The 57,671-nt window shown below is 35.8% G+C and carries 52 protein-coding genes and 2 other annotated features (1 of these 54 cut by a window edge); of the genes, 10 read left to right on the top strand and 42 right to left on the bottom strand.

The window, feature by feature from the left end; genetic code table 11:
- Positions 1 to 463: the 5' portion of an ABC transporter ATP-binding protein gene (locus HMPREF0077_RS04575; RefSeq protein WP_004836796.1), read on the bottom strand. It extends 1,067 nt beyond the left edge of the window; the window shows 463 of its 1,530 coding nt (coding positions 1-463); its start codon is at positions 461 to 463; the stop codon falls past the left edge of the window.
- 114 nt (positions 464 to 577) lie between these two features.
- Positions 578 to 1,696, bottom strand: coding sequence for a BMP family lipoprotein (locus HMPREF0077_RS04570; RefSeq protein ID WP_004836795.1), 1,119 nt, complete (start codon positions 1,694 to 1,696; stop codon positions 578 to 580).
- 280 nt (positions 1,697 to 1,976) lie between these two features.
- On the opposite strand from HMPREF0077_RS04570, the gene HMPREF0077_RS04565 reads away from it, so the two are divergent.
- Together HMPREF0077_RS04565 and HMPREF0077_RS04560 are read left to right on the top strand one after the other, a co-directional pair.
- Complete coding sequence (locus HMPREF0077_RS04565; protein WP_004836794.1) at positions 1,977 to 2,699, top strand: MIP/aquaporin family protein; 723 nt, start codon at positions 1,977 to 1,979, stop codon at positions 2,697 to 2,699.
- A gap of 39 nt (positions 2,700 to 2,738) precedes the next feature.
- Complete coding sequence (locus tag HMPREF0077_RS04560) at positions 2,739 to 4,211, top strand: NAD(P)/FAD-dependent oxidoreductase (RefSeq protein ID WP_004836793.1); 1,473 nt, start codon at positions 2,739 to 2,741, stop codon at positions 4,209 to 4,211.
- Between the two features lie 234 nt (positions 4,212 to 4,445).
- On the opposite strand, the gene HMPREF0077_RS04555 is transcribed toward HMPREF0077_RS04560, so the two are convergent.
- The 14 genes from HMPREF0077_RS04555 to HMPREF0077_RS04490 form a co-directional block, all read right to left on the bottom strand.
- Positions 4,446 to 5,324 (bottom strand): class C sortase, encoded by an 879-nt coding sequence (locus HMPREF0077_RS04555; protein WP_004836792.1) that lies wholly within the window; start codon positions 5,322 to 5,324, stop codon positions 4,446 to 4,448.
- Positions 5,293 to 6,168 (bottom strand): class C sortase, encoded by an 876-nt coding sequence (locus tag HMPREF0077_RS04550; RefSeq protein ID WP_004836791.1) that lies wholly within the window; start codon positions 6,166 to 6,168, stop codon positions 5,293 to 5,295. Before HMPREF0077_RS04550 ends, HMPREF0077_RS04555 begins: the two co-directional genes overlap by 32 nt.
- Positions 6,158 to 7,108, bottom strand: a complete 951-nt coding sequence (locus HMPREF0077_RS04545; protein ID WP_004836790.1) for a class C sortase — start codon at positions 7,106 to 7,108, stop codon at positions 6,158 to 6,160. Before HMPREF0077_RS04545 ends, HMPREF0077_RS04550 begins: the two co-directional genes overlap by 11 nt.
- Before the next feature lie 55 nt (positions 7,109 to 7,163).
- Positions 7,164 to 9,032, bottom strand: coding sequence for an MSCRAMM family protein (locus HMPREF0077_RS04540; RefSeq protein WP_004836789.1), 1,869 nt, complete (start codon positions 9,030 to 9,032; stop codon positions 7,164 to 7,166).
- 336 nt (positions 9,033 to 9,368) lie between these two features.
- Positions 9,369 to 9,725, bottom strand: coding sequence for a DUF1667 domain-containing protein (locus HMPREF0077_RS04535; protein ID WP_004836788.1), 357 nt, complete (start codon positions 9,723 to 9,725; stop codon positions 9,369 to 9,371).
- Positions 9,722 to 10,981, bottom strand: coding sequence for an NAD(P)/FAD-dependent oxidoreductase (locus HMPREF0077_RS04530; protein ID WP_004836787.1), 1,260 nt, complete (start codon positions 10,979 to 10,981; stop codon positions 9,722 to 9,724). Before HMPREF0077_RS04530 ends, HMPREF0077_RS04535 begins: the two co-directional genes overlap by 4 nt.
- Before the next feature lie 10 nt (positions 10,982 to 10,991).
- Positions 10,992 to 12,413, bottom strand: a complete 1,422-nt coding sequence (locus tag HMPREF0077_RS04525; protein ID WP_004836786.1) for an NAD(P)/FAD-dependent oxidoreductase — start codon at positions 12,411 to 12,413, stop codon at positions 10,992 to 10,994.
- Positions 12,414 to 12,528: 115 nt separating this feature from the next.
- On the bottom strand, positions 12,529 to 14,034 hold the full coding sequence (gene glpK, locus HMPREF0077_RS04520) for a glycerol kinase GlpK (protein WP_040349419.1): 1,506 nt from the start codon (positions 14,032 to 14,034) through the stop codon (positions 12,529 to 12,531).
- A gap of 11 nt (positions 14,035 to 14,045) precedes the next feature.
- Positions 14,046 to 14,615: a glycerol-3-phosphate responsive antiterminator gene (locus tag HMPREF0077_RS04515; RefSeq protein WP_004836784.1), complete on the bottom strand. Its 570-nt coding sequence runs from the start codon at positions 14,613 to 14,615 to the stop codon at positions 14,046 to 14,048.
- Positions 14,616 to 14,821: 206 nt separating this feature from the next.
- Positions 14,822 to 15,421 (bottom strand): sugar transferase, encoded by a 600-nt coding sequence (locus HMPREF0077_RS04510; protein ID WP_040349418.1) that lies wholly within the window; start codon positions 15,419 to 15,421, stop codon positions 14,822 to 14,824.
- A 33-nt stretch (positions 15,422 to 15,454) separates the two neighbouring features.
- Complete coding sequence (locus HMPREF0077_RS04505; RefSeq protein WP_004836782.1) at positions 15,455 to 16,153, bottom strand: pseudouridine synthase; 699 nt, start codon at positions 16,151 to 16,153, stop codon at positions 15,455 to 15,457.
- Positions 16,150 to 16,476, bottom strand: coding sequence for a PadR family transcriptional regulator (locus HMPREF0077_RS04500; RefSeq protein WP_004836781.1), 327 nt, complete (start codon positions 16,474 to 16,476; stop codon positions 16,150 to 16,152). Before HMPREF0077_RS04500 ends, HMPREF0077_RS04505 begins: the two co-directional genes overlap by 4 nt.
- A 40-nt stretch (positions 16,477 to 16,516) precedes the next feature.
- Entirely contained in the window at positions 16,517 to 19,072 is a 2,556-nt protein-coding gene (locus HMPREF0077_RS04495; protein ID WP_004836780.1) for an ATP-dependent DNA helicase, read from the bottom strand.
- Positions 19,069 to 19,572 (bottom strand): GNAT family N-acetyltransferase, encoded by a 504-nt coding sequence (locus tag HMPREF0077_RS04490; protein WP_004836779.1) that lies wholly within the window; start codon positions 19,570 to 19,572, stop codon positions 19,069 to 19,071. Before HMPREF0077_RS04490 ends, HMPREF0077_RS04495 begins: the two co-directional genes overlap by 4 nt.
- Positions 19,573 to 19,689: 117 nt before the next feature.
- On the opposite strand from HMPREF0077_RS04490, the gene HMPREF0077_RS04485 reads away from it, so the two are divergent.
- On the top strand, positions 19,690 to 20,871 hold the full coding sequence (locus HMPREF0077_RS04485) for an NAD(P)/FAD-dependent oxidoreductase (protein WP_040349416.1): 1,182 nt from the start codon (positions 19,690 to 19,692) through the stop codon (positions 20,869 to 20,871).
- Between the two features lie 109 nt (positions 20,872 to 20,980).
- Here the strand turns inward: HMPREF0077_RS04485 and HMPREF0077_RS10945 are convergent, their stop codons facing one another.
- The 7 genes from HMPREF0077_RS10945 to HMPREF0077_RS04455 all read right to left on the bottom strand — a co-directional run bounded on the left by HMPREF0077_RS10945 (position 20,981) and on the right by HMPREF0077_RS04455 (position 28,141).
- A complete protein-coding gene (locus tag HMPREF0077_RS10945; protein ID WP_248596433.1) occupies positions 20,981 to 21,616 on the bottom strand; it encodes an ATP-binding cassette domain-containing protein in 636 nt (211 codons plus the stop codon).
- Positions 21,617 to 21,704: 88 nt separating this feature from the next.
- Complete coding sequence (locus HMPREF0077_RS10940; RefSeq protein WP_004836776.1) at positions 21,705 to 22,634, bottom strand: ABC transporter transmembrane domain-containing protein; 930 nt, start codon at positions 22,632 to 22,634, stop codon at positions 21,705 to 21,707.
- Between the two features lie 127 nt (positions 22,635 to 22,761).
- Positions 22,762 to 23,232 (bottom strand): hypothetical protein, encoded by a 471-nt coding sequence (locus HMPREF0077_RS04475; RefSeq protein ID WP_004836775.1) that lies wholly within the window; start codon positions 23,230 to 23,232, stop codon positions 22,762 to 22,764.
- A 545-nt stretch (positions 23,233 to 23,777) separates the two neighbouring features.
- Entirely contained in the window at positions 23,778 to 24,719 is a 942-nt protein-coding gene (locus HMPREF0077_RS04470) for a D-alanyl-D-alanine carboxypeptidase family protein (protein ID WP_004836774.1), read from the bottom strand.
- 177 nt (positions 24,720 to 24,896) lie between these two features.
- Positions 24,897 to 26,516, bottom strand: a complete 1,620-nt coding sequence (groL, locus tag HMPREF0077_RS04465) for a chaperonin GroEL (RefSeq protein WP_004836773.1) — start codon at positions 26,514 to 26,516, stop codon at positions 24,897 to 24,899.
- Between the two features lie 18 nt (positions 26,517 to 26,534).
- Entirely contained in the window at positions 26,535 to 26,816 is a 282-nt protein-coding gene (locus HMPREF0077_RS04460; RefSeq protein ID WP_040349415.1) for a co-chaperone GroES, read from the bottom strand.
- A 92-nt stretch (positions 26,817 to 26,908) separates the two neighbouring features.
- Positions 26,909 to 28,141, bottom strand: coding sequence for a pyridoxal phosphate-dependent aminotransferase (locus tag HMPREF0077_RS04455; RefSeq protein WP_004836771.1), 1,233 nt, complete (start codon positions 28,139 to 28,141; stop codon positions 26,909 to 26,911).
- Positions 28,142 to 28,228: 87 nt separating this feature from the next.
- On the opposite strand from HMPREF0077_RS04455, the gene msrB reads away from it, so the two are divergent.
- The gene (gene msrB / locus HMPREF0077_RS04450; RefSeq protein WP_004836770.1) at positions 28,229 to 28,666 is read left to right on the top strand and encodes a peptide-methionine (R)-S-oxide reductase MsrB; all 438 of its coding nucleotides are present in this window, start codon (positions 28,229 to 28,231) and stop codon (positions 28,664 to 28,666) included.
- 473 nt (positions 28,667 to 29,139) lie between these two features.
- Here msrB and HMPREF0077_RS04440 read toward each other — a convergent pair whose 3' ends face one another.
- From HMPREF0077_RS04440 to metG, 10 genes are all read right to left on the bottom strand, one after another.
- Complete coding sequence (locus HMPREF0077_RS04440) at positions 29,140 to 30,432, bottom strand: NAD(P)H-dependent oxidoreductase (protein WP_004836769.1); 1,293 nt, start codon at positions 30,430 to 30,432, stop codon at positions 29,140 to 29,142.
- The gene (locus tag HMPREF0077_RS04435) at positions 30,425 to 31,633 is read right to left on the bottom strand and encodes an aminoacetone oxidase family FAD-binding enzyme (RefSeq protein WP_004836768.1); all 1,209 of its coding nucleotides are present in this window, start codon (positions 31,631 to 31,633) and stop codon (positions 30,425 to 30,427) included. The genes HMPREF0077_RS04440 and HMPREF0077_RS04435 overlap by 8 nt, the downstream gene beginning before the upstream one ends.
- Positions 31,630 to 33,063 (bottom strand): UDP-N-acetylmuramoyl-L-alanyl-D-glutamate--2,6-diaminopimelate ligase, encoded by a 1,434-nt coding sequence (locus HMPREF0077_RS04430; protein WP_211204678.1) that lies wholly within the window; start codon positions 33,061 to 33,063, stop codon positions 31,630 to 31,632. The genes HMPREF0077_RS04435 and HMPREF0077_RS04430 overlap by 4 nt, the downstream gene beginning before the upstream one ends.
- A gap of 121 nt (positions 33,064 to 33,184) precedes the next feature.
- Positions 33,185 to 33,496: a type II toxin-antitoxin system RelE/ParE family toxin gene (locus tag HMPREF0077_RS04425; protein ID WP_004836766.1), complete on the bottom strand. Its 312-nt coding sequence runs from the start codon at positions 33,494 to 33,496 to the stop codon at positions 33,185 to 33,187.
- Positions 33,497 to 33,505: 9 nt separating this feature from the next.
- Positions 33,506 to 33,787 (bottom strand): type II toxin-antitoxin system RelB/DinJ family antitoxin, encoded by a 282-nt coding sequence (locus HMPREF0077_RS04420; protein WP_004836765.1) that lies wholly within the window; start codon positions 33,785 to 33,787, stop codon positions 33,506 to 33,508.
- A gap of 99 nt (positions 33,788 to 33,886) precedes the next feature.
- On the bottom strand, positions 33,887 to 34,117 hold the full coding sequence (locus HMPREF0077_RS04415; protein ID WP_004836764.1) for a glutaredoxin family protein: 231 nt from the start codon (positions 34,115 to 34,117) through the stop codon (positions 33,887 to 33,889).
- A gap of 32 nt (positions 34,118 to 34,149) precedes the next feature.
- Entirely contained in the window at positions 34,150 to 34,992 is an 843-nt protein-coding gene (rsmA, locus tag HMPREF0077_RS04410) for a 16S rRNA (adenine(1518)-N(6)/adenine(1519)-N(6))-dimethyltransferase RsmA (protein WP_004836763.1), read from the bottom strand.
- Positions 34,989 to 35,519, bottom strand: coding sequence for a ribonuclease M5 (gene rnmV, locus HMPREF0077_RS04405; protein ID WP_004836762.1), 531 nt, complete (start codon positions 35,517 to 35,519; stop codon positions 34,989 to 34,991). The genes rsmA and rnmV overlap by 4 nt, the downstream gene beginning before the upstream one ends.
- Positions 35,516 to 36,277 carry a TatD family hydrolase gene (locus tag HMPREF0077_RS04400; RefSeq protein WP_004836761.1) on the bottom strand — a complete coding sequence of 254 codons (762 nt, stop codon included), beginning with the start codon at positions 36,275 to 36,277 and terminating at the stop codon, positions 35,516 to 35,518. Before HMPREF0077_RS04400 ends, rnmV begins: the two co-directional genes overlap by 4 nt.
- Positions 36,277 to 38,214 (bottom strand): methionine--tRNA ligase, encoded by a 1,938-nt coding sequence (gene metG / locus HMPREF0077_RS04395; RefSeq protein WP_004836760.1) that lies wholly within the window; start codon positions 38,212 to 38,214, stop codon positions 36,277 to 36,279. Before metG ends, HMPREF0077_RS04400 begins: the two co-directional genes overlap by 1 nt.
- 193 nt (positions 38,215 to 38,407) lie before the next feature.
- On the opposite strand from metG, the gene HMPREF0077_RS04390 reads away from it, so the two are divergent.
- From HMPREF0077_RS04390 to HMPREF0077_RS04375, 4 genes are all read left to right on the top strand, one after another.
- Entirely contained in the window at positions 38,408 to 39,787 is a 1,380-nt protein-coding gene (locus HMPREF0077_RS04390) for an alanine/glycine:cation symporter family protein (protein WP_004836759.1), read from the top strand.
- A gap of 152 nt (positions 39,788 to 39,939) precedes the next feature.
- A complete protein-coding gene (locus HMPREF0077_RS04385) occupies positions 39,940 to 40,305 on the top strand; it encodes a DUF3139 domain-containing protein (RefSeq protein ID WP_004836758.1) in 366 nt (121 codons plus the stop codon).
- Between the two features lie 98 nt (positions 40,306 to 40,403).
- Positions 40,404 to 41,192 (top strand): Mrp/NBP35 family ATP-binding protein, encoded by a 789-nt coding sequence (locus HMPREF0077_RS04380; protein WP_211204677.1) that lies wholly within the window; start codon positions 40,404 to 40,406, stop codon positions 41,190 to 41,192.
- 8 nt (positions 41,193 to 41,200) lie between these two features.
- The gene (locus tag HMPREF0077_RS04375) at positions 41,201 to 42,178 is read left to right on the top strand and encodes a DUF1002 domain-containing protein (RefSeq protein ID WP_004836756.1); all 978 of its coding nucleotides are present in this window, start codon (positions 41,201 to 41,203) and stop codon (positions 42,176 to 42,178) included.
- Positions 42,179 to 42,323: 145 nt separating this feature from the next.
- Here the strand turns inward: HMPREF0077_RS04375 and HMPREF0077_RS04370 are convergent, their stop codons facing one another.
- The 9 genes from HMPREF0077_RS04370 to HMPREF0077_RS04330 all read right to left on the bottom strand — a co-directional run bounded on the left by HMPREF0077_RS04370 (position 42,324) and on the right by HMPREF0077_RS04330 (position 54,990).
- On the bottom strand, positions 42,324 to 43,385 hold the full coding sequence (locus HMPREF0077_RS04370; RefSeq protein ID WP_004836755.1) for a branched-chain amino acid aminotransferase: 1,062 nt from the start codon (positions 43,383 to 43,385) through the stop codon (positions 42,324 to 42,326).
- 61 nt (positions 43,386 to 43,446) lie between these two features.
- Positions 43,447 to 43,672, bottom strand: a binding site (T-box leader).
- A 199-nt stretch (positions 43,673 to 43,871) separates the two neighbouring features.
- Positions 43,872 to 44,579, bottom strand: coding sequence for a D/L-lactic acid transporter LarD (gene larD, locus HMPREF0077_RS04365; protein WP_004836754.1), 708 nt, complete (start codon positions 44,577 to 44,579; stop codon positions 43,872 to 43,874).
- A 13-nt stretch (positions 44,580 to 44,592) separates the two neighbouring features.
- On the bottom strand, positions 44,593 to 45,870 hold the full coding sequence (gene larA, locus HMPREF0077_RS04360; RefSeq protein ID WP_040349412.1) for a nickel-dependent lactate racemase: 1,278 nt from the start codon (positions 45,868 to 45,870) through the stop codon (positions 44,593 to 44,595).
- 496 nt (positions 45,871 to 46,366) lie between these two features.
- Positions 46,367 to 48,133, bottom strand: a complete 1,767-nt coding sequence (locus tag HMPREF0077_RS04355) for an ABC transporter ATP-binding protein (protein ID WP_004836752.1) — start codon at positions 48,131 to 48,133, stop codon at positions 46,367 to 46,369.
- A complete protein-coding gene (locus tag HMPREF0077_RS04350) occupies positions 48,123 to 49,991 on the bottom strand; it encodes an ABC transporter ATP-binding protein (RefSeq protein ID WP_004836751.1) in 1,869 nt (622 codons plus the stop codon). The genes HMPREF0077_RS04355 and HMPREF0077_RS04350 overlap by 11 nt, the downstream gene beginning before the upstream one ends.
- Positions 49,975 to 51,174, bottom strand: a complete 1,200-nt coding sequence (locus HMPREF0077_RS04345) for an ArsR/SmtB family transcription factor (protein WP_004836750.1) — start codon at positions 51,172 to 51,174, stop codon at positions 49,975 to 49,977. The genes HMPREF0077_RS04350 and HMPREF0077_RS04345 overlap by 17 nt, the downstream gene beginning before the upstream one ends.
- A gap of 167 nt (positions 51,175 to 51,341) precedes the next feature.
- Entirely contained in the window at positions 51,342 to 52,592 is a 1,251-nt protein-coding gene (gene tyrS / locus HMPREF0077_RS04340) for a tyrosine--tRNA ligase (protein ID WP_040349411.1), read from the bottom strand.
- A 340-nt stretch (positions 52,593 to 52,932) separates the two neighbouring features.
- Positions 52,933 to 53,934 (bottom strand): PTS sugar transporter subunit IIC, encoded by a 1,002-nt coding sequence (locus HMPREF0077_RS04335; protein ID WP_211204676.1) that lies wholly within the window; start codon positions 53,932 to 53,934, stop codon positions 52,933 to 52,935.
- 555 nt (positions 53,935 to 54,489) lie between these two features.
- Entirely contained in the window at positions 54,490 to 54,990 is a 501-nt protein-coding gene (locus HMPREF0077_RS04330; RefSeq protein ID WP_040349408.1) for a transcription repressor NadR, read from the bottom strand.
- A gap of 67 nt (positions 54,991 to 55,057) precedes the next feature.
- Positions 55,058 to 55,289: a binding site (T-box leader), on the top strand.
- Positions 55,290 to 55,352: 63 nt separating this feature from the next.
- Here HMPREF0077_RS04330 and HMPREF0077_RS04325 point away from each other — a divergent pair.
- On the top strand, positions 55,353 to 56,918 hold the full coding sequence (locus HMPREF0077_RS04325) for an ABC transporter substrate-binding protein/permease (protein WP_004836746.1): 1,566 nt from the start codon (positions 55,353 to 55,355) through the stop codon (positions 56,916 to 56,918).
- A complete protein-coding gene (locus HMPREF0077_RS04320; RefSeq protein WP_004836745.1) occupies positions 56,911 to 57,657 on the top strand; it encodes an amino acid ABC transporter ATP-binding protein in 747 nt (248 codons plus the stop codon). Before HMPREF0077_RS04325 ends, HMPREF0077_RS04320 begins: the two co-directional genes overlap by 8 nt.
- The last annotated feature ends 14 nt before the right edge of the window (positions 57,658 to 57,671 follow it).

Raw genomic sequence — 57,671 nt, 5'->3', positions numbered from 1 at the left:
CCCTTTGTTGCATACCAACAGATATATCCTCAATCTTTGCCTTAGGATTGATTGATAACTTATACTCTTCACTTAACTTTTCTACCTCAGCATAAGCTTGTTTCCTATCTAAGAAAAGCCCCTTGGATTTTTCATAACCTAGGATGATATTTTCCGTTACAGTCAAAGGTTCAATTAGCATAAAGTGTTGGTGAACCATACCTATACCTGCTTCTATAGCTTTTTTGGGCGTCATTGAAGCGAATGTTTTTCCATTGATAGTAACAGATCCCTCACTTGGAGGAAACATACCATAGAGAATATTCATAAGGGTAGTCTTGCCAGCTCCATTTTCTCCCAAGAGAGCGTGAACCTCACACTTGTGAAGGTCGAAGTCTATCTTAGTCAAAACTTCCTTGTCAAAAAAACGCTTAGTAATATTTCTCATGCTTACAACTGGGGCCCTATCAAAATATTTTTTCATTAATACTCCCCTTTACATAACTTTCTACACTTATCATATCATAAAATTAGAAAAATTTATAAAAAAAGAGTAGGAAACCTATCTCAGAAGGAAATAGGTTTCCCACCTTGCTTTCTACTTATCGTATCCCATTGACTTAAATTCGTCTTTGTTTTGTGGAACTTTGATTTTGCCGTCAATAATTTGTTTTCTTAGATCTTCTACCTTATCTTTGATTTCTTTGCTAACAAGGTCGTTTTTAGCATAAGCAATATCAACTGCCTTGCCATCAGCTAGGGTGAATTGTTTAGTTGTACCACCTTCAAATTCTCCCTTAGCTAGTCCATCAATTACAAGTTGAACAGCATCTCCAACACCCTTAATTGTAGAAACTAACATATTATCTGGAGCTTCATCAGATTGATCACGGTCAACACCGATAACCCATTTGTTATTTTCCTTTGCAGCTTCGTTAACACCGATACCAACTCCGCCTGCAGCATGCATTACAACATCAGCACCTTCTTGATACATTTGGTTAGCTATGTTTTTGCCTGCAGCTTGATCAGAGAAGCTGTTTGCGTATTGAACGTCAACCTTTATGTCTTTATTCTTTTCTCTAGCAGCTTGCTTAACACCAGCTCTGAAACCATATTCAAATCTGTCGATTACGTCAGAAACTTGACCACCTATAAAGCCAACGTGGTTTGCTTCAGATTTCATACCAGCTATATAGCCTACCAAAAATGAGTTTTGGTGGTCAGCAAAAGTAATACCTAGTAGGTTCTTTTGGTTTTTAACATTTGCATTGTCGATTATAGCGTATTTTTGATCAGGATTTTTTTCAGCAGCTTCGCTTGTTGGATTGTAAAGAGCAAAACCTACTGTAAGGATAAGATTTGAGTCACTATCTAGGGCAGACTCAAGGTTTGGTTGATAGTCAGCATCTGTGTGTGATTCGATATAATCGAAGTTTACTTTTCCTTGGTCTTTGTAAGCATTTAGACCTTCAAAAGCAGATTGGTTAAAGCTTTTATCATTAACTCCACCTTCGTCTGTAACCATAGTTACCTTAACAGTATCAGTCTTAGCATCTTCAGATTTTTCATCTTTCTTGTCAGCTTTTTCGCTTGTTTCAGCTGGAGCCTTTGCTCCTTCATCCTTGTTATCCTTTGCCTTATCGCCACCACAAGATGTAAGAGCGAAAGAAAGAGTTAGGACTGAGATAAGAGACATAATTTTACTAATTTTCATTTTTTCCTCCCTAATTATGTTAACTTCTTATGACTTAATCATATAATAAAAGAGAATTTTTGTCCATAGAGTAAAACGATATCAGAAAAGAAATTTCTTTTTTTATAAATTATTATAGAATTTTTTAAATTTTTAGATAAAATACTTGTAATTTTTTCAAATCATGATATACTATAAGTGTAAATGTTTTCACAATTTAATATCCGAAGAGCTTGGCAACAAACTTCTCTTATTTGTTGCTTTTTGTTTACTTATCTAAATATCTTATTAGGAGGAAATTATGAGAGATATTATTATGGGTGAATTTTTCGGTACAATGATACTTATACTACTTGGTGACGGCGTTGTTGCAAACGTTTTGCTTAACAAGAGTGGACAAAAAGGTGCAGGCTCAATCCAAATTACTCTTGCTTGGGGTCTTGCAGTACTTCTCCCAGCATTCATATTTGGAAAACTTTCTGGCGCAAGCTTTAACCCTGCTTTGTCACTTGCCTTGGCATTTAAGGGTGATGTAGCTTATTCTGATCTACCAGCTTACATAATAGCACAATTGGCTGGTGCTTTCGTTGGTGCTTTATTGGTATATATTCTCTTTAAAGACCAATATGACGCAACTAGCGACAGACCACTTGATGTAAGAGGTACTTTCTGTACAGCTCCATCTGTTCCAAACACATTTAGAAACTTGCTATCAGAAATTATCGGAACTTACGTACTAGTATTTGCAATCTTAGGCCTTTCCCAAGTTGATGGAGCTGGCACTGTTGGCGTTGACAAATTATTAGTATTTGGAATAATCGTTTCTATTGGTATGTCTTTGGGCGGACTTACAGGTTATGCTATTAACCCTGCCAGAGACCTTGGACCAAGAATCGCCTATGCAATTCTTCCTTTCAACAACAAGGCTGACCCTAACTGGGGATATGCTTGGATTCCAGTTGTAGGACCAATTATAGGCGGACTTTTAGCAGTTGTTTGCTATAACTTTATTTTTATAGGATAATCAGCTTCTAAAAGTTAATAATTTATTAGGAAGTGACTTATGTTTGATGTAATTATAGTTGGAGCTGGAGTTAGCGGAGCTTCAATAGCTAGAAGATTGTCCCGCTACAAACTCGATATTCTCTTACTTGAAAAAGAAAATGACGTGTCCATGGGAGCAAGCAAGGCTAATTCAGCTATAGTCCATGGTGGCTATGCTGAAAGTGGCAAGGAGCTTAGGGGTAGACTTTGCTATCCTGGTAGAATAAGCTTCGAGAAACTCAACGAAGAGCTAAACTTTGGTTTTCTAGCCAATGGTTCTCTTGTTCTAGCCTTCGATGAGGACGATATGAAAATGCTAGCTACCCTCTATGAGATGGGTAAGGAAAATGGACTAGATGATATTGAAATTATAGGCCAAGATGAGCTAAGAAAGCTCGAAGAAAATGTCTCAGACCAAGCTATTGGTGCTTTGTATTGCAAGGGAGCTGGCGTATGCTCTCCTTACGAATATGTTATAGCCCTAGTAGAAAACGCCATGGACAATGGTCTAGAATTGAAATTAAATAGCGAAGTAATAGGAATAGAAAAAAATGGCGATGTCTTTAGGCTAACTTGCTCTACTGGCGAAAGCTATGAGGCCAAATATGTGATAAACGCTAGTGGCCTTAACGGAGCTAAAGTTTCTTCTATGATTACACAAACAGATTTTGACATTCATCCAAGAAGTGGTGAATATTTGCTTATGCAAAAGGGAACTGGATCTCGTGTAAAGCAGGTCCTTTTCCAAACTCCTAGCCCTAAATCAAAGGGGATACTCGTTACTAGGACCTATCATAACAATATATTGATTGGCCCTGATGCCATAGACGAGGAAGAAATAGACCTAGGAACTCACGAAGAAAGACTAAAGGAAATCTACACCCTTGCAAAGAAATCAGTAAAAGACGATGTCTTGAATCTAAGAGAATTTATAAGGTCTTTTACTGGTCTAAGACCTGCAAGCTCAACTGGAGATTTCATAATTGAAAATACTAGGACTAATGGTTTTATCAATGTAGTAGGAATCCAATCGCCGGGAATTACCTCATCACCTGCTATTGCAGAGATGGTAGAAAAAATCCTCGAAGAAATCGGTCTAAAACTGATAAAAGACCCTAACTACAACCCTTATAGAAAACCAATCATCAAATACAAAGACCTAGAAGACTTTAATAAGATTAAGGATAAGGTTGACCTAGAGTTAGGAAATCCTGAAAGGCTTGTATGTAGGTGTGAGCAAGTAAGCGAGAAAACCATTAGGGATGCCCTAAATAGGGGTATAGAACTAACAAGTTTTGATGCTGTCAAAAGAAGGACTAGAAGCGGAATGGGATTCTGCCAAGGAGCCTTCTGCCGAAATCGTGTACTCGAAGTAATGGAAGATGAATATAAACATCCTATCGAGAATAGGAAATTTGATAGTGAAAATTCAGGCATATCAAGACTTAACAAAAAAGATATAAATGAACTAATGAAAAAAATGGAAGTTTAACAAAAGAGCCCATTGAGGCTCTTTTGTTGTCTAAAATTTACTTTCCCTAATATGATTAGGGTGATTTCTTGGTAAAATCTTTTACTTTACCAAGTACGGACGAGATTTTTTTATATAAACAAAAGCTTTGTCGTAATTTTAGCTAAGCAATCTATTATTCCAAACAAAAAAATAAGCCTTGCAAGATTAGCTAATTTGTATCAGATGAAATTGGCTCCTGCAAGGCTCTTAGCTTTATTTGTTTTTTAATTTTCTAGTGTATTGGATTCTTCTGATTAATCTCATAAGGACTAAAATTATAAAAACTATTCCAAGACCAGCTCCTAGTTTAGTGAATGACTCTGATCTTTTTACTTTCTTAGCCTTTGATTCTTTGACTTCATTAGCCGACTCCTTTTTACCCTCCTTGCCCTTGTCCTCATATCTTAGGCAATTTACAAGAAGCCTATCTGGCCTAGGTGGATAGAAGGGGCTACAAGTAAGGAGGGTTAGGACGTCCTCATCTCCCCTTTTTTCTAGCCTATCCCAATCGTAAGGGCCTATTACTTCCTTATCACTAACCTTGTAGTGGAGGGTTTCTGTCGCTCTTTTCACATAGACATCATCGCCTTTGACTAACTCATCTACATATAGAAACATATTATCTCCCCACCAGTCCCTGTGCCCGGCTATAACAGATCTTGTTCCCTTGCCTCCTACTGGTATGCTAGTTCCTTCTACTTGGGCAACTCCCCTTGATATGTGATCAAGGGTAGCATCAAGATAGATTGGAAGATTCTTGCCAAGTTTAGGTATTACTAGATAAGCAAAAACTCGGTTAGAGTTTTTGAAATAATTGTAACGAGTTTTGTTATCCTTACTTGTAAAGGGATCGACTATTCCTGTATCGCTCCTTTTTATAAGTTCGTTATACTTTTCTGCCGACTTATTTTCTTCTTCGATTTCTTTTTTAGGTCGTTTTTCTTGTTCTTTTACAAATTCTTCAAGTTTCTTTTGGTAGGATAATTCATTAATCGTCCTATTTATGAGGGGAATAGTTATAAAAAGTAGGCCTGTTAGGATAAGAAGATATCCTAAGATGCTAATTTTTGTTAGTTTTGAATTTTTTTTCAATATCTTCTACCTCTTTTCTTAGTTTTATAGACCTTCTTTTTTCTCTTGTAGAACCTATTATCAAAAAGACTAGGACTGGAATTAGTGCTAAAACTAATTGGAAGAAGTCCGGTCTAAATCTTGGCGTGTTAGCTATACCATCATCTATGGCGTCTTGGTAAGGAATCCTGTGACCCCTTACCAAAAGCCTGTGAGAGTTAATCATGTAAGGAGTACAGGTTAGAAGGGTAGCTAGGTCTTTTCCTTCTTGGACTAGGATTGGCTCGAAGTTTGAAGGCTCGACTACTAGAATCTGATCAACCTTATAGGCTAGAGTTCCTTGGAGATTGTGGAAGTAAAAAATATCTCCTTCTACTAGTTGGTCTAGGTTTCTAAACAAAACGGCATTAGGTAGGCCCCTGTGACCAGTAATAACGGTGTGGGTTGACCTACCTCCTACTGGTAATGAAGTTCCTTCCAAGTGACCACAGCCCTTCTGAAGGACTTCTTCGCTTGTTCCTGCATATACAGGGATATCCTGGTTTATCTTGGGAATTTCTATATGGCCTATCATCTCATTAACTTCTAGCATATGGGCGTAATAGGCCTTAGCCTCCTTGACTCTTTTACTATAAGGATCGGCAAGCTTAGATGGATCAAGGGTCTCGTTGTAGACTCTGGCAAGCTCCATCCTCCTACTTACTTCCTTCTTATCAATTTCCTTAGACTGTTTTACAAACTCTATTATCTCATCTTCAGCCTTAATTTCATAAAACTTCTGTGAAATCATAGGATAGGAGAAGATTAAAAGACCGATTAGAAAGACTATGCCAAACTTTATCTTATCCTTTAAACTACTTCTCATCTTCTCTCACCTTCTTGGATTTCTTTAACAACTCTTCTTGTCGTTTCTTTATCTCCTCAATCCTAGAATAGTATCTCTTATTGTCCCTTCTAAGTCTCCACAAGTAAACTATTAAGACTATTATCAAGAATAGGGCTAGGAAGAATAGCAGTCTGAAAATCCAGTTAGCCTTAGTCGTCCTTATTAGCTCTTCATCAACAGCTGGTACATAAGGAACCCTATGTCCTCTTACTATAAGTCTGTGAGAATTAATCATTATAGGTGTACAGGTAAGAAGGGTTACATAGTCATGACCAGGAGAAATCAGCAAATCGCTGAAATTACTTGGCTCAATTACCTTGATTTGATCAACCTGATAGGCCAAAATCTCGGCAATATTATGCACATAAAACTTATCTCCAATCTCAAGCTCATTTAAGTGGGTAAAAAGAGTAGCTTCCGGTAGACCAGAATGGGCTGTAAGGACTGAGTGAGTGGAGTTACCTCCTATAGGTAGGGAAGTTCCTTCCAAGTGGCCAACTCCCTTCTGGAGGACTTCCTCAGCCGTACCAGCATAGATAGGAAGGTCTTGGTTAATCTTTGGTATCTCCACATGTCCTATCATCTCATGAACTTCAAGCATCCTCGCATACTCGGCCCTACCCTTTGCGTGTTTATCCTTAGCATAGGGGTCCTCGGAAACATTATTGACTAGGGAGTCATTATAAGCACGAGCAAGACCCATCCTTCTTTCGATTTCTGCTGTATCTAGCTTATTTACACCCTCGTTGAAGACGTTGACTTGATTGTTAGAATCAATCCTATAATAGATTCTATTTATCAAGGGATAAAGAGCTACTAGAAGTCCGATAAGAAATACAAACCTAAAAGTCCACTTCGCCCTTCTATTAGGCTTTTTCTTAACTTTTTTATTTTGTTTATTTTTTTTAAAAATAGCCATCTAAAATCCTTTACAAGCAAAATAGATACGATATCCCTACCGCATCTATTTATTCTTATGCTAGTTGTTTCCTATCTTCTCTTCTAACAATTAGGCTTCCCCCAATAATCATAAGAAGTCCAATAGCAAAGTAAATCCAAATCCTAATATCACCTGTCTTAACCATAGGTCCACGACTCCTATTTGTAATTATCTTTGTTGGAGTTGAAGGTGTTGGTGGGTTACTTGGAGGTCTAACAGGTGTTGGTGGAGGAGTTGGTTTTTCGTTAGTTATAATTTGAGCTGATTCAGAATATGAATTTGCATTTATTGTAAATGGAATTGGTTCATAATTTACAACATAGCCAGGAGCAGCAGTTTCTACTAGATAATAAGTGCTGCCATCTCCTTCATAAGGCAAATTATTAACTTCGAATCGTCCATCCTTATCAGACTCAACAGTTAATGGGTTTTTCTCATCTATATCAGCATATTCATTTTCGCCGACCTTTTTTACAACCTTAAACTTTGCTCCTTTAATCTTAACTTTGGAATTATTTTTTTCTACTTTAATAAACTTCCTACCACCAGTCTTCTTTTCATTTCCACCTGTTGGCTTTAATAGTTTGTTTATAATTTGTAATGCTTCCTGTTTCTTATTATCTTTATCTTTTAGATATATAACCCCATTCTCATCAACATTAAAGTAGTGTTTCTCTTCTGATTTTTCATATTTATCTGGAGTCTTTGTTTCTAAGAAGTAGTAACCTTCGCCAGCTGGCATCTTTCCTAAGAAAATATTACCTTCTATATCAGTATTAACTTCTTCAATATCTCCAGACTCATCGTAGATATATCCATAACCATAATCTCCGATGTTTTCACCCTTATCTTCTTTGAACTTTAAAGCTTTTCCATCTTTGTTAAAAACTTTAAATCCAATATCTTCTAGGGACTTTCCACTAGTATCTTTCTTCTTTACAAATGGAATCCTATCATTATAAACAACTATTTCTTCTTTAATTTCATTAGTAAAATCATCAGAATGTTTTCCAGTATTTAATATATTATTAAATTCGTTATATATACCCTTGGCTTCTATTTCTTCAAAATAGAAACTTCCCCCTTTAGGTAGTCCTTTAACTACTATCTTGCCTTCAGCATTTGTGGTCATAATAGTAGCTGTTTCTTTGCTTGCTGGCTTTTTTTCGGTACCTTTATCTATAGACTTAAATTCATAATATCCCAATTTTTGCTCTAAAATTACAGGATAATCTTCTTTTCCTTCTACATTTGATTTAGCTAAAAGTCTAAAATCTACCTTTTCTATTTTTCTATCTTTATTTTTAGTATCTTTTTTTACTAATACTATATCAGTCTTTGGTACAGGTTTTGTTCCCTTCAACTGTATATCTAATGTTTTTCCCTTAAATTGATTGCTTGGAACCTTAATTACAGTTGTGTTGAGTTTTTCAGATTTGCCAGAATCTATTCTTTCTTTCATCTTATTGTAAGAGTCATCGCTTTCCTTTATAAGATAATAAGAAACTTCATCTTTTGCTTGTTCGATTTCTATCGTGATTCTTTCATTTTCACCATTTTCTGTAATCTTTGATTCTTCACTTATTAAAAGTTCTTCTCCTAATGCTTCCTTGATTTTTGCTTCATCAAGTGCATCGAATTTTTTAGCAGTTTCTAACTCATCTATGGTTCCAGATGAATTTTTGGCTAGCTTATCTTCTGGCAACTTCCATACTTTTACTTGCCTAGTACTTGGCTTATCTGTCTTTTCAAGTATTTTGATGTCGAGATTAATAGTGTATTTTTCCTTACCACTATCTAGCTCGCCTTCAGATCTACTTATAGGTGCAAGAAATAAAGCTTGGAAAATCATTAGAACAGGTAGAAGGTAGGCTACCAGTCTAAATTTCACATCCTTTTTCATAATTCCTCCTAAAATTTAATAATCTTTTTCCTATGTAGTTAATCTTTGGCTAGATTATTATTTTATCTCAATAGCCTCTTTAGGCCTCATTTATTAGCATTTTTATTGTGATATATTTCACTTAACAATATCTATAACAAACGCCTTCTTTTTAATATTATTATAACATAGTTCGCTAAACAATACCATCACTTTGGGGAAATATTTAATTTTTTTTGAGATTTTTTATTTAGAATTTTTTCATAAAAAGAGGCTCCTGCATGATGATTTAATCATATTGCAAGAGCCCCTCCTTGGGCTATTAGCTAAGCTTTTTATTAGAATCTTGTTTTGGGCTTATCTATTGGCGGTTGCTACTAGGCTTATGCCTGTGCCTGCTATGGATTTGATGATTATATCACCTACTTTTACTGGTGCTTTTATGCTTGCTTTATTGATTTCTTCCATAGCTTCTTTCATCTTAGCCTTTGGAATGGCTTCAGATGTTTTTACTGGAACTGAATAAGCTCTTCCGCCTTCTACTTTTACTGTAGATGTTACAGTCCTTACTGGATTTTTGACTTCACTTCTGGCATATACTTCACCTCTTTTACAAGTGTTACCTGTAATATCAGTAATTTCTCCGTCAGCATCCATTGTTACTGTTACGCTACAGCCTAGAGGACAATTTATACATGTAAGATCTTTTTTCATATTTCCTCCAATTTAATTTCTATTTCTTTGGCTCCTTGAGGGACATCCTTCTTTTTAAGGATTAAATCTTCCATCTCACCTGGAGCATATACTAGTTTTCTCTTCTTTGCTACTTCTTTGCCATCGACAAACATCTTTAGGATTCTATTTTGATAGACGTTGTTTACCCTAAATCTTATGATGGCTGTTTCATTCATCGTATCAGGATTAATGTATTGAGGAAGGGTGTAGGATATTCCATCTCCTGCCTTTAGGTAGATTGGACTAGTCTCAGATTTTTTAAATTTACCTTCTATGTAGGCTGCTGCGTTTTCTGCTGCAAGTTCACTTTCATCTGTTACATAGTCTACTAGGTCATGAACGTGGAGGACATTACCACAAGCAAAGACTCCTTCTACGTCTGTCATTAGTCTATCTGATACTACAGCTCCCTTGGTTTTTGGGTCTATCTTGATTCCTGCTTCTCTTGTTAGCTCATTTTCTGGGAGAAGCCCTACTGATAGGAGGATAGTATCGCAGTCATAGTGTTTTTCGGTTCCTGGGATTACTTTCATGTGCTCGTCAACTTGTGAGAGTGTACATCCTTCTACCCTGTCTTTTCCTTCTATACTTGATATAGTTGTGTTAAAGTATAAAGGTATGTCAAAGTCATTTAGGCATTGGACTATATTTCTTTTTAGTCCTCCAGAGTAAGGCATTATTTCTGCTACACATTGAACTTTTGCTCCTTCTAGGGTCATTCTTCTTGCCATTATTAGACCTATATCTCCAGATCCTAGGATTACTACTTTTTTGCCTGGCATATAGCATTCAAGGTTGATCATCCTTTGAGCAGTTCCTGCTGAGAATACTCCAGCTGGTCTGCTTCCTGGTATGTTTAGGGCTCCTCTTGGTCTTTCCCTACAACCCATAGCAAGGATTACAGCCTTTGGCTTTAGGGTAAACATACCATTTTCTTCATTCATTAGAGTAAGGGTCTTGTCATGGGCAAAGTCTATTACTATTGTGTTTAAGAGAATGTCTATATCTCTTTCTTCTACTAGGTCAACAAATCTTTGGGCATATTCTGGGCCTGTTAGTTCTTCTTTGAATCTGTGAAGACCAAAACCGTTGTGGATACATTGGTTAAGGATTCCACCAAGCATTTCATCTCTTTCTACAACTAGGATGTTTTTTACTCCCAAATCGTAAGCTTTGGCTGCTGCTGCAAGACCTGCAGGACCTCCACCAACTACTACTAAATCATAATTCTTCATCACGCCCTCCTTACTTTACATGGCCTTTGATATAGTAGGAATCTGGGTGATTTTTAACTATATCATCGTAGTTTTCGCCAAGTTCTCTGGCGAGTATTTCCATAACTCTTGGTAGACAGAAGCCACCTTGGCATCTTCCTGCTGTAGCTCTGACTCTTCTTTTCACTCCATCAACAGTCCTAGCCCCAAGTGGACGATTAATAGCATTTACTATCTCGCCTTCTGTTACTTTTTCGCATCTGCAGATGATTTTACCATATCTTGGATCTTTTTTGATTAGGGCATCATGTTCTTCTAAGCTTAATTCGCTTGTTTTTGGTATCGGATTTCTGTCATAAGTAAAGTCTTTGTTTTCTTCAAGGCCAAGTTTGTCGCTAACAAGTCCTGCCATATATTCGCCTATGGCTGGAGAAGATGTTAGGCCTGGAGATTCGATTCCTATACAATCGAAGAAACCATCAAGGCTTTCTTTTAGGATAAAGTCTCCTCCTACTTCGTGGGCCCTGTTGCCTGAAAATGATGTGATTACCATTCTTACTGGGACATTGACAACTGTATCGTTTGATTTTTCTATTACTTCTTCTAGGTGTTCTCTAGTTGATCTTATGTCATCTTTTTCGTCTACGAAGTCTGATGTTGGTCCTACTAGGGTGTTGTTATCAATAGTTGGTGAAACAAGGATTCCCTTACCCTTTTCTGTAGGTAGGTTAAACATAACGTGGTTGACGTAACCTTGTGTATCCTTATCAAGAAGGAGGTATTCTCCACGTCTTGCTCTTATTTCAAACTTCTCATCGCTTACTTTATTGTGGATTTCATCAGAATAAAGACCTGCGGCATTTACAATTGTTTTTGTTTCATATGTAGCTTTTTCTGTTACGACTTTCCAATAGCCATCTTCTTTGATTGTATCAATTACTTTTGAGTTAAACTTATATTCAACTCCATTAATATTAGAAACTTCTGCAAAAGCAATATTCATTATGAAGGGATCAAGGATACCTGCTTCTGAACAATATAGGGCGTAGCATACATCATCAGAAACATTTGGCTCCATTTCTCTAACCTTATCTCCATCCATAATTTCCATGCCCTTAACTCCATTTTTTATACCAAAATCGTAAAGTTCTTTAAGTTGTGGGTAATTTTTTTCGTCATGGCACAATACAAAGGTTCCTATTTTCTTGTAAGGAAAAGCAAGTTTTTTTGCTTCTTCTTCCATCATTTGGTTGCCTCTGACATTCATCTTAGCCTTGAGGGTACCTGGATGAGCGTCATAGCCACCATGGCAAATGCCAGAGTTGGCCTTGGATGTCTCAGTACATACATCTTCGTTTTTTTCTAATAATAGGAATTTTCCTTTTTTCTTTGATAATTGGTAGGCAATTGATGTTCCGGTAACTCCACCACCTATAATTATAGCATCATACATATATTCCTCCCTTTTAATGGAAAAGAAGGCGAGCTAAAGTAGGGTAATACTTTAGCTCGCCTTCTCTAATTTCTATTTAGTTTATATCTTACCTTATTTTTTAAAATTTGTTAAGTTATTCCTCGTAAGTTTTTGCCCAAGAGAATGATCTATCAACTGCTCTTTGCCAGTTTCTATCTTTCTTATCTCTTTCTTCTTTTGAGATTTCTGGGGTAAATTCTCTATCAACTAGACGATTTTCTTTTATTTCATCTAAGTCTTTGTAGTAACCTACTGCAAGACCAGCAAGATAAGCTGCACCAAGAGCTGTTGTTTCAAGAGTCTTTGGTCTTTCTACCTTAGTTTGAATCATATCAGCTTGGAATTGCATCAAGAAGTTGTTTGCAGAAGCGCCACCGTCTACTTTTAGTTCATGAAGGTCTCTTCCGCTATCTTTACTCATTGATTGAAGAACGTCATTTGTTAGATAAGCTAGAGATTCAAGGGTTGCTCTTACTATATGATATTTGCTTGTTCCTCTTGTAATACCTACTATAGAGCCTCTTGCATAAGCATCCCAGTAAGGAGCACCAAGTCCTGTAAAGGCTGGAACTACATAGCATCCATTAGTATCTTTAACTTTGGTTGCCATATATTCTGTATCATCGGCAGCATCTACTATTCTTAGTTGATCTCTTAGCCATTGGATAGCAGAACCTGCAACGAAGATTGAACCTTCAAGTGCATAGTTAACCTTACCATCGCCAAGTCCCCAAGCTATGGTTGTTACTAGACCATTATCAGACTTAACAGCAGTTTCTCCTGTATTCATTAGTAGGAAGGCACCTGTTCCGTAGGTGTTTTTAGCATCGCCTTCACTAAAACAGGTTTGACCAAATAGGGCTGCTTGTTGGTCACCAGCCATACCTGCTATAGGAATTTCACCATCGAAATAACCTGAGAAGGTATTACCATAAACATAAGAAGATGGTTTAACATCTGGGAGCATACATTTTGGAATATTCAAGATAGAGCAAAGTTCATCATCCCATTCTAGGGTATGAATATTAAAAATCATTGTTCTTGATGCGTTTGAATAATCTGTAACATGAACCTTACCACGGGTTAGGTTATATACTAACCAAGTATCAACTGTACCAAATAATAGCTCACCATTTTCTGCTCTTTGTTGACCATTTTCGATATGATCTAGGATCCAACGAATCTTTGTTCCTGAGAAATATGGGTCAACTACAAGACCTGTCTTATCTTGGATAGTTTTTTTGTAGCCATCAGCTACGAGTTTGTCAGCCATATCTGCTGTACGACGGCATTGCCAAACGATTGCATTATAAACAGGTTTACCAGTAGCTTTTTCCCAAACAATAGTTGTCTCTCTTTGGTTTGTTATACCGATTGCTTCTATTTCATCTGCAGTAATACCTAGTTTTGCTATAGCCTCAGTGCATACACCTAGTTGAGTTGACCAGATTTCTGTTGCATCATGCTCTACCCAACCTGGATGTGGGAAGAATTGTGTAAACTCTTTTTGAGCTACTGACAATATCTCACCTTTTTTGTTAAAAATGATTGCCCTATTACTAGTTGTACCTGCATCAAGTGCCATGATATATTTTCCCATAATATCTCCTTTTACATTTTCCATACATCGCTATTAGATGATGATATAGCTATGGCGTTAGCGTTAAGAGCATTAATCACATCACTTTTTTCATTAATAAGGCCGCCAGCCACAACAGGAATGTGAGTTCTCTTTGATATATCATCCAATATCTTTGGCATAATTCCAGGAAGTATCTCTATGAGGTCACAATTTGCTTTTTTTACCGTCTCCTTAACACTCTCATAAGAAAGTGAGTCCAAGACGAAAAATCTAAGTATTGAAAATAGGCCTATTTGCCTAGCATATGAAGCATTTTGTGGCCTCGTAGTAATAATCCCGTCAGCATCAGTGTAATTTTTGATGAAAGCCGATGACAGTTGGGAGCTTGATAATCCTTCAATCAAATCCTCGTGAACCATGACTATCTTTCCATGTTTTTTTAGTTTAGTAACTATGTGAGGGATGCTTTCTACAGTACCAAAAAGCACGAACACTATTTTGTTTTCACTATCCAAAGAGTCTCTTAAATCTTTGTTGTTTTTGATAGCCATGATAATAGGATTGTCATAAATTGTATCAAATATCTCTTCGCTAGTCATACAACCTCCATGAACGCAGAAAACGAGCGTGTAAAATTTTCACAGCTCGCCATCTCTTATATATTCTCTTACTAGTAGTTTACCACAAACAAAAAAATCTTGCAATCATTTTCATAAAATATTTTATGTATATTTGTGAGATTTGGTTTTTTACAAGCTTTGTGAACTAAAATTTTTTTCGAAAAAAGGAAAATGTTTAGTTTTTTCTAAAAATCTTCCTTTTTTCCTTCGCTAATTCCCTCGCCAGCTAGGACCTGAGGGATAGTTTTTAATATAATTTTAAAATCATTTAAGAAAGTAACATTTGCTGCATATTCTCCGTCGGTCTCAGCCTTTTTTTTGGGAGGTAGATTATCTCTTCCAGAAATTTGGCTAAGGCCAGTAATACCAGGTCTTACATTTATGGCTCCATATTCTTTTCTTAAATTTATTAACTCTGTTTCTTTTAGGATGACAGGCCTTGGACCTACTATACTCATATCACCCTTAATAATATTTATCAACTGGGGAAGCTCATCTATTGATGTCTTTCTTATGAAGGAGCCAACCTTTGTAATATAGCTATCAGCATTAGCAAGCTCCCATGTCGCAGCGTTTTTGGGTGCATCCGTTGACATCGACCTGAATTTAATACAAGAAAAAGGCCTAGCTCCCATGCCTGATCTTTCTTGGATGAAAAAGACTTTGCCTTTAGGCTCTTCTATTTTTATGGCCAAGGCTGTAAGCAAAAATATAGGTGAAAGGATTATAAGGCCTAGGAGGGCCAAGATCCTATCTAGTATATTCTTTACATATTTCTCGTACATAATTTTCTCCATTAATCTTAACTAATCCTAATTCTACTCTACAAATAGGGATATTTCATCATCACTTAGTTCCCTATATTCTCCTTCAGCAAGGTGGCTATCAAGTTTTAGTTTTCCTATTGCAAGTCTTTTTAATTTTAAAACTTCATTGTCGCAATTAGCGAATAGTCTCTTGACTAAGTGAAACTTACCTTCTGTTACCCTTACTAGGGCCTTTTTCTCTTCCAAAATCTCAAGCTTGGCAGGTCTTGCTGTATAGTCGTCTTCTTTGATATAGACACCTTCTTCGAAAATCTTTATGAGGTCATTTTTAATTTCATCACGAGTTTCTACTTGGTAAGTCTTTTCTATGTTAGAATTGGGACTTGTAACCTTGTGGATGAACTTTCCGTCAGTCGAAAGAAGGATAAGACCTGTCGTATCCTTATCAAGTCTTCCTGCTATAGAAAGATCTAAGCCCTTATAAAAATCATCCAAGATGTCGATTACAGTAGGATCCTTATCTTCTGTCGCAGAAAGAAAACCAGCTGGCTTATTCATCATGATATATATATTTTCAAAGTAATCTACGAATTGATCCATGTAGTAAACTTCATCAAGGTCTGGATCTACCTGGATTGATGTATCCTTTACTACTTGTCCATTTACTCTTATGGCTCCCTTTTTAGCATTACGCTTGATATTTTTTCTAGTATCTAGGCCGGAATTTCCGATCATTTTATCTAATCTCATTTTCTACCTTTCTTCAAAACATTATTTGTGGCAAGACTAAGCTCATCAAAAGAAGTATAAAAACCTTCAAGATATTGCCTACCCTTGGGACTAATATAATAATACTTCCTCCTTGGTCCAATCTTTGACTTCTTGTAGGCACCAAAGATTAGGCCCTTCTTGGATAATCTTTGAAGGATGGGATAGACTGTTCCCTCAGTCATAGCATAGAAGCCTGAATTTTTAAGCTCCTCTACTATTTCGTAGCCATATGTTTCGTTATTTTTTATTATATGAAGGATAATTCCTTCTATTACTCCCTTTAGCATTTGAGATTCAATCATTTTATCACCTGCCTATATTGTATAGCACAGTAGCGTATTTTCAAGCTCTATTGCAATAAAATTTCATCTGACAAAATTTACAAGCATCTTTATCATCTGTCCTTTTATCAAAATTTTCCTCAATAATATTTTTAGCTACATTATCAATTTGATCTAAAGCAAAGTTTTCTTCACAAACTTTAATTAGCTCATCCTTTTCTATAAAATACAAGTACATATCCTTAACTTCTTCTCCATTAAGCTTCATTAGCTTATTGTAAGTTATTACTTGCTTTTTGTATTTGTCTAGGCTATTTTCGTTAAATGATCCTGTCTTTAGGTCCATAAGTGATTGATCTTTTAAAATTACATCTATGTTACCTTGTAGGATATAAAAATTCCTATCCGCCTTATAATTAACTTCGCTAGACCTGACTTCAAAAGCCGTATTTAAGAGATTCCTTATAGGAATAATGAAGCTTTCATTTTCTTTGAGGAAGTCTGTCATAGCCTTTTTGTCAAAATTGTCTGAATACATATATTGGGCTAGCTCGTGAACCTTAGAACCAAAAATAAGGCTTGGAGTCTTTTTTTGCCTGTAGGATAATTTCCTTACAAATTTATACTTGAGTGGGCAAGTTAGGTAGACAGCAATATCTGTTGTATAGGCAAGAATTTTCTTCTCCCTTGCTTTTTTTGCCATCTTAAAGTCGATAGAAGCTAGGATTGATGAGTCATCAAGGCTTAATGCGAAGTTTTTAATCCTAAAGTCCCTCGAATTATCCAAAACAACCAGGAGATTTTTGGCCCTGGTAAAGGCTGTGTAGTATTTTCTGTAGAAGTCTAGATTCTTTTTTTCAAGGCTATCACTTGCTAGGTAGGTATCTATATATTTGGGATAGTCCTTTCTTGGATAATCGTTAAGACTTGAAACAAAAACCACATCAAACTCTAGACCCTTGGATTGGTGGATGGTCATAAAATTTATGGCATCTTCGTAAGAGTCATCCTCATCAAATTCACTGATGGCGTTTTTCTTAAAATAAACATAAAGAAAGTTTCTTACAAACTTAGCCCCTGAAGCCTTAGTCTTGGGATAAATTTCATCGAAGTCGACACATAGATTTATAAATTTTCCAGTATTTTTGAATATCCTTTGCCTATCAAGCTCATCTACTGCCCCTCCGAGGATTTCCTTAAAGAAAGTAAGGCCCATTAGCTTATAGATAATAGCTGATAGGTCTTGACCATCTTCTAGGGTCAAAAGAAAATCATTAATTTCTTTTGAAGAAATAAAGCTATCATCTTCGAGGATTTTTTTAAGATACTTCCTGTAGGTGTTTTTTTGCCTTTCTTCATAGGACATAAATCTTTCATCAAAGTCCACATTTATGCGGTCAAAATTTGCAATTTTCATAAGGACATGGACAAAAAACCTAATCTCTTCTCTATGGAAAAATTTATCGCTCTTTCTATTTATTACTCTGATATTTTCCTTAGAAAATTTCTCCTCTAGGGCTTGTGGATAGGGATTGGCAAAGCTTGGAAATAGGAAGGCAATTTGATTGAGCTTTATCTTTTTTGAAAGAAGCTTTACGATTTTTACGAGATTATCCATCTCATCTGCTCTCGCCCTAACTATGGTGTTAGGATTTTCTTTCTCATCGACTGACCTTAGCTCTTTTCGGCTTGCCCCCTTGGCTTCTTCCATGAACTTTCTCGCCTTATCAATAATCACTTGATTGGACCTGTAATTAATATCGAGAAAATATTTCTCGACCTTAACTTTCCTTCTTTGGTAGAATTTCTCATCAAAATGGGTGAGGTTTTTAGCATCCGCTCCCCTAAAGGAGTAAAGGGCCTGATCATCATCACCGAAGACTATGATATTATTTGAATCAGTCAAAGCAAAGGCGATTTCTTCTTGGATTAGGTTGGTATCTTGGTATTCGTCTATAATTACAAGATCTATTGATTTTCTTATCTTTTCACCGATAAGGGGATCTTTTAGGAGGTCAAGAAATCTTTTTAGAATGAGCTGAAAATTAATTAGACCTAGCTTATTTAGAAGATTTTCATAGGTAAGATAAATTTCATAGCTTAGCCTATCCTTAGGATTTTCGGAATTTTTAAGCTCATCTAGGTCTAGGACTTGGTTGATTATTGTTTGAAAGATATCAAGGATAGTAGCTACTTCGTCTTTTTTTATGAAGCTATCAAAATTATCAAGACCCTTAAAAAGACTTAAATTTTCTCTTACTATAAACTCTTCCATAAAGGAGTCTATGATTTTGAGATTGAAAAAGTTTTGGTCGAGCCTCCTATATTTTGTAATGAAATCCATGGCAAGGGAGTGAAAGTTACCTATCATCATGTCCTTTAAGTCCACCCTAAGGCCTTCTTCCTTTAGCCTTGTAATTATTCTAGTATTAAGCTCATGGGCTGCCTTTTTGGTAAAGGTCGTAATAAGGATCTTGTTAGCTTTAAAGCGTTCGTTTTTTATGGCTTCTGCCACAAAATTTACAATAGTATGGGTTTTACCTGTGCCAGGCCCTGCTATTACGACAGCTGGTAGCTTGGCATTTTTAATAATTTCTTCTTGGCCTAAATTTCTCATAAGATTTTTTCATAGCAAAGCCTATCTTTAGCAATGCCGTCCTCATCTACTTGGATTATCCCAAGCTCCCTAAAAGAAAACTTATCAAGAAGGCCCCTCATCCTGAAATTATCTTCGTGGGTGTCTATCCTAAGCGAATCTTTGCCGTAGTCTTTTGCAAAGCTTACAAGCTCTTGCATAAATTTCGTACCGAGACCTTTTATCTTTGATGCAGAATCGACCATATAAGTATGGATAACTAGATAGTTTGACCCCTCAAAATCATTTTCAAATCTCTTATAAGTTGGCTCTACATTTTCACTTAGAAAGGCATAGGCATAAACTTCGCCATCCCTTTCATAAACATAGCCGGCTTCCTTTTCGATCTGCCCTTCTACAAGCCTCCTATCAGGGTTTGACTTTTGCCACTGGTCGACCCCATCTTTTTTAAGAGAAGCTTTCGCTAAAGCAATTAATTCTTCTATCCTTCTTATATCACTTTTTTTTGCAATCCTAATCATAAATAAACTCCTAACTTTCTTTTACTATACTATAGTCTTGGCTTAGTTAGTCATAGTTTGTAAGATAAATTAACAAAATGTATAATGGACATAGAAATAAAGATTGAAAGGAATATTATGTACGATTATCTAATTATAGGAAATGGAATTGCTGGCCTTTCAGCAACTGAAGAAATAAGAAAAAAAGATCCTCAAGGAAAAATATTAATAGTATCAGAAGAAAAACCATCAACTTATTGGAGAACAAGACTATCAGATTTAATAAGCAAAGACTTCACAGATGATGAAATCTTTGTTAAAAAAGAACCATGGTATAACGAAAGAAAAATCGAGGAAAGACTTTCAACTAAAGTAGAGAGAATAGATCCAGAAAAAAGAATAGCATATCTTGCTGGTGGAGAAGAAATAGAATTTAAAAAAGCCCTAATAGCAACAGGGGCAAGAGCCTTCGTCCCACCAATTACAAACATTGACTCAAAGGGTGTCTTTGCCATAAGAACTGTAGACGACCTTAGAAGCTTCAAAGAATATGTAGCTAACAAAAAAGAAATCGTAGTTATAGGCGGAGGAATCCTAGGCCTTGAAGCAGCCTTTTCTGCAAAAAAATTAGGTCTCGAAATAACTGTAATAGAAAGTTTTGACTACCTCCTTGCAAGGCAACTCGACCGTGAGCTTTCAGAAAAATTAGAAAAAAACTTAAACGAATTGGGAATAAAAACTATAACAGGCAAAAATACGGCAGAAATCCTCACCAAAGATGGAGCAGTTTGCGGAGTGAAGCTTGCTGATGGAACAGATTTAAGTGCCGATGCAATCATGGTTCAAGCAGGGGTAAGATCAAATATAAAAATAGCCCAAGACTCAGGACTTGAAACTGATAGAGGAGTTGTTGTAAATGATCACCTAGAAACAGCCCACGAAGGAATCTTTGCAGCAGGCGACTGTGCACAAATCGGACAATTTACTATAGGCCTTTGGACATCAAGCCAAGAGATGGGAAAAATTGCAGGCCACAACATGACAGGCGATAGCGAATCTTACAAACAACCAAAACCATTCTCAACCCTCATGCTTGGAGATATCAAACTTTTCTCAGCAGGCATGAACTCAGGAGAAGGAATCGAAGAAGAAAGAATAGAAAAAGAAGACAAAATCTACAAACTATTCAAAAAAGAAGATTCATATGTAGGAGGCATCCTCTGGGGAGACATCATGTATCAAAATGATGTAAAAAACATAGTATTTAACGGCAAAGCCCTTGAGGAAACAAAGCTAGGTACAGAGATTTTTGGTAAATAGATTTTAAAAAATTAAATAAGGTTACGCTAAAAGGCAGAGATTAACTTCCCTGCCTTTTAGCTTTTATAGGTAGCCTGATTTTTAATAATTATTTTAGAAGTATTCATTTTTAATAATTCTCAATAACTAACTCTTTATTTATAATTTTTATTTTCTTATCAAATACATTAAGAAATTCATCATTTGTCGAGTGACTAACACAGATAATTAATTTATCTTGGATTCCCTTTATTATTTTAGAAATCAGAATCTCGTTTTCAAAATCTAATGCAGATGTTGGCTCATCCATAATAATAACCGACTTATCTAAATATAAAGCTCTTGCTAAATCCAATCTTTTTTTCTCACCACCTGATATACTATCTTTACTTAAAACACAATCAAATTCATTATCTTTTGAATTAAACCAGTCAGAAAGACCCACTTTTTCTATACACTCTTGTGCTCTTACTAAATCTACATTTTCTGAAAATAAAGTTATGTTATTTAGTATACTTGTATTAAAAATTATAGTTTCTTGTGGTATATAAAACATATTATCGTAATAAGATGATTTATCTATTTCTGATAACTTCTTTTCGTTGATAGCAATATAATCATTAGCATACTCATATATTCCAAACAAGGAATTAAGAAATGTACTTTTTCCAGACCCACTTTCTCCTAAAAGTACGTATTTATTTCCATTCATAAAGTTAAAAGAAATGTTTTTTAAGATAATTTTATTAGAAAAAGATAAATTCAAATTCTTTATATCAATTTTTTCTATCTTACTTATATTGCTATTGGGTTTTTTATCAGTTGTTTTACATCTATCAATAAAATCTAAATAATCAAAGAAAATTTTTAAAATCTAAATAATCAAAGAAAATTTTTCTTGATGACAAAAACTCACTATAAATATTTGATATTGTTTGAATAGGGCCAGCTATTGTAAACATTAATGTTGTCATTGCTATTAAAGATGGCAAGGTTAATAGATTCTTATACACAAATATACCACCAATTACCCAAGTTCCAGAATATAAAACATTCCCAAGTCCGTAGGAAATGGAATAGGTTTTTAATAGTGATGATTCAAAAAATATACTTTCATGTTTAAGTTTCCCTCCTAATAGTTTCAATCTATCATGGAAAAATAGTTTTAAATTTGAAATATTTACAAAAAGAATATTATCTGCATACTCATTATAACTATTGAGATACTTGTCTTTAGCATTTTTTTGTATTTCTTTTTTATTAGCAAGAATCTTTTTACTTATTATAGGTGTGAGTAATGGAATAGCTGACAGAACGAGCATAATTATAGTTAGATATCCTTGTATATATATAGCAGAAATCAAGGAGATAACAAACATAAAAGAATATAATATTATAGATAGTAAATTTCTTATATATGATTCCTCTACTATGCTCAAATCATTTACCATTTTGTTTTTTATTGTATTAGTAAAATTATAGTCCATTTTTGACAATTCTGTTTCATTTATATTTTTTATTAGGTCATTTTTTAAATCTAAGGATATCCTATTGGTGATTATAGACCTATATTTTTTTGGTATATAATCAAAACTGGCTTCAAGTATAAGGTAGGGAATTGCAAATATTGAAAATAAAATCAAAGCCTTGAAGTCATTATTTATAGCAGAACTAGTGATTCTTTGATATAAAAACGCAGTACCAGCAGTTAAACTAGCAGAAATGAAACACATAAATATGTATATTATAATATTTTTTTTGTTGTTTTTTATATATTTTCTCATTTTCTATACTTTTCTCTCCTCTAAAATATATTTAACGCCAATTTACATATCTATACAGATATGGCCATTTCCTTATTCTTAGAATGAATTTAATAGAGCATTTTATAAATGATAAATCAAAACTATATTATCTATAATATTTGTACTCTCTTATCCAAGTAGCTATCCATCCTCCTATAGACAAAACAAAACCTGCTATTAATTCAACAAAAAACATAGGGGTTGTGAAGATGAAATCGTTTGAAAAAGCTATTAATAAGTTAATGAAAATAAAAATCCCTATTAGAATTAAGTTAATCTTCACCCAAAAATCATAGGAATTCGCATAATTCTTTTCACTTCTAAGAGCTATTCTTGAATAATATCCCGAAATCTTCCAAGAACTTCCATATAGTTTTTTCACAAGTTCATAAGGAGGCCTAGCAAAAAACCTCAAAATATAAACAATCAGAAGTAAAATAGAAAAAGCAAAAACCAAGTAAATTGAATTTCCATTATTCTTTAAAGTGTCAAATATATATTCTTTGAAAAACTCAATCATGCCAAATATCAATAAAAGCATAATAAGATCTATCATGATAAATTTATTTTTCCTCATTAAATACACCCCTTAATCAATAGCTTTAAAATAGGAACAATACTTACACTAATTGTTTATCCTATGGAGATAAGACAAAAGATATAGACAACCTAAAACAAGTAGATTTTGTTAAAATAATTGAACAAGTAAAGAGTCAATACGAGGATAAAAAGTACATGTTAGGCAAATAAAAGATTTAAGATAGAGGACAATCTACGTTCATTTCCATAATCTTTAAGCAAAGAAATTATGCCGACAATTTTAGCTCTAGGTTTCCTTGATGAAGTATTTAAAAATTCTTCTACTGGTATTCTTCCATTTTCAGTCTCATAAAATATTAGCTCAAAATCATCCGATTTTACACCTTGAATACATTTTATGATATATATGACATATTACAAAGGAAATAATTTATAACTTCAAGAGGAATTTCTTAGTTCTAATAATCAAAATATCGAATCAAATGGGGTATTTGCTTTTAGGACAATAGATAAGCTAAAACTATTAAAAAATATGTTCTTATAACAAAGAAGTCGGACTTTTATTGCCGACTTCATGCTTTATTAATTTTTCTCTATGATTGTATTAATCGCTGCCTGAACAGCTTGGTACCTATCTTTATCTGACTTGGCTGCTAGGCAGGTTATCAAATATCCTTTGCCATCTTTTTCATATAGGGCTAAAAGATTATAAGATTCTGCCATAGTTCCAGTCTTTAACCCCTTGATATACTTATTGTAATATAGGGAACCCTTGTCCAAAAACTCATTAGTGTTTTTCCAAGTAAAATCTCCCTGGTTAGTATGGATGGTAAAGGAGCTTTCTCCCACACATTCTCTGACAAAGTCATAATCAAGAAGCTTTAAGGCTACCCTATTGATATCATCCAAATCTGTGTAAGCCTGAGTAGAGAATCCACTAGGGTCGAAGAGGTCTGTATTGGTATAGCCTTCTTTTTTAAGGTAGTCTTCGAGCTTTTTCACAAAATACTCTACATATTCTTTCGTACTATAGCCATCTCCAAGCTCTTTTTTGCCAATATTATAGGCCAGTGCATAAGCTGCATCATTGCCAGAAGGAACGAGCATGGCTTGGATTATTTGTTTAGCTGTGTATTCTCCACTTCTTAGATTTGCTAGGGATGATCCCTCAGGAACAAGGCTCAAGAGCTCATCACTTATCTCGACCTTATCATCTAGCTTTACCTTAGTCATCGCATAATCTATTGCGAAAAGTTTAGATAGGCTTGCGACAGATGGCAATTGTTTGCCACCCTCATAAAATAAATATTTTCCCTCATTTAGGTCATATACTGAAAAAGCGAGGGCATCCTCAGGAACTTTTACATCTCTTGTATTTACTATAAAATCGACTTTATCAGATAAACTTTTATAAACTCTGGATTCTAGGATTTTATTCTTAAATAAGCTAAATATACCAAAAAGTATTAGAATAAGAATTAACCCTATTGTTAAAAATCTCTTACTTTTATTATTTGTTTCCATATTTTCCTACACTCTTAGCTTTATTTATTTAGATTATATAAGCTATAAGTATATTTTTCAATCTAAGAACCTTATTTTAATCTACTTATGGAAACAAAGCATTTTTTTATAAATCAAAGAAGGAGGTAGTATTCCTACCCCCTTCTTTAACCGCCTACGGAGTTAAGTTTCTAGTTTTTAATACATGCCTGGCATGCCTGCTGGCATTTGTGGTGCTTCTTCTTTTGGGATGTCTGCTACTGCTGCTTCTGTTGTTAGGATCATTCCTGCAACACTTACTGCGTTTTGTAGGGCAGATCTTGTTACCTTGGTTGGTTCTACGATTCCTTTTTCGAACATATTTACATATTCGTCATTGTAAGCATCATAGCCTTCATCTTTAGCTGAATGTTTTACTCTTTCTACTATTACAGATCCATCCATACCAGCGTTTTCTGCAATTTGTCTTAGTGGAGCTTCTAGGGCTTTTTCTATGATGATTGCACCTGTTTTTTCATCTCCCTTTAGGCTTTCAGATAGTTTTTTAATCTTTTCTATTGCTCCTATTAGGACAACTCCACCACCTGCAACGATTCCTTCTTCAACTGCGGCTCTTGTTGCTGATAGGGCGTCTTCGATTCTGTATTTTTTCTCTTGCATTTCAGTTTCTGTTGCAGCTCCAACGTTGATTACTGCAACTCCACCAGCAAGTTTGGCAACTCTTTCTTGAAGTTTTTCTTTTTCGTATTCGCTATCTTCTGTTTCTACTTGTTTTCTAATATGGGCAACTCTTTCTTCAAGGCTTTCCTTAGATCCCTTACCTTCTACTATTGTTGTGTTGTCTTTGTCAACTTTAATTTTCTTAGCAGATCCTAGCATGTCGATTGCTGTATCTTTTAGTTCCATGCCAAGCTCTTCGCTTACAACTGTTGCTCCAGTGAGTATTGCTATATCTTCAAGCATAGCCTTTCTTCTGTCGCCATAGCCTGGTGCTTTTACGGCTACTACGTTAAAGGTTCCTCTTAGTTTGTTTAGGATAAGAGTTGTTAGGGCTTCTCCATCTACATCATCTGCTATGATTAGAAGTGGCTTAGTTGATTGAACGATTTGCTCTAAGAGTGGGAGGATTTCTTGGATGTTTGAAATCTTCTTATCTGTTAGTAGGATGTATGGATCATCAAGTTCTGCTATCATCTTTTCATTGTCTGTTGCCATGTAAGGTGATAGGTAACCCCTATCAAATTGCATACCTTCTACTACATCTAGGTGGGTATCAGTTGTCTTTGATTCTTCTACTGTGATTACTCCGTCATTGCCAACTTTCTCCATAGCGTCTGCTATGAATTTACCGATTTCAGGGTCTGCTGATGAGATTGTTCCTACGTTTTGGATAGCTTGTTTGTCTTCTACTTCTCTTGAGTTTTCTTTGATATAAGATACGACTTCGCAAGTTGCTTTTTTAAGTCCCTTTTGTAATACTACAGGATTTGCTCCAGCTGCGAGGTTCTTTAGACCTTCTTTGATGATGGCATGAGCTAGGACTGTTGCTGTTGTTGTTCCGTCTCCTGCTACGTCATTGGTCTTTGTTGCAACTTCTTTTACAAGTTGTGCTCCCATATTTTCAAATCTATCTTCAAGTTCTATGCTTTGGGCAATTGTTACACCATCGTTTGTGATTGTTGGTGCTCCATAAGCCTTATCTAAAACTACATTACGTCCTTTTGGTCCAAGGGTAACTTTTACTGCATTTGCTAGTTTATCAATTCCTGCTTCAAGACTAGCTCTTGCATCAGATGAAAATTTAATATCTTTAGCCATATAATCTTCCTTTCGTTTCTATTTTACAACTGCAAGTATATCGTTATATTTAACTACGATATATTCTTTATCATCAAGTTTAACATCTGTTCCGGCGTATTGAGAATAGATTACCTTATCTCCAACGCTTAGAGAATCTTTTTTCTTTTCGTCATTTTCTATATCAGAAGAGATTGCAACTACTTCTGCATATTGTGGTTTTTCTTGGGCACTTTCTGGAAGTACGATTCCAGAGGCTGTTGTCTTTTCAGCTTGTGCTTTTTGTATAACTACTCTATCACCTATTGGTTTTAGCATCATAATTTTCTCCTTTATTTTTACATTTAGCACTCGCAAGTCTAAAGTGCTAACTCACATTATTAATATACTAAGACCAAAAATTTTTGCAAGTTTTATTTCTGATTTATATAAAAAGCTAGTCTATCGACAAGTTGAGGGATTTTTTTCTCGCTTACTCCACAAATCGCAACCCTAATTCCCTTGGCTTGAGGGATGGTAAAGATATTTTCTTTTTCTAATTCTTCTGCAATCTCAAAGGCCCTAGCAGTTGGAATAAAGGTGAAAAATCCTCCAAAATATGGAATCATGGTTAGCTTATTCTCCCTAGCTTTTAGGACGAATAAGTCCGCCCTTCTTTTAAGCATAGCTCTTAAAGCTTCAAGTTCCTTCTCATAGACTTTTTTGTATTCCTCTTTTTCCAAATCTATGAGGATGTTTTGAGCTGCATGGGTTCCATTAGACCAATTGCATCTTGCTGAATGCGAAAGAGATGCTTCAAATTCTTTTATTATTTCCTCGCTTTGAGATATTCCTACTGCTGCCCCACATCTTAGGCCGTAGGCTGTGTGAGATTTGCTCATAGAAAAGCAGACTATTACCATCAAATTTTCTGGAAGAAGGGAAAATTTCTTAAAAAATCTCCTCTGCTCATCCCCATCTCCAGCAAATTCCAGATAGGCTACATCTACTATCAATGTAAGCTTTTTGGATTTATCTTCTGCTTTTTCTTTAAGAAGACCAATAACTTTATCCCATTCATCATCTGATAGGGAATAGCCAGTTGGGTTGTTGGCAGGTGAATTGATCAAAAGAGCAATTCTATCAGCATCCCTTAGCCCCTCACAAACAGCTTCTTCTAAAGCCCCAATATTAAAAGCATAATCATCAGTAAAAAACTTGTAGGTCCTAAAATCTCTCTCAAATTCTTGGCAGATTTTCCTGTAAGGAGCCCAATAATAATCGTGGCAAATTAATGGATCTCCCCTATCAAGATAAGAAAAAATCGCAGACCTAATAGCTCCTGTTCCTCCAGGACTTGCTATAGCCGAGATAAAGCCTTCTGGCTTATAGGCTCCAAAAAGATTGTCAATTACTATCCTCCTATATTCCTTCTCCCCTTCGATTGGTGCATAAGATGCAATCCTTGACCTGTCCATTTCATCAAGTCTATCATAAACAGAAAGAAGGCTAATAAGTTTTCCTTCATCATCTGCGAGTGTTCCTAAAGCTGCATTAATTACAACGCTACTTCCATTTTTTTCTATAGCGGCGTTAGCCCTATTGTTTATAGCAAAGGCTAGATCTGGACCGTCATTCCATGTAGCCTTCTTGATTGTCATTACCATAAAATCCTCCTAATTACTTTTATTATACTACCAGCTTAAAGAATACCCCTAAGTAAAAGGTATAATTTTATTAGGAAAGGAATTTTTATGACCTACGACAAAAAAGAATTAAAAGATAGATTAAGCGACATCTCCTACAGGGTTACCCAAGAAAATGCAACAGAAAGACCCTTTTCTTCTGTCTATGACAACTTTTATGAAGAGGGAATCTATGTAGATATAGTAAGTGGAGATGCCCTTTTCTCATCAAGAGATAAGTACGATGCAGGATGTGGCTGGCCTTCCTTTACTAAGGCCCTTGATGATAGTGAAATTAAAGAAGAAGTGGATTTAAGTCATGGCATGATTCGTACCGAAGTAAGAAGTAGGGCGGCAGACAGCCACCTAGGCCACGTCTTTTCTGACGGCCCAGCTGATAGGGGAGGGCTTAGGTATTGCATAAATGGAGCAAGCCTTAGATTTATTCCCAAAGAAAAGATGGAAGAAGAAGGCTATGGAGAGTATCTAAAATTGTTTAATTGCTAATAGTTGATTAGCTTAACAAAAGTATTGTAAAAATAATTCTATTGCACTTTCAACCAATATGCTGTATAATATACGTGACTAGAAAGAAAGTAGTTCCATTTTGGACGCAAAAAAGACAGGAGAGCCTAACATACTCCTGTCTTTTTTTATTTGGTAGTTACTATCTTTTCTGTTTTCTAACTTTTGTATTAATCTGTCTAACCATTTGCAAATGCAGTGACTAGTTACATCTACCCTGACAGCTATTGAGAAAGAAAGTAGCTTTTTCATTTTGAACGCCCCTTTCTGTTACCAGTATAGGGATAGTAACATTATAATTATATCAGGTGTTTTTATATTTTTATAATATTTTAACTCCAAATTATAATTTATAAGGTGAAAAACAAATGATACCAAACACTTTAAGTTTTAATATTCTATATAGAAATAAGCATTCAAAAAGACCGATTGTCCTAGAACGATCGGCCTCTTTTTTACAATTTCATTGAGTTTTGTCTTCTTCTTAGTCTTGTGATAGTTGCTTTTTCGTCAAGCTCTACCATGGACATGTCTATTACTGTTCCCTTTTTGATATCCTTAATAGCTCTTGATTTGTCTGTGATTAAGGCTATTGGCAAGAGGTCTTCTGTTAGGCTTCTGGCATGGCTTGTTAGTTTTCCAAAAACAGTTCTTGAGCCAACTCCTTCAAGCTTTTCTCCAGCCTTTATATCTCTTTTTGCTATTGTAACTGTATCTGCTACTTGACCATGAAGAGGAACTATTGTAGCTTCATTTTCTACTACTGCCTTGTAGATTGTAATTGGCGTTTCAAGACTTGTTAGGTGGTAAGGTCTATACATTAGATAGTTTGGACCATCACCAAAGCCTAAGAACTTCATAAGATCTCTTACGTCTTCTTGATCGCTTGTAACGATTATAAAGACTCCTGGGGCCATTCCTCTTGAAAATTCTACTACTCCATATCTTGAAAGCTTGCCACCGTCTGCCTTTAGTTTGAAATCTTCTACGGCAGTTTCTGGACTTGTGTCGATACCGTGGCAACCGAAAGTATCTGGTAAAAATCCTAGGGCGTTGGCTGCTGAGTTTAACTCAAGCATGGTGTTTGTTCCGTCTACAAAGCTTGTAAGCATTTTTGCTGATAGGCCTTTTTTCTTTGCTTCTTCTGCGAGGGTTTCTGGTGTTGCATCATTATCTAGTGGGTTGTTCTTACCCTTTGCTGCAACTAATACTTCAAGGCCCATACCATAGGCGTATTCTACAAGATCGATTATAGCTCCTGGCTCATCGCCTAGGATTCCTGTATAAACAACTCCCGCCTTTTTTGCCATATCGTGAAGGACAGGTCCTACTACGGCATCACATTCTACGTTAAAGGTAATCATGTGCTTGTGGTATTGGATAGTTTTTCTTGCTATTACTGCTCCAAATGGAGGGTTTCCTGTACAATCTATTACTGCATTGATTTGCAAAAGCTTATAGGCTAGTCTGTAGTTTGTTGAAACACAAACGAAACCCTTTTCCAAGACTTCATAGCCTTCGTTATAGTCATCTGTAAATATTATCTTATCTTCAGCAACTCCAGCATTAACAAGGGCCTTGATTGCCTTTTGTGGAGTTCTTTCTACAACAAGCTTAACTTCCATGGCATCCATCTTTGATAATTGGCTTATCAAGGATGAACCCATCTTGCCACAGCCTATTACTGCAAGCTTTATGCTTTCTCCATTGTCTTTCAATTCTTTTAATTTTCTATTTATTTTAAACATTAATACTCCTTATTTTCTCGCAGGCTACTTTCGCTGAAGAAAAAGCCCATTGTATATTGTACCCCCCACACGAGCCGGATACATCTAGAATCTCGCCACAAAAGTATAAATCTTTATATTTTTTTGACTCCATAGTCTTATCATCTACAAATCTTGTATCAATTCCCCCTATCGTTACCTGGGCATTGGTCTTATCATTTATATCCTTGATGTGAAAACGCATTTCTTTCAAGATTTTGATAAGCATTGCCATATCCCTATCGCTAAGGTCATCTGCCCTCTTGTTTACATCAATCCTAGCCTTAATTAAGATATCATCGATCAGCCTGTCATTTACAAGCCCAAAAAGAACCTCATAGATACTTCTTTTAGGATATGTATTAAGCAAAAATCTTATCCTTTTTTCTAAGTCTTTACTTCCATAAGTCGGAAAGAAATCTATAAGGACAAGAGGATCTTCCTTTTTGCTTAAACTTATACTTATCTGGTTAGACAAATCCAAAATCGCTGTTCCACTAAGACCATAGGATTGGAAAATTACATCATCTGTTGATTCTTTAATCAATTTTCCACGGACAAGAAGGCTCGCCTTGGCTCTTATCCTAGTACCCTTGGTTTTTTTCGATAATTTCTCCTTGGTCTTGTAATTAGTAATAGCATAAGTAAGGCTTGTAACTTGTTGCCTATCTTTTAAAATATCTAATATCAAACCATCAGAACCTGAATTAGGAAGGGTGATTCCTCCGCTTGCAAGGACTAGGATATCATATTTGTATTTATTTCTATCACTTACAATTAACTTCTTTTTTAAATCAATGCCAACAATTTTTTCATTAAAAACAAATTTAGCATTTTCCTTAGCACTTATGTACAAAATATCCCTAACTGTTTTGGCAGCCATAGTCGCAGGATAGCACCTACCACTAGGAAGATGCGTGCTGTCAATCCCTAGGTCAGAGAAATATTTTATTAAATCTTCATTAGTAAATTTCTCAAGGGCATATTTTGGAAAATCGGGATTTCCCCCTTGATAATAGGAAGGAGAAAAATTTAGATTGGTAAAATTGCACCTACCATTTCCGCTCGCAAGGAGCTTTCTTCCAGCTTGATCGTTAGAATCTATTACAGTAAGGTCAAGTCCCTCTGCAAAAGATGCAAATGCAAGGCCAGCAACCCCTGCCCCTATTACAAAGACTTTCATAGCTCTTCCAAGACTTCCCTTAAAGTTTCTCTTTCACTATAAGGGGTCTTCTCATTGCCATGAAATTTGATAAAATTCTCCTCGCCCTTTCCTAAAAGAAAAACATAATCGCCTGGCTTTGCCATTTTGATGGCATATCTCATAGCATCTTTTCTTTCTTTTCTAATAACATAGTCTGCCTTGTATTCATCAAGGCCTACTATTATCTCTTCATTGATATGATCGACATTATCAAACTTTGGATCATCTGTTGTAAGGACAGAAAAGACCTTATACTTGCCACAAGCGTTTCCTATTAGCCTTCTAAATTCAGAATTTCTATCCCCATTTATGCCAAAAACTGCAATTATATTACTTCCCTTTGGCACTGACTCGAAAAGGGCCTCATAGGCTCTAGGCGTATGGGCAAAATCTAGGATGATATTTATTCCTAGGTCATTTTCTATATATTCAAATCTAGACTTAATCCCCTTAAACTTCTTAAAAGCTTCTCCAATATCCTCCATAGAAGCTCCCATTTGATTGAGGCAGGCTACCGCAGCAAGCGTATTGTATATTTCGTAATTAGCAATTTTGTTGAGGACAAATTCTACTCCCCTAATCTTAAAAGAGATTTTACCGTCTTTTTTAACAATATCTTCGGCCCTATAATCTGCACTTTCTTCATCTATGGCAAAAGTTATAGTCTTTGGAAAAAGCTCTTTAGCTCTTTTACCATAAGGATCATCAATATTTGCTAGGGTATTTTTTGCATTTTCAAATAAAATCATCTTGGCCTTAAAATAATTATCCATAGTCTTGTGATAATCTAGATGTTCTTCGGAAAGATTAGTGAAAATCCCATAAGCTATATCTAGACCATAGAGTCTTTTTTGATCAAGACCATGGCTTGAAGCCTCAAGGGCTAGGTGGTGGATGTTCTTTTCAAGGCACTTAGCAAGGATTCTATTTACTTCAGTGATGTCTGGAGTAGTATTTGATGTTGGAATTATATCATCTCCTACATGAGCATTATTTGTTCCGATACTTGCACTATCGCCAAAAATCTCTCCCATAAGAAAGGCTATAAGCCTTGATGTAGTAGTTTTGCCATTTGATCCAGTAACTGCTACAAGCTCCATCTTTTTGGATGGAAAATCGTAGATGAGATTTGAAATTTGAGCTAGGGCCTTCCTAGGGTCGTTTACCCTTATATAAGAAATTCCCTCTTCACAAGTTACATCTTCTGTGTGAATAATAAGGCTTGCTCCCTTTTTTATAGCGGAAGCTATGTAAGTGTGGCCATCACTAAGAGAGCCCTTGATTGCGACAAAGGCAGTCGCCTTATTAGCCTTTCTTGAATCATTTGTAATAGCCTCTATGGCTATATCATTTGCTTTTTTATAATCTATGTAAGATATGTGTGAAATAATATCTTCAAAACTTATCAAAATAATTTTTCCTTTCAAAATAAAAATCTTTTATCTATCTCTAAGTATGTATTTTACCATTATTAAGTGAGAAAATAAAAACTAGTTTAACTCATTCTAATAAACAAGATAAACTAGTCTTCTATTGGTACAATATTTTATCTATATTTCTTTTAGCATATAAGACTCTTAAAATATAAACAATTTCTTTATCTAAATCGATACTATAAAAAATCAAATAGTTTCTAACAGGAAAACTTCTTATAGCAATTCCTAAGGATGACGACTTGTATATTCTATGTCTTTGAGGCATTACTTCTAAACTTTTTACTGCATTCTTAATATCAAGAATAGTTTTACGTGCAATATTATCTGATGATAAATTTAAAGATATATAGCTTTCAATACTATTAATATCTTCCTTAGCACTCCCAGTTATCTTAAGCTTAAACATTTTTCTAAATCAACCAAATACTTCGTCTACATCGTAGATATTGCCATCATCTATGTCTTTAAGGCCTTCTTTTAGCAATTCATCTAATTCTTTCTTAGATATTTTTGAAATATCCATGGATTTTTCTTCTGGAATTTTAAGATCAAAAGGTAGGCCCTTATTTAAAATAATTTGCCTATAAAACATATCTATCGCATTTGAAGGTGCGATTCCTAACTTTCTTAGAATATCTTCAGCTTCATCCTTAACTTCTGGTTTAATCCTAATATTAATCTTGGCTGTCTTTTCCATAAAATCTCCTTTTTTAAATTATACAGTTATGTGTGGCTATTGTCTATACAATTTATAAGGTACAAAAAAACAAAGCCGTCTCCAGCCTTGCTCCTATAATTACTTATTAAGTTTTGCTTCTATTGCTTCCTTGTCGAAGCCTACTATGTCTTCTCCGTCGATATTAATAACAGGTACTCCACGATAGCCCTTGCTAACAAGATAATCTACTGCTTCCTTGTCTTTGTCGACATTCATTTCAGTAAATTCGATTCCTTTTTCATTGAAATATTGTTTTGCTGCCTTGCAGAAAACACAAGTGTTTGATGTATAAATTTTAATATCTGCCATATTATCCTCCGTTTTCTATATATACCCAATAATTATAGAGTCTCAATTGTTTTTGTCAAATCAATAAAATCATCTAGGGACAAATTCTCTGCCCTTAGCTTTTCATTTATACCCAGTTTATCAAAGGCTAATCTCAATTTCTCTTTATCTACTGCATCAGCTAGGGAATTTAGGATAGTCTTTCTCCTCTTGTTAAAGCCTGCGTGAACTATGGCAAAAAGCTTAGACTCATCTACATCGTCCCTATACTTTCTAAGCTTTAGTTTAAGTACGGTTGAGTCGATTTTAGGCTGGGGCATAAAGACGGACTTAGGCACGTTTGTGATTTTTTCTGCCTCAGTGAAATATTTTATAAATACAGAAAGCGATGAGTATTCCTTATCCTTTTCTGTAGCAAGCATCCTATCAGCAACTTCTTTTTGAACCATAATAGTCATATCTGTGCAAGGCAATTTGCTTGTAACAAGTTTTTCTATTATAGGGGTTGTGATATAGTAGGGGAGATTGCTTACAACTTTGAAGGCTTCTCCAGAAAATTCTTCCTCAACTATTTTTTCTAAATTAGCCTTTAAGATATCCTCGTGGATAAGCTTGAAATTATCGAATTCTTCCATATTTTCTTCTATGATTGGAAGAAGGGCACTGTCGATTTCTATGGCTACGACTTTCTTTGCTGATTTTGCCATCTCATAGGTTATTGTTCCGATCCCTGGTCCGATTTCTAGGACATTTGTATCTTTAACATCTGCTCTATCTACGATTTTTTCTACGAAATTTTTATCTACAAGAAAATTTTGGCCGAGCGATTTGGAAAATCTAAAGTTATAAAAATCTATTATATCTTTTACAACTTTTGGTGAATATAATTTTTTCATAATTTTTCTACCGCCTTTTCAAATTCTTCTCGACTTATGGCAAAGGAATTGAGCTTAGATAGGAGTTGTTTGGCATTGTAATAGCCTATTCCTAACATATCTCCAAGCTTTTCCCTATTATCCCTAGAGTCCTTACCAAAGGAAAGTCCATTGTTTATGAGATCGGCCATAGTAAAGACCTCTCTCTTCTCGCTTATTTCAGCCTTGGCATTTTTTAGAGCCTCTCTTATAACTTCAGGCTCCGCATTTTCTACTCCAAGGTCGTTTTTCTTGATGGCTTTTTTTCTGTCTATATAGGCGTGCTTGGCAGTGGGTATGTGCCCCGCAATCCTTGCCCTAATCTTTTTTCCTGCATAGTCAGGATCAGTTAGAATAATTATCCCACACCTGTCGTTTATGACTTTTAGCCTTTCTATTAGGTCTATGCCAAAGGCAAGGCCGTTTGTTGCAATCATCTCACACTCTACCGCCCTTTTGACATTGGCTATATCATCTTTTCCTTCTACTACTATTGTTTCTTTAATCATAAGGCAAAAAATTCCTCTGCATTCTTACTTGTCTTTTTTTCTAATTTTTTAAGCTTCATTCCTCTAAGGCTAGCAATCTCACGAGCAACTTCTATTATCTTTCTAGGATCATTTCTAAGACCCCTATAAGGCTCTGGTGTTAGATATGGGCTGTCTGTTTCAAGCATAAGCCTATTAATATCGACATAGCTTGCAGCAAGCTTCTCATTTTCTCCATTAGAAAAGGTCACAACCCCACCTATTGAAATATAACAGCCAAGCTCCATATACTTATCTAAAAGATCCAAGCTTTCTGAAAAGCAGTGGATTTGAATTTTTAAATCCCTATAAGCCTTTAAAATCTCTAAGGCATCTTCACCAACATTTCTAGTGTGGACTACAACTGGAAGCTTTAGCTTTCTTGCGATTTCTAGTTGCTTTATAAAGATTTCTTTTTGCTTATCTTTATTATCATCACGCCAGTAATAATCAAGGCCAATCTCTCCAATAGCTACGACTTTTGGATTTTGGGCTAGCTTTTCTATAATTTCTAGGTCATCTTCTCCCATAGTTTCAATTTCTTCTGGGTGGATGCCGACTTGGGCATAGAAGTTGTCAAACTTTTGGGCAAGGTCTACCGCCATCTTTGAATCGTGAATGTTACAGCCAGGATTTATTAGAGCTTTAATATTAAAATTGGACAGGTCCTTAATAATAAAGAACCTGTCACAATCGAAAGCCTTATCTGTTAGATGGGCGTGGGTGTCTATTAAAGCCATTAACTTACCTTACTTCCTGGCTTGATGTCTGTGAGGGTTGATAGGAGAGTTAGGTCATTATCGAAATCTGCCGCCAAAAGCATGCCTTGAGATTCAATACCACGCATCTTTCTTGGGGCGAGATTTTTAACAACTATTACGTTTCTGCCTATCAAGTCTTCTGCCTTATACCATTTTTTGATGCCAGATATAATTGTCCTTGGCTCAGCTTCTCCAATGTCAACCTTAAATACCAAAAGCTTGTCAGCATCTGGGTGGTTTTGGGCTTCTATGATTTTTCCTACAACCAAGTTTACCTTAGTGAAATCTTCGAAATCTATAAATTCTTCTTTTTCTTCTTTTGCATTTTTCTTTAGTCTTTGTTCGATAAGTGCACCATTGGCATCATGAAGTCTTACAAGTTCCTTGTCAATATCAAGTCTATCGAAGAGGTTCTTGCCCTTAGATACTCTGGCATTTTCTTCAAGAAGTCCAAACTTTCCAGCTGACTCAAAACCCTTGTTGTCTGTTCCGATTTTTTCTAGGATTTCTCTTGTAGTATTTTTCATAACTGGCTCGATTAATTGGGCTACAATTCTAATAGTTTCAGCAAGGTTGTATAAGACTCTGTCAAGCCTTTCTTTATTGGCCTCATCTCGGCCTAAAATCCATGGTTCTGTTTCATCTACATACTTGTTGGCACGACGAATAAGTACCCATATGGCTTCGATGGCTGCGTTAAAGTTAAACTCATTCATAAGCTTGTTAAACTTGCTGTAAGTCTCGCTAGAAAGAGCTATTAACTCATCATCAAAGCTATCTGAAACTGTTCCCTTTCTAACAACTCCACCATTGTATTTATCAATCATTGAAGTAGTTCTTGAAACAAGATTTCCTAGGTCATTTACAAGGTCAGAATTATATCTTTCCATGAATTTCTTGGCTGAGAAGTTGCCGTCAGAGCCGAAGTTAAATTCACGAAGCATGAAGAATTTAAGAGCATCAACCCCATAAAGGTCTACCAGTGGTTCTGGATACATGATATTACCCTTGGACTTACTCATCTTGTCATTATCAAATAGGATCCAACCATGGGCGAAAACTTTCTCTGGTAGAGGGAGGTCTAGGGCCATCAAGAGGGCTGGCCATATTATAGTATGAAATCTTACTATATCCTTACCAATTAGGTGGACTCCGGCTGGCCAATATTTCTCAAATTTTTCCTTATCATCCCCAAAGCCTATAGCAGAAAGATAGCAAGATAGGGCATCAATCCAAACGTAAACAACATGTTCATTATCAAAAGGAACATCTACTCCCCAGTCAAAGGAATTTCTAGTTACAGAAAGGTCGGATAGGCCCTTGTCAATGAAGTTGTTAAGCATTTCTTTTTGCCTAAAGGCTGGTTCAAGAAACTCTGGGTGGTCTTTGAAAAGCTCTTTTAGCCTGTCTGTGTATTTGGAAAGTCTAAAGAAATATGTTTCTTCTTCTTGGTAGTCTACATCCCTTCCACAATCAGGACACTTGCCATCTTCAAGTTGAGCTTCAGTCCAAAAAGTCTCGCAAGGAGTACAATAATATCCCTTGTACTCACCCTTGTAGATATCACCTTGTTCATAAAGTTTAGTAAAAATATTTTTAACGTCTTCTTCGTGTTGCTTCTCAGTTGACCTGATGAAACGATCATAGTCAATCTCAAGTTTTTTCCAAAGCTCAATTGTCTCAGAAGCAATTTTATCAACGAAAGCTTGAGGATTAACTCCAGCATCTTGGGCACTTTTCATAATCTTTTGGCCATGCTCGTCAGTTCCTGTAGTTAGGAAAGTATCATAGCCAAGGAGATTTTTATATCTTTTTAGCACATCAGCTATTACTGATGTATAGGTATTTCCGATATGTAAGTTAGAATTTGGGTAATATATCGGAGTTGTTATATAGTAAGGTTTTTTCTCAGTCATAATAATCCTTTCATAATTCAAATGAATATATCAGTTTCATCATACTTCAACAAGAGGGATAAATCACCAAATTATAAGTCTTATTTTTATATAGCAAAGGAAGCCTTACTAATTAGACCCTTTATAAAAAACTTGAATTTTTCTTTGTTATTTATTATACTATATTGGTATTTCAATTTTAGAAGGGGGAAATATGGATATAATTTTAAAAGTCGCAGATTTTATGTGGTCCAATGTAATTGGATATGTGCTATTGGCAGTAGGCCTTTACTATTCCATAAGACTTGGCTTTCCACAATTTAGACATGCGCATTTGATAAAAAAGGTTATAAAGAAAAACCTTAAAAACGATGATGGAGTAAGCGGCTTTGCTGCTCTTGCTACAGCAGTTGGTGGACAAGTTGGAACAGGCTCTCTTGTTGGTGTAGCAACTGCTATTTGTTTTGGTGGACCTGGTGCAATTTTTTGGATGTGGGTTACTGCTATCTTGGGTATGGTAATTACTTTTGCAGAAACTGTTTTAGGTCAATTATATAGGGTCAAATTAAAGGATGGCTCTTATAGGGGCGGACCTGCATATTATGTGCAATTTGGTTTGAAGTCTCGTAGTTTTGGAATATTTACAGCATTTTTCTACATACTAGGCGTTGGTCTTTGTATTGCCTTCATGCAATCAAATTCGATAAGCCAAGCCTTCACAGGTGTTTTGGATCTTAATCCAATAATCCCAGGCATAATAGTTACAATTGCTGCTTTTATCATAACTATAGGCGGTATAAAAAGACTTACTGATTTTTCTTCAAAGGTTGTTCCTTTGATGGCTCTTAGCTATATAGTTGTAGTTTTAATTATTGTTTTTACAAACATAAGTAAATTTCCTTCTGTTATTGCTATGATTTTTAGGAGTGCCTTCCTTCCTCAAGCAGCCTTTGCTGGTATGCTAGGCCATACAGTAATGGAAGCTTTTAGACAAGGGGTCGCTCGTGGTTTATTTTCGAATGATGCAGGTAATGGAATCGCAGGTATTATGCATGCCTCAGCAGATGTAAAGCATCCTGCAGAACAAGGCTTCCTTGGAATGTTCGGAACTTTTGTTACAACAATTATAATTTGTTCCCTTTCTGCTTTCGCCCTACTTTTGACAGGAGTTGTAGGAGATCCGGCTAATGGAGCAGGTATTACCCTTGTCCAAGATGCCTTCGAAAGTATTATGGGAGTTTCAGGTAGATGGCTAGTGTTTTTTGCCATGTTTATGTTTGGCTTTACAACTCTAATAGCCGACCTCTTTTATGGTGAAAGCAATATTGTATTTATCTTTAAAGATAAATACAAAGTTCCTCTTTGGATTTATAGGATAATAGCCTTCATCATGTTTCTTATTGCCACTCAAATGGATCTAAAACTTGTTTGGGGCTTTATAGACGTCTTCGTTGGAATTGTAGTATTTATAAATGTAATAAGTTTATTCTTGCTCTTTAAAGATGTAAAAACGGTTTTAAGCGACTATCAAAGCCAACTTGCCCAAGGAATAGAAGATCCTGTTTGGAAGAGGGATAAGGAATATAAATTGTAATAAATCAAATATAGATAAGAGAATTTGACTCCTAAGCCTCGGAATCTTTATAAGAGATTTCGGGGTTTTTCTTTGGCCAAATCTTTATTCAAAGTCTGTGAATTTCTAGCAATAATTTGAATTTCTCCTATAATATTAGTAAAGGAGGACTTATGAAAGGCAAAAAAGTTTTCTTGGCTATATTAATCCTTCTAGGTCTTGGCTTGTTTTTTATTTATCCAGTAGAAAGAGGACTTGCCCTAAGGTGCTATGAAGATTACAGATCTGCTCAAGGAATTGGTGAAGAAAATATAGAAAGTGAAGAAGTCTTTAGAGATTATAAGAATGGTGGCTATAAGATTATAGCAAGCTATAAGGATGATCCGGGCTTAACTTACTATTATTCTTACTATCCTTGGACTCATAGGAGGGGAGAAAATTTACGTTTCAATAGAATTTTTCTTAATATAAGTAATTCCCACGAACAATTAGGTCCCCCCTATGAAAATAAGTGCAAGTACCCTCCACTTTATGAATGAATCTTTCTTCTCTAAGCTTATCGGCTTAACATATGATAAATTGAAAGTATAATATTCCTACATCTGCGAAAGTCCAGGTGCTTAGAAAAGGAGAGAACATGCAAAAGAAAAATATTAATTTAGATAAATTCAAAATCAAAGTCCACGAAGGTTCTTCAATCAAGAAGGTAATAGCTGTAATGAGTGGTAAGGGAGGCGTTGGAAAGTCTTCTGTTTCAGCCCTTCTTGCAAATAACCTTAACAAAAAAGGCTACAAGGTAGCAGTCTTTGATGCTGATATTACCGGCCCATCTATGGCAGAGGCCTTTGGTATTGATGAAGCTGTTAGGGGAACAAAGGAAGGGCTAATGTATCCAGCCATAAGTCGTGATGGTATAAAGCTTATTTCTGTAAATATGATTCTACGTGAAAAAACTGATCCAGTTATTTGGAGATCATCAATAGTTACCAATGTCCTAAAACAATTTTACACAGATGTAGACTGGGGAGAAATCGACTATATGATAGTAGATATGCCTCCAGGAACTGCTGACGTGCCACTTACAGTTTTCCAATCTTTACCAATAGATGGTGTAGTAGCTGTAGCTACCCCTCAAGGCTTGGTAGAGATGGTTGTAGAAAAATCAATCAAGATGGCCAAGATGATGGGCAAAAACATCATAGGTCTTGTTGAGAATATGTCATATTTCAAATGTCCTGATTGCGGAAGTGTCCATCAAATCTTCGGCAAGAGCAATCTTAGCGAAGTAGCTGAAAAATACGACATAACTTGCATAGCCAAGCTTCCAATCGACCCACAAATAGCAGAAAAAATCGACTCAGGTCTTTGCGAAGATATTGATATGAAAGAGTTAAGTCCAATTATAGAAAAAATTGAGAGTCTATAGGAGATAATATGGTTAAGAAAATTTTGGCAGGGCTATTAACACTTGCAATCTTTCTTCCTCAGGTCGCTATGGCTAGTGACTTTGATAAGAATAAGGATGATGTAATATATGGTGTAGCCCTAAATGATGATCAGATAAATTTAGTCGATAAGGCTATGGATGTAGCAGATGATGTAAATGTTTCTCGTGTTGATGGCTCAGACCTTGAAAAATATCTCGGCTATTCAACAGCTGATTCAAATATGATTTCATCTGTCTATGTAAAAAGACACGGAAAGTCTAAGGGTATTTCAGTAAAGATTAAAACTCCTGAAAATATAACAGAGATTACTGAAGGTCAATACACTAATGCTGCCATCACAGCAGGAATTACTGGTGCAGATATCCTCGTTGCAAGCCCAAAGCCTGTAACAGGTGAATCAGCCCTAGTCGGAGTCTACAAATCAGAAGAGTTGCGTGGAGTAAAGCTTGATAGCAAGAGAACTCAAACCGCCCAAGAAGAACTTGAAACTGTATCTTCTGTCGCCAAAGAAAATGAAGGTAAGGATAAGTTCGATAGCAAAAAACTCGATAAGGTAGTAATAGATGTAAAACAAAAACTTGCCGAAAACAAGAAAAAAACTGGCGAGAATGCCTCATCAGACCAAATTGCTGTCTATATTAAAGATGCCCTTAACAATGTAAATATGGGAGATATCTTATCCAATAATAACATTCAAATTCTTGTCAACTACTTTGAAAACTACCAAAACACTTCTGCAATAGACAGTGCCGAGGTTAAGGAAAATCTTACTAAGCTTGCTGGTGATATAACACAAAAGGCCGGCAAATTCTACGAAGATAACAAGGATAGTATCAATAAGGTTGCCCAAGAAGCCAAGGATAGTGGTCTTTGGGATAAGATAATGGAGTTTTTTAGATCCATTTTCGATTCTATCATGAAAGCCTTTAACAACAATGATGAGGCTAGTGATACAAATAATTAAAAAGATTTAATTTATAGACATATCTCCTCCAAAATGACTGGCAAGAGATAAGTCTTGCATTATCCTAAGGATTTTCTATAAAATTCATATTTTAAAAAAGTAGCTGAGTAAATTTCTCAACTACTTTTTTTCTCCAGTATTTTTTTTATTTTACTTCTCTTCTCCAAGCATACTTATCTTCTACCTTTGCCCATTGGATATCTGTTAGGTCCTTGTAGAGTCTGTGGGTAAGATTGCCTGTCTTAAAATCATTGACTTGGACTTTCTCACCCTTATAATAAAGCTCACCTATTGGAGATATTACTGCAGCAGTTCCCGTTCCAAAGGCTTCTGTTAGTTTTTTACTCCTTGCTGCCTCAATAAGTTCATCAATAGAAAGATGCTTTTCTACGACCTCATAGCCATATTCTTCTAGGAGCTTTAGGATGGAATCACGAGTTACTCCAGGAAGAACTGTTCCTTCGATAGGAGCTGTAATGACTTTTCCATCTATTACAAACATAGCATTCATTGAGCCAACTTCTTCTACATATCTTCTATGAACACCATCTAGCCATAGGACTTGAGTATAGCCTAGTTCTTCTGCCTTAGCTTGACCTATAAGACTTGCAGCATAATTTCCACCGCATTTTACAAAGCCTGTTCCTCCAGGACTTGCTCTAACATATTCATCCTCTACATATATTTTTACAGGATCGATTCCTTGTGGATAATAGGCTCCTACAGGAGATGCTATAATTAAAAATTTGTAGGTTTTTGCCACATGAACACCAACTGATGTTTCGTTAGCAAACATAAATGGTCTGATATATAAACTTTCTCCTTCTTTTTCTGGAATCCAAGCTTCTTCAACTTTTACAAGCTCCTCGATAGCTCCTATAAATAAGTCTTCAGGGACAATTGGCATGCACATCCTCTTGTTAGAATTGATAAATCTTCTAGCATTCATTTCTGGTCTGAATAAATATACCTTGCCATCAGCCCCCCTATAGGCTTTTAGGCCCTCAAATGTTTCCTGAGCATAGTGTAGAACCATTGTAGCTGGATTCAAATTAACATCCCCATAAGGAAGAATCTTCATATCATGCCAACCTACTTCGTCGGTATAGTCCATAGAAAACATATAATCTGTAAAATATTTTCCAAAGCCTAGTTCTCCACGTGGTTTTTCTTTTAAATTTTCCCTTTTTATAAATTCGTATTTCATAAGTCCTCTTTTCTATAATATAATTTTTGTAACAAAAAAACTCCCGCCTCCTTGCCCTTAGCAAAGAGACGAGAGATAGAATAATCCCCGCGGTACCACTCCTTTTCATCTATTGATGCACTCAATTCATAATGAATAACTCTGTAACGGGAGTTCCCGGCAAGGCTTACTCTGTTGGGCCTTGTAGCTCAGTGGTGATTGTTCGATATAACTTATCTAGTATTTTTCACCAAACAATACCTCTCTGAAAGATAAGTTATTCTACTTTTCCACGTCACAACTTGTTGTCATAATAATACATTCTAATGAAATAAAAATCAAGTTTTCAGAATAAATTTTTAAAAGCAAGAAAGACCTTATGAAATTAAGCCATTCTTAATAATAACTTCATTAAAAATATATTGACTAAAAAAATTTAAGCGGAATTTTCATCTTTTGTTAAGACTAGATTCCGCTTAAAAATTCACATATTAATAAATTATTTTCCTAAAAACCAAGATAGAACTTAGCAAATAAGGCAGCTGCAATAGCTCCTACATATGGAGCAATTCCAGGAATTGTCAAACCATATTGCCAGTCATTATCTGTTTTGTTTTTGATTGGTAATAGGCTATAGGCAAGTCTTGGACCTAGGTCTCTGGCAGGGTTCATAGCAAATCCTGTAGGGCCACCCAAGGCCATACCAATTGCCCATACTAACAAGCCGACACCTATTGGCACAATATTTGGTTGATTTTTAACAAGACCTAGTATTGATGATAAGAAGATAAAGGTTGCAAAAAACTCTACAAAGAAGTTTCTAGGAAGGTTTCTGTATATAGGGTTTGTTGAAAATATATTTCTTACCTTTACTGGGTCAACGTCTAGGGATGAATCAAATTGATCTTTGTATAGGACATAGCAAATCAAAGCTCCTACACATCCTCCCAAACATTCAACTATAACATATGGGACAAAGTAGCTCCAAGGGATAAGGCCAAGGATTGCTTGGCAAAATGCCATGGCGGGATTTATACATACATCCCCAAACACTACTAGAACTATAGTAATACCAAATCCCCATGTTGTTATGGCGAACAAGTGGCCTGAGCCTTGGTATTTGGCCTTGTTAAGCACCTCGTCGCAGTGAACACCAACACCGAAAATAATCATAAGGGCAGTTCCTAAGAACTCTGCTATTAGTTTTGAAATCATCTTCGCTCCTTAATTAATTTTCTACAACTACGCCTAAACCATCTGGAATAACAACTACTTTAGCATCTTTACCCTTTATATCAAAAGCTAATTTCAAAGCATCGTCCATAGTTCTTGCAAGTTGCATGTGTAAGTCTGTAACAAGTTTTTCATCTACTTGGTCAGATACCATTATTACATGATAGTGAGAAAGGATACGGGCAAAGATTTGAGATGTCCATTGGTCTGGCACAGTTTCGAGCCTTGGAGTGTTAATAGCCATTTCTTCAAATTCTCTAGCTTCTTTTACATCAGCAATATTGTGATAGAAACCTTCACCACCGTGACCATCACCACAAGCACAACAGCTTATGATTACTCCGCCTTCTTTAACAGTTGCTTCAGCGGCTGTCATACCCTTTACAGCTTGGTAAATATTTTGATCAAGAGGAGCTCCACCATTTGTAGTGATAGCTATATCGCAGTCAATCTTCTTAACGCTTGCAAGTTCTCTTACAAAGTCACAACCAACCTTGTGAGCCTCTTCCATATCACCTGCAAAGGAACCTATGATTTCGTGTTTACCATTCAACACAACGTTAATGATAAAGGCAAGATTTGCTGTTCTTGCTGCATAAACCATATCTTCGTGGATTAAATTATGCTTTAGGTTTCCTGTCCTTGAATGTTTATCATCTATAAATTCACCACTGTGGTTAGCCATGATTGTCTTATAAGAAGCAATTCCTGGTAAAACTGATTTTCTTCCGCCAGAAAATCCTGCGAAGAAGTGAGCTTCAATAAATCCTTCAGCAATCAACAAATCACATTCTGCAGCAATCTTGTTGATAATGCAAGCTCCACCACTTGGAAGAGTTCCAATTTCTTTCATTGAACTATCATCTGTTGATACGTGCATTACAATTTCTTCGTTATCTACGATTTCTTGACCGTATTTGTTTATTAACTCTTCCCTAGTTGATGGGCGGTGGAATCCTGTTGCTACAAGAATACGAATACGGGCATCTGGGTTAGCGCTGCGTATTCTTCTTAGCAAAATAGGTGTAATAACTTTTGAAGGAACTGGACGAGTATGGTCTGAACTGATAATTACTATATCCTTTTTACCTACTACAAGTTCTTCTAGCCTCTTTTGTCCGATTGGATTATCTAAAGATTCTTCAACTAACTCTTCTTGAGACTTTTCAGAAACATAGTGGGTTTGTTTTCCCTCTAGTTTTCCTGCAAAGTTTTTATCTTCTAATGCGACCTCCATAGTTGTATGATCGTAAGGTACATTGATTTTAATCATTTTAACATCTCCTATCATATTAATAATTATTCAACGCAATAGATTATAGCACAAATGGTCACTAATATCAAGATAAATTTTATTCGTTAGTATGCGTATGAAGAGATGAAAAGCGAGACCCCTATAAACTCTAAAATGTAAAACGTTTTTTGTAGATAAGAGATTTATATTTCATTAAATTATAGATGTAATTTTGTAACAATTTGATAATATATGCAAAATTAAGTCTGTGCATTAATATACAAAACTCATAAAATTTTATATGTAGAGACTTATAAATAGGCACTTATAAAAAAATTAAAGAAAAAAATTAGTCAAGAACACATACTAAGAAATGGCTGAAATAATGCAAAAAACTGGAAAATTTAGCTTGATTTTAGAAAAACTACCAAGGGGATTTTTAGCAACAAATATTTTCCTAGTTGATATTAGGTATAATTATAAATTTTGAAATTAAAGTAAAAAAGCCCTCAAAGCTAAAAAATTTGAGGACATTTTACTTGTAGTATTTGGCTTGGGACTTGTAGAGTCTGGAGTATATGTTGTCGGTTTTCATCAGATTTTCGTGGGAGTCAAAGGCCTTGATTTTACCTTCATCTAGGACTAGAACCTTGTCGGTAAATCTTGTTGAGCTCATCCTATGAGAGATGAAGATTGCAGTTTTCCCAGAGGTCATTTGATTAAATTGCTCGTAGATTTTCGCCTCTGCTAGGGGGTCGAGGCTTGCTGTCGGCTCATCTAAAATGATTAGGTCTGGATTTTGGTAAAGGCATCTGGCTATAGCAAGTTTTTGCTTTTGGCCGAGGGACAGGTCAGTTGCATTTTCGTAGATATCCTTGTTCATGTAGGTATCAAGTCCATAGGCAAGGTCAGCTACCTTCTCATCAAGGCTTATTTCCTTTAAAATCTTATCGATTTTTTCCTTGTCGTAAGCCTTGTTAGCTAGGATATTTTCCTTGATTGTAAAAGGCATGATGGAAAAATCTTGGAGGACGGCAGAAATTTTATCATAGAGAGATTTCTTGTCGATTTCTTTGATATTCTCTCCATTGTAGAGGATTTCTCCTTCTTTTATATCAAAAAATCTCGCTATTAACTTTACGATTGTGCTCTTTCCTGCGTTATTTACTCCAACTATGGAAATCTTCTCTCCCCTTTTTATATTAAAGGAAATATCATCGAGAATTAGTCTGTCACTTCCAGGATAGGAGAAAGAAACATTTCTAAATTCGAGGCTTTCAAAGTCCCCTGCTTTTTTAAGTTCTCTTTTATCATCGCTTTCAAGATTCATGAAATCATAAAGAGGAAGAAGGTTGGCAAGGCTTAGGATAAAGTCGCCTGTTTCAGTAAACATAGCTTGAAAGGCCTTCATAAAGTTTTCGTTGGCAGAAATTATTAGAGAAAACTCACCAAAAGTAATTTGTGGGCCATAGGACGCTGAGAGGGTCCTCATTGCTACATAGGTGTAGGAAATAAATCTTAGAATAGTTTCTAAGAAAATTTTTATAGCACTCATGTTTGCCTCATAGGCATATCTCTTGTTAAATTGATTGAGCATCTTATCGAGGTAATCTTTGACCTTTGCCTTTATCAAATCTCCTAGCTCATAGACTCTTATTTCTTTTTGATAGTGAGGTCCACCCATCAAGGAGAAATAGTAAGAAAATCTCCTATTTACATCTACAATTTCTAAGTCAAACTTTCTTGTAAAGGCAGATTCTTTGATGCTCGTTACAATTATTAGTAAAGAAATTCCTATAGAAAAAGCTACTAGATAAGGGGAGAAATTTATTATTATTAAAGCTGTAGCAAGCATGGTTGATAGGCTTGTGATTATTTCACGCAAACACCATAGGAGGTTGTGGATAGAGCCCATACGGATGGCAGCATTGGCTTTTTCCTTTAGGTCGAGGGTGTGGGGATTTTCTATATTTTCGTAGGATAAGTCCATGGCTTTTTTGGCAAGCTCAAAGGTTAGGTAGTCATTTATCCCCTGACGTCTTACAAATTCTTCCCTGCTAGATACCCTCTTTATAAGGTCTAGGAGGATTTTTCCCAGGACTAGGGCAAGGATAAGTTTAAGGAAGTCTGGGATAGGCCTTGGATTTGTGATTTGGTTAATAAAAATCATTGGCACAAATACATCTACCATGGTGAAGGCTGAATCGATTAGGGCATTTAGGAGGATCACTCCTAGGTAGAAGGGATCGTTTTTGCAGATAATTTTGGCAAAAAGCCACAAGGCTTTAAATTTATTTTTCATTATCTTCCTCCTTATAATATTTCCTTTGGGATTCGTACATTTCTTTATAGAGTCCATTTTTCGCTAGAAGCTCTTCGTGAGATCCTTTCTCTCTTATCCTTCCACCATCAAGGAGCATTATCCTATCACAAAATCTGGTTGAAGCTAGCCTGTGGGAAATAAAGATTAAAGTCTTTCCTTGGCTTATTTTTTCTAAGTCCCTGTAGATTTTCTCCTCAGCTAAGGCATCGAGGGCAGCTGTTGGCTCATCCATTATCATAGCCTTGGAGTTTTCTCTGTATATAGCACGGGCTATGGCGAGTTTTTGGTTTTCACCACCAGAAAAAAGAGTTCCATCCTCGTAAATATTTCTAGTCATCTGAGTATCAATCCCCTTTGGAAGTTGGTCAAGCTTATAGGAAAGGCCCGCCTTTTCTAGGGAATCTATTACTTTTTTTCTGTCGATATTTTTATCAGTTCCTGCAACATTCTCTGCTAGGGATACAGCAAGAGGCTCTACATTTTGAAGGACTGTGGCAAAGGCCTTGTATCTTTCATTTAAGTCGATGTACTTAGCATCCATGCCATTTATTAAAATCTCCCCTTCTGTCGGCTTATATAGACCTAGGATTAGAGAAACTATGGTCGATTTGCCAGCTCCATTTACCCCAACTATGGCTACTTTTTCCCTTTCTTTGATGGTAAAGGAGAGATTTTCCAAGACCTTTGTGCTGGAAAGAGGGTAGGAAAAAGATACATTTCTAAATTCTATTGTCATAGGTCCTGTGATTTTCTTATCTCCCCAAGTAGATTCTAGGTCATTTCTTATCATATCAAAGCCATCTCCTACATACAAAAGATTGGCCCTAGTTTGGGCAAGGTTTGTCACAAGGGCAAGGGATACTTTGCTTAAGATTGCCACAGAAGTTATCATTAGGGTAAGCTCTTTTAGGCTTATCTCGTAACTTTTTATTTTTCCTGTCAAGAAATAAAAACAAATCGCCTCTATCCCTAAAAGACTTATGGCAAGGATAGGAGATAAGAATATCTCAGGCTTGATAAACACTCTTGAAATTCTTACTACATCAGCTACTAGGGGCCTAAAGCCTTCTATAAATCTTTCCTTGAAGGAGAAAATTCTAATATCTTTGGCAAAACGAAAGTCACTAGCTTCGCTATAATAAGAAGACGTCTTTCTTCTTACCATGTTAAGCTCTCCTGTATGCTCGTGTCTGTATCTATCAGTATAATTTCTAACTACAAGTTGGATCAGAATAGAAATTAGAGCAAAGATACAGATTAGGGGATTAAGCCTTGCCAAAACTATCGAAATCACGATAAAGGAAAGGATACTTGAAAGAAGGGGGTACATATCGTGATAGATTCCCTCAAGACCTGTATTGTTGCAGGAAAATGGCTCAAAACCTCTGGTAAACTCTCCCATAAAGAGGGAATTTTCCCCAAGGCCATAGTCCATTTTCATAATAGATTCTGATGCTTTCACAAATAAATTTAACCTTGTATCCATATAGGTCGGATAAGTTCTACGTTCTATTTGCTTAGAAATCAAAGAAAAAGCAAAAATTATAAGGCTATAGGATGTAATTATAAGAATCATAGTCCTAAGGTCGGTCTTATTATTTATAAGTTCTACCAAAAAGTACATGATAAAGGCCTGTAAGACCGGTATCAAACCATTTACAAAGGGATAAATCAACAAGGAAAATTTTATCTTTAGATTATCCTTAAAAGGAGCGTAGGCTATAAGCAAAAGCTTGAAATTAGACAACTTATTCCCCCTAAGAAAGGCTCTTATGCTTTCTTCTGAATTTAAGTTTTGGGCTAGGTTTTCCCTTAATTTCTCATTCTCTTTGGTCATGATTTTCCTCCCTTATGTTACTAGCAAATTCGCTAAGTTCTTCTATGATTTTTTTAAAACCAGCCTTTCTCAAATAGTAATAAGTCTTTCTACCATCAATGTAAGCTCCTACAAAGCCACAAACGTGAAGTTGGCTTAGGTGGTAGGAAAGAGTGGCAGGAGTTATGAAAAGTTTGTCCGATAATTCCTTGGAATAGTAGGATCTTTCCATTAGTAAATCTAGAATATCAATCCTAGTAGCATCTCCCAAAATCTTTAGGTACTGGTTTAGGAGTTTTAACTTCCCTAGGCTTTTCTTCTCCTTATCAGCAAAAACACCTAAGTTTATAAAGGCAAAGTCTAGATCTTCTGACATAAATTGAATCATTTCCATATTGGCTGCCATACACAGAGAGTAGACATTAAGTCTCTTAGCATTAGCAAGTAAAAAAGAATTTATCCCAACTTGGTCAATAATATCCTTGATAAACTTATAATCATCCTCCCTGATATGGTCAAAATGATTTGTTAGGTCTTTACTTAGGAGAGGAATCTTCTCCTTCAAAATTTCACAAAGCTTTTCAAGAAGGGGAAGGAGTCTATCGTAGATAGACCTGGTATTTGAGTAAGACCTCACTAGGTTCATAGACAACTCATCCCTGTAAGGAAGTTTCGCCATCAAGCTAAGGAAATTTTCCTTGAAGGCCTTCTTTTTGCTAGCTATAAGACTTGCAAGGTCCTTGTGATTTTCATCACTAAGCTCAACTCCCATAAATTTTAGGAAACAAAAGTCAAAAACTTCTTTGAAACGCTCATAAGTTAATTCTTTTAAATCAAAAATATTTAGATTTTGGAAAATTCCCGCAAAAAAAGGCAGATAATTTTCGTCATTTTCCATAAATATGTAAAAAAGATTAAGAATATCAGTATTCTTTTCCGTAAAAAACTCTTCCAAATAAGGAAAGGCCTCACTTTTAACTTTCTTTACAAAATCAACATAGGCTTTTTCAGAAGCAAAAAGCTCTTCTATGGAAATTAGTAGCCAATCTTTTGAGAAAGAAAAGCCAGGATAGGCTACATCAAAGCTATATTGACCCTTGTTTGAGGCAGCTAGCCAATTTGTATAGTAGTAGATGATAAGCCCTGCCTCATTTACAAGAAGGGGCTTTTCTATAATATTAAAATCATTAAAAACTTGATCCATAAGACCTCCTTTATTCGATACATATCTAATATAATTTGATAAATTAGATATATATTTGATTAATTTAATTATAGGACAAATTTCATCTAATATCAATGGACTTATATTTGATATTTATCTAATATAATGGCAAAAAAAAAGTAGCCCTAAGGCTACTTGTAAAATATCTAGGCTAGTTCCACCTTGTGGAAGTTTTTCTTGCCTTTTTTGATTATTATTCTTCCTTCTTCAAAGATTTCTTCTGTAACTTCAAAGGAAGGGTCGGTTATTTTTGTATCGTTGATTGATACTCCACCTTGTTGGATGGCTCTTCTTGCCTCTCCATTTGATTTGGTAAGGCCAGTTTCTGTCATTAGAGCAAGTAGACCCTTTGGAAGGTCAGCTTTTCCTATTTGACTGGTAGGCATAGCAGATTCATCTCCCTTACCTGAGAAAAGAGCTCTTGCTGCTGCTAGGGCTTCATCTGCCTTCTCCTTACCATGGACAAGTTTTACTACCTCGTAGGCGAGGATTTCTTTTGCCTTGTTGATTTCACTTGCCTCTGTTTGATTTCCTAGTCTCTTACATTCTCCTGTTGGAAGGAAGGTTAGTTGGAGGAGGAATTTCTCGACATCCCTGTCGTCAACATTTCTCATGTATTGGAACATCTCGTAAGGGGAAGTCTTATTTTCATCAAGCCATACAGCTCCCTTTTGAGATTTACCCATTTTTACTCCGTCAGCTGTTGTAAGGAGGGAGAAGGTCATACCGTAGGCCTTGCCATTTTCGTGTTTTTTTATAAGGTCAACTCCACCGATGATGTTTGACCATTGGTCAGACCCACCCATTTCAAGACTTACCCCATCTTCCCTATACATTTTCAAGAAGTCATAGGATTGGAGGAGCATGTAGGAAAATTCAAAGAAGGTTAGTCCACCTGCTGCCATCCTATTCTTGTAGGCATCTTTTTTTATCATTTCGTTAACTAAAAACTCGCTTCCCACATCTCTTAGAAATTCTACAAAGTTTAGGTTAAGGAGCCAATCCTTGTTGTTAAGCATAGTAGCCTTGCCATCAGAGAAGTCCAAAAATCTTTGGAATTGCTTGTAGAAGCAATCGGCATTGTGGTTAATCCTTTCGACAGTCATAACTTGACGCATATCACTTCTTCCTGAAGGGTCTCCTATAAGAGTTGTTCCTCCACCGAGAAGGGCAACAGGCCTGTGGCCGTAGTTTTGCATACGCATCATTACCATGATTTGGATGAGGTGGCCTACAGTTAGGGAATCGGCTGTGGCATCAAATCCACAGTAAAACTTAACTGATTCGTTTTTTAATAAGTCTTTAAGTTCTTCTTCGTTGGTAGCTTGTTCATAGTAGCCACGATCAACTAATTCATCAAATATATTATCGTATTCTTTTTCGTAAGTAAATTTCATTTCTCTTCCTTTCTTTTCGTAAAAATAGGTACAAAAAAAGAGCATAAAAGCGCAACAAGTGCGGTACCAGCTTTCTTTATACTCAGTGCCTAGGATAGACTCTAGGCGGGTCTTAAACAAAATGAAGTGTAATTCGCACCAAGTTATTTCAAACAAGGTCCTACTGGATTTCATTGTAAGTTCTATTCTTATTACAATATACACGATATTGAAAAATAAAGCAAGCCCCTAAATTTTTCCCTTTAATAAAATAAAATCCCAAAGCCCTTCTTAATAAATTGACGGGCCTTAGGCTTTCTATTTCACTAATAAATATTAACTTAACAATACGAACTTTCTTCTAAAAGTCAATTTTCATATCTCCATCCTTAATAAGTCCTCTATTTTTCATTATCTTATAGATTATAAAAGACAAGATAGCTGGTAAGATTATGTGAAGGAGAAGGACCTTGTATATAGCTCCTAGACCCATAGCATTTATAGTTCCGATTTGACCTACCAAACCACTTGTTCCCATGCCTGAACCTAGGGGTGTGTTTTTCATCTTGAAAACTAAAGTTCCTATAGGAGCAAGGATTGCGCTAGCAAGGGTAGGTGGAAGCCATATCCATGGATTCTTGATTATATTTGGTACCTGAAACATACTCGTTCCAAGACCTTGGGCAAGAAGACCCTCTAGACCATTGTCCTTATAAGAAATTACAGCAAAGCCAATCATTTGTGCACAACAACCTACTGTCGCAGCACCACCTGCAAGGCCTTCAAGACTTAACATCATACAAATTACTGCTGATGAAATAGGAAGGGTTAGGGCCATACCGATAGTAACAGCTACTACAATTCCCATGAAAAATGGTCTAAGCTCGGTAGCCTTCATAATAAATAAGCCTATAGCCTTCATAAAGCTTGCCACATAAGGTCCAATCAAATCCCCTACCAAGATTCCTACGATGATGGTTATGCTTGGAGTAATGATAATATCAAGCTTGGTTGATTTTGATACGAGCTTGCCAAACTCAACCCCAAAAATTGTAGCCAAAAATACTCCAACAGGACCCCCTAGCTCGTAGGCTCCAAGACCAACTATGGTAGATGCAAACAAAACTAGATTTGGTGCCTTTAAGCTTACAGCTATAGCAACAGCTATGGCTGCCCCACTAGCAGACTTTGCTAATGGCCAAAGTCTATCGGTAAGATAGGCAATATGTAGGCTTTGACCAAGGCTGTTAAGTATAGTTCCAACCAAAAGAGATGCAAACAAACCAAAGGCCATAGCCCCTAGGGCATCAATAAAATAAGTTCTCCAGGATAAATTTATCCCCTTTTTTCTTAAAAATTCCATTAATTTCCTCCAAAATATATTCATTTAATATTTTAGCACAAAAATTATTCGTTGTATATACAGTGGGGAATATTTTTCATCCAATGCCTAATCCTTATTTGAAAATACTAAATTTAAAATAAGAGGGTTTCTCTACTGACTTTTTCTACTAAATTTTAAGTATATTTTCTTGTAATTTTTAAGGATTTTTGCTGACCCTTAGAATTTTTCCTAAGAGTTAATTACTTGTGTTTGCTTGGGCTTATTTGCCGTCTTTGAGTTTTTTATATTTTTAACAGCTCTTGGAATTTTCATTTTCTTTAAATTTACCTACTCGTATTAAAGCAGTTTTTTTACATCTTTTAATTTTGTTCACGAGCTTGGAATTTTTTCCTAAGAGTTAATTACTTGTGTTTGCTTGGACTCATTTTCCGTCTTTGAGTTTTTTTATATTTTAATAGCTCTTGGAATTTTTATTTTCTTTAAATTTACTTACTCTTGTTTATGAAAGTTTTTCTCATCTGTTAGGATTTTTTATAGATCCTAGTATTTTTTGCCAAATTTTAGTTAGTTTTCCTAATCGACCAAGATGCCTTTTTCTCTTAGCTTTTCTCTTATGTTGGTTTTAGCAAATTCATCTCTTACTCTTATGGTGTGGTAGTGGATACTGTCTGTTAAATTTTTTAGGGGAGTTGCCTTATCTATGGATTTTATGAAGGAGTCCACCCCGTTTCTAGATTTAATATCCAAATTTTTTTTAATCAAGCCATAGGTCTTGTGATTGATAAATACATCGAGGATTTCTCCTCCATTGTCGACTATGGTATTTAGCTCTTCTCCAATCATGAAATCATCATGCTTGCACTTAACTATGAAAGTTAGACAGGCTCCATCTTCAAGCTTGTAGCCCTTGTTGGTCGATATTATATCATAGCCTAGGGCCTTTAGAATGGAGATGTCTTTTACTATTACTTGTCTTGTTACGCCAAAGTCTAGGGCAAGGCTTGTTCCTGATATCGGGTAGGTCTTATCTTGTAATATTCTTATTATTTCTAATTGTCTGTCTTTTATGTCCATATTAACCTCTCTATCACTGTACCCTAAAAATAAATTTGACATTATTTTTATTTGATGTAATATATAATCAACAACATTGATAAGACGAGTAACCCAAGATTATAAAATAAAGAGAATCCTAGTTGGTGCGAATGGAGATTTTATGCTTGAGTGAATAAAGACTTTGAGTTTTGTCGGGGATATTTTGATCTGACAACGGGGCTTGCCCGTTATAGCGAGAGAGTATGATTGTACTTATTGAGTAGTAGGCCGTGAGGTTTACTAAAATTAAGGTGGTAACGCGAATTTTCGTCCTTATTGCTTCCAGATGGAGCAGTAAGGACTTTTATTTTACAATCAAATTTATTTAGAAAGGATTTATTATGAAAAAGATTTTAAGAATGATGCTAGCGATCGTCCTACTTTTCACCCCTTTTTGTAGGGCAAATGCTAGCCAAGAAGACACTTTCAGAGTTGGTATGGAGGTAAACTATGCACCATACAATTTTTCTGAAGTAGACGATAAGAACGGGGGATGTCCTGTGGCCAATTCTCCTGGCGAGTTTGCTAATGGATATGACGTGCAATTTGCTAAGAAAATTGCTGATGGACTCGGCAAAAAACTTGAGATTTATAAAATCGAATGGGATGGTCTGATCCCTGCCCTAACTAGTGGCAAGATCGATGCTATTATTGCAGGTATGAGTCCAACTGAAGAGAGGTTAAAGCAAATTGACTTCTCTGTTCCTTACTACCATGCTTCTATGGTTGTAGTTACCCAAAAGGACTCAAAGTATGTAAATGCTAAATCAATTAATGATTTTGCTGGAGCAAAGATTACCGCTCAGCTTGGTACTTTCCACGTAGCAATGATTGATCAAATGAAGGGTGTTAATAAGCAAGAGCCTATGGATTCCTTCCCTACTATGATTGCAGCTGCTAATGCTGGTACTATTGATGGATATATTTCCGAAGAAGCTGGTGCCCAATCAGCTATAGCTTCCAATCCAAAGCTAACTTATATAAAGTTTGAAGATGGCAAGGGCTTTGAAACTAAGGATGAGGATACAACTGTTGGAGTTGGTATTGCTAAAAATTCTCCACTAACAGCCCAAGTCAACAAGATTCTTTCTTCAATGGATATTCCAAAGGAGCAAGAAGAAATCATGGCTAAGATGACCAAGCTTACCGCAAACGAGAAAGAAAGCACAGGTTTTATATCAGAAGTTAAGTCAATTTGGTCTACCTATTCAGGACTTTTCCTAAAGGGTGTTGTTAACACTATGTTTATAGCTGTTGTTTCAACTATTTTAGGTTTCTTGATAGGTTTAATCGTAGCAGTAATAAGAAGACTTGAAGTAAAAAAGACTGATAATGTAATCTCCTACTATTTCCACAAAATTATAAATGCAATTTTGGCAGCTTATGTAGAAATCTTTAGGGGTACCCCAATGATGGTACAGTCTGTAATCATCTTCTATGGACTCAAACAATATTTTGATATAGACTTATCAACTATATTTGCAGCTGTCCTAATTGTATCAATCAACACTGGCGCTTACTTATCAGAAGTCGTTCGTGGTGGTATTAATTCAATTAATAAGGGTCAATTCGAGGCTTGTAAGGCTATAGGAATGACACATTTCCAAACTATGATACATGTTATCCTCCCACAAACCATCCTTACCATCCTCCCATCCCTAGGCAACGAATTTGTTATTAACATAAAGGATACTTCCGTACTTAATGTAATCTCTGTTACAGAATTATTCTTCATGTCTAAATCAGTTGCAGGATCAACCTACCAATATTTCCCAACTTATTTGATAACAGCAGTAATCTACTTTGTCCTAACCTTTACTATTACAAGAATCCTTCTTGTTCTAGAAAAAAGATTTAACGATACTGACTTTATCATGGAATCATCAACAGGAGCAAAAAATGTCTGAGATAATTAGAGTAAATAATTTAGAAAAGAAGTTCGGGGACAATCTAGTCCTCAAGGATATTAATATGGAAGTCGACGAAGGAGAAGTTGTTTCTATTATAGGTTCTTCTGGATCTGGTAAGTCTACCCTCCTCCGTTGTTTAAATCTTTTGGAAAATCCAACTAGTGGAGAAATCCTCTACAGGGGAGAAAATATTCTAGATCATAAGTTCGACCAAAGAAAATATAGGTCAAGAGTTGGCATGGTTTTCCAAAATTTCAACCTCTTCGCCAATAAAACAGTTCTAGAGAATTGTATGCTTGGTCAGATGAAAGTCCTTGGTAGAAACCACAAGGAAGCTGAAGAAATTTCTAGAAAATATCTTGAAAGCGTAAATATGCAAAACTATGTCAATGCTAAGCCTAGCCAAATTTCTGGTGGTCAACAACAAAGAGTAGCCATAGCTCGTGCCCTTTGTATGAATCCGGATGTATTACTTTTTGATGAGCCAACAAGCGCCCTCGACCCAGAAACAGTCGGCGAAGTTCTCGATGTAATGACCAAACTTGCTAAAAGCGGTATGACTATGATAGTTGTAACCCACGAGATGGACTTTGCAAGGGATGTATCAACTAGGGTTTTATTTATGAACAAGGGCATAATCCTAGAAGATGCAAGCCCAGAGAAAATCTTCACTAACCCTGATAACGATAGAACTAAGGAGTTCTTGAAGAGATTCCTCTCTGATAAAGTAGACTAAAATAAAGTAAAGAA

Source organism: Anaerococcus tetradius ATCC 35098, from assembly GCF_000159095.1.
Classification (GTDB): domain Bacteria; phylum Bacillota; class Clostridia; order Tissierellales; family Peptoniphilaceae; genus Anaerococcus; species Anaerococcus tetradius.
Note: the sequence above shows the minus strand (reverse complement) of the source record. Positions and strands in the feature narration are given on the sequence as shown.

Bases quoted from the DNA above. Each gene is read 5' to 3' on its own strand.
- HMPREF0077_RS04570 (WP_004836795.1), bottom strand. From the start codon at position 1,696: ATGAAAATTAGTAAAATTATGTCTCTTATCTCAGTCCTAACTCTTTCT.
- HMPREF0077_RS04565 (WP_004836794.1), top strand. From the start codon at position 1,977: ATGAGAGATATTATTATGGGTGAATTTTTCGGTACAATGATACTTATA.
- HMPREF0077_RS04560 (WP_004836793.1), top strand. From the start codon at position 2,739: ATGTTTGATGTAATTATAGTTGGAGCTGGAGTTAGCGGAGCTTCAATA.
- HMPREF0077_RS04550 (WP_004836791.1), bottom strand. From the start codon at position 6,168: ATGAGAAGTAGTTTAAAGGATAAGATAAAGTTTGGCATAGTCTTTCTA.
- HMPREF0077_RS04545 (WP_004836790.1), bottom strand. From the start codon at position 7,108: ATGGCTATTTTTAAAAAAAATAAACAAAATAAAAAAGTTAAGAAAAAG.
- HMPREF0077_RS04540 (WP_004836789.1), bottom strand. From the start codon at position 9,032: ATGAAAAAGGATGTGAAATTTAGACTGGTAGCCTACCTTCTACCTGTT.
- HMPREF0077_RS04535 (WP_004836788.1), bottom strand. From the start codon at position 9,725: ATGAAAAAAGATCTTACATGTATAAATTGTCCTCTAGGCTGTAGCGTA.
- HMPREF0077_RS04530 (WP_004836787.1), bottom strand. From the start codon at position 10,981: ATGAAGAATTATGATTTAGTAGTAGTTGGTGGAGGTCCTGCAGGTCTT.
- HMPREF0077_RS04525 (WP_004836786.1), bottom strand. From the start codon at position 12,413: ATGTATGATGCTATAATTATAGGTGGTGGAGTTACCGGAACATCAATT.
- glpK (WP_040349419.1), bottom strand. From the start codon at position 14,034: ATGGGAAAATATATCATGGCACTTGATGCAGGTACAACTAGTAATAGG.
- HMPREF0077_RS04515 (WP_004836784.1), bottom strand. From the start codon at position 14,615: ATGACTAGCGAAGAGATATTTGATACAATTTATGACAATCCTATTATC.
- HMPREF0077_RS04510 (WP_040349418.1), bottom strand. From the start codon at position 15,421: ATGTACGAGAAATATGTAAAGAATATACTAGATAGGATCTTGGCCCTC.
- HMPREF0077_RS04505 (WP_004836782.1), bottom strand. From the start codon at position 16,153: ATGAGATTAGATAAAATGATCGGAAATTCCGGCCTAGATACTAGAAAA.
- HMPREF0077_RS04500 (WP_004836781.1), bottom strand. From the start codon at position 16,476: ATGATTGAATCTCAAATGCTAAAGGGAGTAATAGAAGGAATTATCCTT.
- HMPREF0077_RS04495 (WP_004836780.1), bottom strand. From the start codon at position 19,072: ATGAGAAATTTAGGCCAAGAAGAAATTATTAAAAATGCCAAGCTACCA.
- HMPREF0077_RS04490 (WP_004836779.1), bottom strand. From the start codon at position 19,572: ATGATTAGGATTGCAAAAAAAAGTGATATAAGAAGGATAGAAGAATTA.
- HMPREF0077_RS04485 (WP_040349416.1), top strand. From the start codon at position 19,690: ATGTACGATTATCTAATTATAGGAAATGGAATTGCTGGCCTTTCAGCA.
- HMPREF0077_RS10940 (WP_004836776.1), bottom strand. From the start codon at position 22,634: ATGAGAAAATATATAAAAAACAACAAAAAAAATATTATAATATACATA.
- HMPREF0077_RS04475 (WP_004836775.1), bottom strand. From the start codon at position 23,232: ATGAGGAAAAATAAATTTATCATGATAGATCTTATTATGCTTTTATTG.
- HMPREF0077_RS04470 (WP_004836774.1), bottom strand. From the start codon at position 24,719: ATGGAAACAAATAATAAAAGTAAGAGATTTTTAACAATAGGGTTAATT.
- groL (WP_004836773.1), bottom strand. From the start codon at position 26,516: ATGGCTAAAGATATTAAATTTTCATCTGATGCAAGAGCTAGTCTTGAA.
- HMPREF0077_RS04460 (WP_040349415.1), bottom strand. From the start codon at position 26,816: ATGATGCTAAAACCAATAGGTGATAGAGTAGTTATACAAAAAGCACAA.
- HMPREF0077_RS04455 (WP_004836771.1), bottom strand. From the start codon at position 28,141: ATGGTAATGACAATCAAGAAGGCTACATGGAATGACGGTCCAGATCTA.
- msrB (WP_004836770.1), top strand. From the start codon at position 28,229: ATGACCTACGACAAAAAAGAATTAAAAGATAGATTAAGCGACATCTCC.
- HMPREF0077_RS04440 (WP_004836769.1), bottom strand. From the start codon at position 30,432: ATGTTTAAAATAAATAGAAAATTAAAAGAATTGAAAGACAATGGAGAA.
- HMPREF0077_RS04435 (WP_004836768.1), bottom strand. From the start codon at position 31,633: ATGAAAGTCTTTGTAATAGGGGCAGGGGTTGCTGGCCTTGCATTTGCA.
- HMPREF0077_RS04425 (WP_004836766.1), bottom strand. From the start codon at position 33,496: ATGTTTAAGCTTAAGATAACTGGGAGTGCTAAGGAAGATATTAATAGT.
- HMPREF0077_RS04420 (WP_004836765.1), bottom strand. From the start codon at position 33,787: ATGGAAAAGACAGCCAAGATTAATATTAGGATTAAACCAGAAGTTAAG.
- HMPREF0077_RS04415 (WP_004836764.1), bottom strand. From the start codon at position 34,117: ATGGCAGATATTAAAATTTATACATCAAACACTTGTGTTTTCTGCAAG.
- rsmA (WP_004836763.1), bottom strand. From the start codon at position 34,992: ATGAAAAAATTATATTCACCAAAAGTTGTAAAAGATATAATAGATTTT.
- rnmV (WP_004836762.1), bottom strand. From the start codon at position 35,519: ATGATTAAAGAAACAATAGTAGTAGAAGGAAAAGATGATATAGCCAAT.
- HMPREF0077_RS04400 (WP_004836761.1), bottom strand. From the start codon at position 36,277: ATGGCTTTAATAGACACCCACGCCCATCTAACAGATAAGGCTTTCGAT.
- metG (WP_004836760.1), bottom strand. From the start codon at position 38,214: ATGACTGAGAAAAAACCTTACTATATAACAACTCCGATATATTACCCA.
- HMPREF0077_RS04390 (WP_004836759.1), top strand. From the start codon at position 38,408: ATGGATATAATTTTAAAAGTCGCAGATTTTATGTGGTCCAATGTAATT.
- HMPREF0077_RS04385 (WP_004836758.1), top strand. From the start codon at position 39,940: ATGAAAGGCAAAAAAGTTTTCTTGGCTATATTAATCCTTCTAGGTCTT.
- HMPREF0077_RS04380 (WP_211204677.1), top strand. From the start codon at position 40,404: ATGCAAAAGAAAAATATTAATTTAGATAAATTCAAAATCAAAGTCCAC.
- HMPREF0077_RS04375 (WP_004836756.1), top strand. From the start codon at position 41,201: ATGGTTAAGAAAATTTTGGCAGGGCTATTAACACTTGCAATCTTTCTT.
- HMPREF0077_RS04370 (WP_004836755.1), bottom strand. From the start codon at position 43,385: ATGAAATACGAATTTATAAAAAGGGAAAATTTAAAAGAAAAACCACGT.
- larD (WP_004836754.1), bottom strand. From the start codon at position 44,579: ATGATTTCAAAACTAATAGCAGAGTTCTTAGGAACTGCCCTTATGATT.
- larA (WP_040349412.1), bottom strand. From the start codon at position 45,870: ATGATTAAAATCAATGTACCTTACGATCATACAACTATGGAGGTCGCA.
- HMPREF0077_RS04355 (WP_004836752.1), bottom strand. From the start codon at position 48,133: ATGAAAAATAAATTTAAAGCCTTGTGGCTTTTTGCCAAAATTATCTGC.
- HMPREF0077_RS04350 (WP_004836751.1), bottom strand. From the start codon at position 49,991: ATGACCAAAGAGAATGAGAAATTAAGGGAAAACCTAGCCCAAAACTTA.
- HMPREF0077_RS04345 (WP_004836750.1), bottom strand. From the start codon at position 51,174: ATGGATCAAGTTTTTAATGATTTTAATATTATAGAAAAGCCCCTTCTT.
- tyrS (WP_040349411.1), bottom strand. From the start codon at position 52,592: ATGAAATTTACTTACGAAAAAGAATACGATAATATATTTGATGAATTA.
- HMPREF0077_RS04335 (WP_211204676.1), bottom strand. From the start codon at position 53,934: ATGGAATTTTTAAGAAAAAAGGGGATAAATTTATCCTGGAGAACTTAT.
- HMPREF0077_RS04330 (WP_040349408.1), bottom strand. From the start codon at position 54,990: ATGGACATAAAAGACAGACAATTAGAAATAATAAGAATATTACAAGAT.
- HMPREF0077_RS04325 (WP_004836746.1), top strand. From the start codon at position 55,353: ATGAAAAAGATTTTAAGAATGATGCTAGCGATCGTCCTACTTTTCACC.
- HMPREF0077_RS04320 (WP_004836745.1), top strand. From the start codon at position 56,911: ATGTCTGAGATAATTAGAGTAAATAATTTAGAAAAGAAGTTCGGGGAC.